At 68.3% G+C, this 55,314-nt stretch carries 53 protein-coding genes and 1 tRNA gene (2 of these 54 only partly in view); 21 read left to right on the top strand and 33 right to left on the bottom strand.

From position 1 onward, the window contains the following. The 3 genes from XINFAN_RS07810 to XINFAN_RS07800 form a co-directional block, all read right to left on the bottom strand. Window positions 1–665, bottom strand: part of the annotated coding region (locus XINFAN_RS07810; RefSeq protein ID WP_199286382.1) for a DNA translocase FtsK 4TM domain-containing protein (this coding region is incomplete at its 3' end). Its footprint begins 546 nt before the window's first position; 665 of its 1,211 annotated nt are in view. Window positions 666–677: 12 nt separating this feature from the next. Then, window positions 678–1,856, bottom strand: coding sequence for an aminotransferase class I/II-fold pyridoxal phosphate-dependent enzyme (locus XINFAN_RS07805; protein WP_124085918.1), 1,179 nt, complete (start codon window positions 1,854–1,856; stop codon window positions 678–680). A 143-nt stretch (window positions 1,857–1,999) separates the two neighbouring features. After that, on the bottom strand, window positions 2,000–3,331 hold the full coding sequence (locus XINFAN_RS07800) for an amidase (protein WP_124085917.1): 1,332 nt from the start codon (window positions 3,329–3,331) through the stop codon (window positions 2,000–2,002). Window positions 3,332–3,418: 87 nt separating this feature from the next. Here XINFAN_RS07800 and XINFAN_RS07795 point away from each other — a divergent pair, with 87 nt between their 5' ends. Further along, a complete protein-coding gene (locus tag XINFAN_RS07795; protein ID WP_124085916.1) occupies window positions 3,419–4,654 on the top strand; it encodes a UbiH/UbiF/VisC/COQ6 family ubiquinone biosynthesis hydroxylase in 1,236 nt (411 codons plus the stop codon). A gap of 28 nt (window positions 4,655–4,682) precedes the next feature. Here XINFAN_RS07795 and XINFAN_RS07790 read toward each other — a convergent pair whose 3' ends face one another. After that, window positions 4,683–5,330, bottom strand: coding sequence for a carbonic anhydrase (locus XINFAN_RS07790; RefSeq protein ID WP_124085915.1), 648 nt, complete (start codon window positions 5,328–5,330; stop codon window positions 4,683–4,685). Window positions 5,331–5,556: 226 nt separating this feature from the next. Here XINFAN_RS07790 and XINFAN_RS07785 point away from each other — a divergent pair, with 226 nt between their 5' ends. The 3 genes from XINFAN_RS07785 to XINFAN_RS07775 all read left to right on the top strand — a co-directional run bounded on the left by XINFAN_RS07785 (window position 5,557) and on the right by XINFAN_RS07775 (window position 8,460). Next, the gene (locus XINFAN_RS07785) at window positions 5,557–5,937 is read left to right on the top strand and encodes a hypothetical protein (RefSeq protein ID WP_124085914.1); all 381 of its coding nucleotides are present in this window, start codon (window positions 5,557–5,559) and stop codon (window positions 5,935–5,937) included. Window positions 5,938–6,238: 301 nt separating this feature from the next. After that, window positions 6,239–7,645 carry a leucyl aminopeptidase family protein gene (locus XINFAN_RS07780; protein ID WP_124085913.1) on the top strand — a complete coding sequence of 469 codons (1,407 nt, stop codon included), beginning with the start codon at window positions 6,239–6,241 and terminating at the stop codon, window positions 7,643–7,645. Beyond that, window positions 7,642–8,460 carry a C40 family peptidase gene (locus XINFAN_RS07775; protein WP_124085912.1) on the top strand — a complete coding sequence of 273 codons (819 nt, stop codon included), beginning with the start codon at window positions 7,642–7,644 and terminating at the stop codon, window positions 8,458–8,460. The genes XINFAN_RS07780 and XINFAN_RS07775 overlap by 4 nt, the downstream gene beginning before the upstream one ends. Before the next feature lie 89 nt (window positions 8,461–8,549). Here the strand turns inward: XINFAN_RS07775 and XINFAN_RS07770 are convergent, their stop codons facing one another. Then, complete coding sequence (locus tag XINFAN_RS07770; protein ID WP_233352163.1) at window positions 8,550–8,891, bottom strand: DUF2794 domain-containing protein; 342 nt, start codon at window positions 8,889–8,891, stop codon at window positions 8,550–8,552. 52 nt (window positions 8,892–8,943) lie between these two features. Further along, on the bottom strand, window positions 8,944–9,984 hold the full coding sequence (locus tag XINFAN_RS07765) for an asparaginase (RefSeq protein ID WP_233352162.1): 1,041 nt from the start codon (window positions 9,982–9,984) through the stop codon (window positions 8,944–8,946). Between the two features lie 171 nt (window positions 9,985–10,155). On the opposite strand from XINFAN_RS07765, the gene XINFAN_RS07760 reads away from it, so the two are divergent. The 4 genes from XINFAN_RS07760 (at window position 10,156) to XINFAN_RS07745 (ending at window position 13,754) form a co-directional block, all read left to right on the top strand. Beyond that, window positions 10,156–10,698: an invasion associated locus B family protein gene (locus XINFAN_RS07760; RefSeq protein WP_124085910.1), complete on the top strand. Its 543-nt coding sequence runs from the start codon at window positions 10,156–10,158 to the stop codon at window positions 10,696–10,698. A gap of 132 nt (window positions 10,699–10,830) precedes the next feature. Further along, window positions 10,831–12,042, top strand: coding sequence for a dual-specificity RNA methyltransferase RlmN (rlmN, locus tag XINFAN_RS07755; protein WP_124085909.1), 1,212 nt, complete (start codon window positions 10,831–10,833; stop codon window positions 12,040–12,042). A 34-nt stretch (window positions 12,043–12,076) separates the two neighbouring features. Then, window positions 12,077–12,514, top strand: coding sequence for a hypothetical protein (locus XINFAN_RS07750; protein WP_124085908.1), 438 nt, complete (start codon window positions 12,077–12,079; stop codon window positions 12,512–12,514). 31 nt (window positions 12,515–12,545) lie between these two features. Further along, on the top strand, window positions 12,546–13,754 hold the full coding sequence (locus XINFAN_RS07745; protein WP_124085907.1) for a winged helix-turn-helix domain-containing protein: 1,209 nt from the start codon (window positions 12,546–12,548) through the stop codon (window positions 13,752–13,754). Window positions 13,755–13,783: 29 nt separating this feature from the next. On the opposite strand, the gene XINFAN_RS07740 is transcribed toward XINFAN_RS07745, so the two are convergent. Continuing rightward, the gene (locus XINFAN_RS07740; RefSeq protein ID WP_160144565.1) at window positions 13,784–15,682 is read right to left on the bottom strand and encodes a methyl-accepting chemotaxis protein; all 1,899 of its coding nucleotides are present in this window, start codon (window positions 15,680–15,682) and stop codon (window positions 13,784–13,786) included. 135 nt (window positions 15,683–15,817) lie between these two features. On the opposite strand from XINFAN_RS07740, the gene zapE reads away from it, so the two are divergent. Continuing rightward, window positions 15,818–16,909, top strand: coding sequence for a cell division protein ZapE (gene zapE / locus XINFAN_RS07735; RefSeq protein ID WP_124085905.1), 1,092 nt, complete (start codon window positions 15,818–15,820; stop codon window positions 16,907–16,909). Window positions 16,910–16,976: 67 nt separating this feature from the next. On the opposite strand, the gene XINFAN_RS07730 is transcribed toward zapE, so the two are convergent. From XINFAN_RS07730 to serB, 3 genes are read right to left on the bottom strand one after another with little or no spacing between them, the layout of a single operon-like run. After that, on the bottom strand, window positions 16,977–17,741 hold the full coding sequence (locus tag XINFAN_RS07730) for a TSUP family transporter (protein ID WP_124085904.1): 765 nt from the start codon (window positions 17,739–17,741) through the stop codon (window positions 16,977–16,979). Further along, window positions 17,741–18,220, bottom strand: a complete 480-nt coding sequence (locus XINFAN_RS07725) for a GNAT family N-acetyltransferase (protein WP_124085903.1) — start codon at window positions 18,218–18,220, stop codon at window positions 17,741–17,743. Before XINFAN_RS07725 ends, XINFAN_RS07730 begins: the two co-directional genes overlap by 1 nt. Further along, window positions 18,217–19,092, bottom strand: coding sequence for a phosphoserine phosphatase SerB (gene serB, locus XINFAN_RS07720; RefSeq protein ID WP_124085936.1), 876 nt, complete (start codon window positions 19,090–19,092; stop codon window positions 18,217–18,219). Before serB ends, XINFAN_RS07725 begins: the two co-directional genes overlap by 4 nt. A 206-nt stretch (window positions 19,093–19,298) precedes the next feature. Here serB and XINFAN_RS07715 point away from each other — a divergent pair, with 206 nt between their 5' ends. The 3 genes from XINFAN_RS07715 to XINFAN_RS07705 all read left to right on the top strand — a co-directional run bounded on the left by XINFAN_RS07715 (window position 19,299) and on the right by XINFAN_RS07705 (window position 23,940). Beyond that, entirely contained in the window at window positions 19,299–21,293 is a 1,995-nt protein-coding gene (locus tag XINFAN_RS07715) for a protein meaA (protein WP_124085902.1), read from the top strand. Between the two features lie 190 nt (window positions 21,294–21,483). Further along, complete coding sequence (gene gdhA / locus XINFAN_RS07710) at window positions 21,484–22,845, top strand: NADP-specific glutamate dehydrogenase (RefSeq protein ID WP_199286381.1); 1,362 nt, start codon at window positions 21,484–21,486, stop codon at window positions 22,843–22,845. A gap of 114 nt (window positions 22,846–22,959) precedes the next feature. After that, entirely contained in the window at window positions 22,960–23,940 is a 981-nt protein-coding gene (locus tag XINFAN_RS07705; RefSeq protein WP_124085901.1) for an aldo/keto reductase, read from the top strand. On the opposite strand, the gene XINFAN_RS07700 is transcribed toward XINFAN_RS07705, so the two are convergent. The 13 genes from XINFAN_RS07700 to XINFAN_RS07640 form a co-directional block, all read right to left on the bottom strand. Then, entirely contained in the window at window positions 23,931–24,131 is a 201-nt protein-coding gene (locus XINFAN_RS07700) for a hypothetical protein (protein ID WP_233352160.1), read from the bottom strand. The genes XINFAN_RS07705 and XINFAN_RS07700 overlap by 10 nt on opposite strands. Before the next feature lie 144 nt (window positions 24,132–24,275). Beyond that, on the bottom strand, window positions 24,276–25,055 hold the full coding sequence (locus tag XINFAN_RS07695; RefSeq protein ID WP_124085900.1) for a succinate dehydrogenase iron-sulfur subunit: 780 nt from the start codon (window positions 25,053–25,055) through the stop codon (window positions 24,276–24,278). Between the two features lie 3 nt (window positions 25,056–25,058). Continuing rightward, entirely contained in the window at window positions 25,059–25,364 is a 306-nt protein-coding gene (locus tag XINFAN_RS07690; protein WP_124085933.1) for a hypothetical protein, read from the bottom strand. Beyond that, window positions 25,364–25,678 (bottom strand): hypothetical protein, encoded by a 315-nt coding sequence (locus XINFAN_RS07685; RefSeq protein ID WP_233352159.1) that lies wholly within the window; start codon window positions 25,676–25,678, stop codon window positions 25,364–25,366. Before XINFAN_RS07685 ends, XINFAN_RS07690 begins: the two co-directional genes overlap by 1 nt. Beyond that, a complete protein-coding gene (locus tag XINFAN_RS07680) occupies window positions 25,675–26,019 on the bottom strand; it encodes a succinate dehydrogenase (RefSeq protein ID WP_124085899.1) in 345 nt (114 codons plus the stop codon). Before XINFAN_RS07680 ends, XINFAN_RS07685 begins: the two co-directional genes overlap by 4 nt. Then, a complete protein-coding gene (gene sdhA, locus XINFAN_RS07675) occupies window positions 26,019–27,824 on the bottom strand; it encodes a succinate dehydrogenase flavoprotein subunit (protein ID WP_124085898.1) in 1,806 nt (601 codons plus the stop codon). Before sdhA ends, XINFAN_RS07680 begins: the two co-directional genes overlap by 1 nt. Window positions 27,825–27,889: 65 nt before the next feature. Then, complete coding sequence (sdhD, locus tag XINFAN_RS07670) at window positions 27,890–28,261, bottom strand: succinate dehydrogenase, hydrophobic membrane anchor protein (RefSeq protein ID WP_124085897.1); 372 nt, start codon at window positions 28,259–28,261, stop codon at window positions 27,890–27,892. 10 nt (window positions 28,262–28,271) lie between these two features. Then, the gene (gene sdhC / locus XINFAN_RS07665; protein ID WP_124085896.1) at window positions 28,272–28,661 is read right to left on the bottom strand and encodes a succinate dehydrogenase, cytochrome b556 subunit; all 390 of its coding nucleotides are present in this window, start codon (window positions 28,659–28,661) and stop codon (window positions 28,272–28,274) included. 390 nt (window positions 28,662–29,051) lie between these two features. Beyond that, window positions 29,052–30,080 (bottom strand): MaoC family dehydratase, encoded by a 1,029-nt coding sequence (locus tag XINFAN_RS07660; protein ID WP_124085895.1) that lies wholly within the window; start codon window positions 30,078–30,080, stop codon window positions 29,052–29,054. A 113-nt stretch (window positions 30,081–30,193) separates the two neighbouring features. Beyond that, on the bottom strand, window positions 30,194–30,397 hold the full coding sequence (locus XINFAN_RS07655; RefSeq protein ID WP_124085894.1) for a DUF1737 domain-containing protein: 204 nt from the start codon (window positions 30,395–30,397) through the stop codon (window positions 30,194–30,196). A gap of 4 nt (window positions 30,398–30,401) precedes the next feature. Continuing rightward, window positions 30,402–30,947, bottom strand: a complete 546-nt coding sequence (locus XINFAN_RS07650; RefSeq protein ID WP_124085893.1) for an NnrU family protein — start codon at window positions 30,945–30,947, stop codon at window positions 30,402–30,404. A 51-nt stretch (window positions 30,948–30,998) separates the two neighbouring features. Continuing rightward, window positions 30,999–31,859, bottom strand: coding sequence for an HpcH/HpaI aldolase/citrate lyase family protein (locus XINFAN_RS07645; RefSeq protein WP_124085892.1), 861 nt, complete (start codon window positions 31,857–31,859; stop codon window positions 30,999–31,001). 113 nt (window positions 31,860–31,972) lie between these two features. Then, window positions 31,973–32,722, bottom strand: a complete 750-nt coding sequence (locus XINFAN_RS07640) for a sulfite exporter TauE/SafE family protein (protein WP_124085891.1) — start codon at window positions 32,720–32,722, stop codon at window positions 31,973–31,975. A gap of 162 nt (window positions 32,723–32,884) precedes the next feature. Here XINFAN_RS07640 and mdh point away from each other — a divergent pair, with 162 nt between their 5' ends. From mdh to XINFAN_RS07620, 5 genes are all read left to right on the top strand, one after another. Further along, window positions 32,885–33,847: a malate dehydrogenase gene (gene mdh / locus XINFAN_RS07635; protein ID WP_124085890.1), complete on the top strand. Its 963-nt coding sequence runs from the start codon at window positions 32,885–32,887 to the stop codon at window positions 33,845–33,847. A 154-nt stretch (window positions 33,848–34,001) separates the two neighbouring features. Next, window positions 34,002–34,628 (top strand): trimeric intracellular cation channel family protein, encoded by a 627-nt coding sequence (locus tag XINFAN_RS07630; RefSeq protein WP_124085889.1) that lies wholly within the window; start codon window positions 34,002–34,004, stop codon window positions 34,626–34,628. 66 nt (window positions 34,629–34,694) lie between these two features. Beyond that, entirely contained in the window at window positions 34,695–34,856 is a 162-nt protein-coding gene (locus tag XINFAN_RS21945) for a hypothetical protein (protein WP_199286380.1), read from the top strand. 94 nt (window positions 34,857–34,950) lie between these two features. Further along, entirely contained in the window at window positions 34,951–36,201 is a 1,251-nt protein-coding gene (gene pepT, locus XINFAN_RS07625; RefSeq protein ID WP_124085888.1) for a peptidase T, read from the top strand. Then, on the top strand, window positions 36,198–36,887 hold the full coding sequence (locus XINFAN_RS07620) for a class I SAM-dependent methyltransferase (protein ID WP_124085887.1): 690 nt from the start codon (window positions 36,198–36,200) through the stop codon (window positions 36,885–36,887). Before pepT ends, XINFAN_RS07620 begins: the two co-directional genes overlap by 4 nt. Before the next feature lie 257 nt (window positions 36,888–37,144). Here the strand turns inward: XINFAN_RS07620 and XINFAN_RS07615 are convergent, their stop codons facing one another. From XINFAN_RS07615 to XINFAN_RS07595, 5 genes are all read right to left on the bottom strand, one after another. Continuing rightward, entirely contained in the window at window positions 37,145–39,160 is a 2,016-nt protein-coding gene (locus XINFAN_RS07615; protein ID WP_124085886.1) for a TonB-dependent receptor plug domain-containing protein, read from the bottom strand. A gap of 625 nt (window positions 39,161–39,785) precedes the next feature. Beyond that, entirely contained in the window at window positions 39,786–40,298 is a 513-nt protein-coding gene (locus XINFAN_RS07610; protein ID WP_124085885.1) for a hypothetical protein, read from the bottom strand. Between the two features lie 52 nt (window positions 40,299–40,350). Further along, window positions 40,351–40,427 (bottom strand) — tRNA-Met (locus XINFAN_RS07605). A gap of 121 nt (window positions 40,428–40,548) precedes the next feature. After that, entirely contained in the window at window positions 40,549–42,591 is a 2,043-nt protein-coding gene (locus XINFAN_RS07600; protein WP_124085884.1) for a hydantoinase/oxoprolinase N-terminal domain-containing protein, read from the bottom strand. A 78-nt stretch (window positions 42,592–42,669) separates the two neighbouring features. Next, window positions 42,670–43,947 carry an RNA polymerase factor sigma-54 gene (locus XINFAN_RS07595; protein ID WP_124085883.1) on the bottom strand — a complete coding sequence of 426 codons (1,278 nt, stop codon included), beginning with the start codon at window positions 43,945–43,947 and terminating at the stop codon, window positions 42,670–42,672. 99 nt (window positions 43,948–44,046) lie between these two features. Here XINFAN_RS07595 and XINFAN_RS07590 point away from each other — a divergent pair, with 99 nt between their 5' ends. Together XINFAN_RS07590 and XINFAN_RS07585 are read left to right on the top strand one after the other, a co-directional pair. Next, complete coding sequence (locus XINFAN_RS07590; RefSeq protein WP_124085882.1) at window positions 44,047–44,700, top strand: hypothetical protein; 654 nt, start codon at window positions 44,047–44,049, stop codon at window positions 44,698–44,700. A 101-nt stretch (window positions 44,701–44,801) separates the two neighbouring features. Further along, on the top strand, window positions 44,802–45,485 hold the full coding sequence (locus XINFAN_RS07585) for a hypothetical protein (protein ID WP_124085881.1): 684 nt from the start codon (window positions 44,802–44,804) through the stop codon (window positions 45,483–45,485). A 372-nt stretch (window positions 45,486–45,857) separates the two neighbouring features. On the opposite strand, the gene XINFAN_RS07580 is transcribed toward XINFAN_RS07585, so the two are convergent. From XINFAN_RS07580 to XINFAN_RS07560, 5 genes are all read right to left on the bottom strand, one after another. Then, a complete protein-coding gene (locus XINFAN_RS07580) occupies window positions 45,858–46,910 on the bottom strand; it encodes a serine protease (RefSeq protein ID WP_124085880.1) in 1,053 nt (350 codons plus the stop codon). A gap of 29 nt (window positions 46,911–46,939) precedes the next feature. Then, on the bottom strand, window positions 46,940–48,919 hold the full coding sequence (locus XINFAN_RS07575; protein ID WP_160144564.1) for a caspase family protein: 1,980 nt from the start codon (window positions 48,917–48,919) through the stop codon (window positions 46,940–46,942). A 361-nt stretch (window positions 48,920–49,280) separates the two neighbouring features. Further along, complete coding sequence (locus XINFAN_RS07570; RefSeq protein ID WP_124085878.1) at window positions 49,281–50,651, bottom strand: sensor histidine kinase; 1,371 nt, start codon at window positions 50,649–50,651, stop codon at window positions 49,281–49,283. Continuing rightward, on the bottom strand, window positions 50,641–51,348 hold the full coding sequence (locus tag XINFAN_RS07565) for a response regulator transcription factor (RefSeq protein ID WP_124085877.1): 708 nt from the start codon (window positions 51,346–51,348) through the stop codon (window positions 50,641–50,643). Before XINFAN_RS07565 ends, XINFAN_RS07570 begins: the two co-directional genes overlap by 11 nt. A 27-nt stretch (window positions 51,349–51,375) precedes the next feature. Next, a complete protein-coding gene (locus XINFAN_RS07560) occupies window positions 51,376–52,686 on the bottom strand; it encodes a S1C family serine protease (RefSeq protein ID WP_160144563.1) in 1,311 nt (436 codons plus the stop codon). A 230-nt stretch (window positions 52,687–52,916) separates the two neighbouring features. Between XINFAN_RS07560 and XINFAN_RS07555 the strand changes: the two genes are divergently transcribed. Together XINFAN_RS07555 and XINFAN_RS07550 are read left to right on the top strand one after the other, a co-directional pair. After that, entirely contained in the window at window positions 52,917–53,531 is a 615-nt protein-coding gene (locus XINFAN_RS07555) for a hypothetical protein (RefSeq protein ID WP_124085875.1), read from the top strand. A gap of 8 nt (window positions 53,532–53,539) precedes the next feature. Further along, on the top strand, window positions 53,540–55,314 hold the 5' portion of the coding sequence (locus tag XINFAN_RS07550; protein WP_124085874.1) for a caspase family protein. The gene runs 346 nt beyond the window's last position; 1,775 of the gene's 2,121 nt are visible here — the first part of the coding sequence; it begins with the start codon at window positions 53,540–53,542; its stop codon lies off the right edge, out of view.

Genomic DNA, 55,314 nt, shown 5'->3' with positions numbered 1-55,314 from the left:
TCCAGCGCGGCGGCGCCGCCCTTGCCCATGGCCTGCATCAGCATGGAATAAAGCATGACCGAGCCGTAAAGCAGCGCCTGACGGATGGATCGCAGCTCGACCCGGCTGAATCCGGTCACATACAGCAGCATGGCAATCAGGCCGAAGAAGGTGACGACCGACAGCAGCCGCAACGAGAACCCGTTCGGGCCCGGCACGATGCCGATCAGCGCCCCGGCGACCGTATCGCCGAACAGCCCGCCAAGCCCGAACGTATGCGGCCAGCCCTCGCCCACCGCCAGCGTCGAGGCATAGGCCGAGGCCAGCGCCACCGCGATCACGGCAAAGACGATGCGGCCCAGCACCCGCTCGGCGCCCCTGTGCAGGATGAAGCGCATCCCCCAGGCCAGCAGGATCACGGGCATCGACCAGGCGCCGCGCCCGATCAGGATCACCAGCGTCGAGGAGACGGCGGCGCCGAACCGGCCCAGCATGTTCCTCGCCGGTTCCTGGGTGGCGACCATCCAGCCCGGATCCTCGGGCGAATAGCTTGCCAGCATCAGCGTGAAGAACAAGGCCGCCACGACCAGCCCCACCCCGATCAGCTCACGCCCGCGGCGTTCCAGCATCGCCTGGGTGCCCTGATCCAGCAGCGGATCGCGTTGCCTCATCTGAAAGCTCGCCATGCTTGCCGTCCCTCAACCATACAGGCAGTCGCGAAGCCGGATCAGCCCGCGCTGCGTTTCTTCTTCGGGCGCGACCAGCGCGACCCGTATGTAACCCTTGCCCGGATTGTCCCCCGCCACGTCGCGCGAGAGATAGGCGCCGGGCAGCACCCTCACGCCGGTCTCGCGCCAGAGCCGCAGCGCGGCCTCTTCGCCGTCCCGAACGGGCAGCCAGAGGAACATGCCGCCCTCGGGCAGGCGGAAATGCTGATGCCCGGCGAAGACCTGCGCCGCCATGCGGTATTTGCTCTGATAAAGCGCCAGCGAGGCCGCGACATGGCCCTCGTCGCGCCAGCAGGCCTCGGCGACATGTTGCAGCGGCAGCGGCAGCGGAGCGCCCGCGAAGGCGCGCAACTGGCGGATGCGGCGGATTTCTTCCGTCCCGGCCGCGACAAAGCCCGAACGCAGCCCCGGCAGGTTCGAGCGTTTCGACAGCGAATGGAACACCGCCACCCTGCCCGAATCGGCGCCTGTCGCCTGCGCGACCTCCAGCAGCCCCGGCGGCGGCGCATCGCGCCAGATCTCGGAATAGCATTCATCGGCAAAGACGCGGAAATCGTGCTTTTCCGCCAAAGCCAGAAGATCGGCCAGATAGTCGCGCGGCGCCACCGCGCCCTGCGGATTGGCGGGCGAGCAGATATAGGCCACCACCACGCGGTCCAGCACATCGGGGGGCAGCGCGGCGTAATCGGGCAGGAAGCCGGTGGCGGCGCCCGCGGGCACATAGACCGGCTCGGCCCCGAGCGCGAGCGCGGCCACGGCATAGACCTGGTAGAACGGGTTCGGCATCAGCACCACCGGGCGCTTGCCGGATTTGACCTCGGGCGCCAGCGCCAAAGCCGCGTTGAACAGCCCCTCGCGGGTGCCGTTCAGCGCCATGATCCGGTCCTCGGGCAGCGCCACGCCGTAGCGGCGCAGGATCCAGGCCGAGATCGCGGAAAGCAGGCCGGGGGTGCCATCGTTCGGCGGGTAAGCCCCGAAGCCCGCAAGGTTTTCCGTCAAAATCGAACCGACGAACGCCGGCATCGGATGTTTCGGCTCACCGATGGTCATGGCGATGGGTTCGCCGCCGGGGGCGTGCGCGTCGAGAAGTTTCCGCAGGCGCGGAAACGCGTAATCCGGCAGGTTCGAAAACCGCTCAGGAAATGCCATGACTGCCTCTGGTCCGGGATCGTTATTCGCCCCGTTTGCAGGGCAGCATAACGCCCCATCCTGCGTTGGTCCAGAATTTCTCAACCATCCCCAGGGGGTTAACCAGGCAAATTGTGGCTTTTATGTCCGTGCGGCGGCAGGGATCAGCCCAGCGCGCGCTCGGCCCCCGCGCCAAGGCGCAGCAGCCGGTCCTCGCCCATGGCGGGGGCGAGGAGCTGGATCCCGCAGGACGGCTGCGAGGTCGGCAGCGTCAGCGCGCAAAGCCCCATCAGATTGCCGATCCTCGTATTGCGCAAAGCCAGCAGGTTCTCGGTCACGTAATAGGCGCGGTCGGTCAGCAGGCGTTCAGCGTCGGGCGGCAGGATCGGCGCGGTGGGGGTCAGCACGGCGTCGAAACCGGCGGTGCGCTCGCGCCAGATCGCGCGGATTTCCTCAAGCCGGCGCCAGGCGGTGACGTAATCGGCGGCGGTGATCTCCGCGCCCGAGCGGAACCGCTCAAGGATCGGCGCGAACATCTTCTGCGGCGCGGCCTCGATGGTGTCGCGCCAGATCCCCCAGGCCTCGCCGGTGAAGAGCACGCCCGAGAGCGCCATCGCTTCCCCGAGTTCCGGCAGTTCGATCCGCTCGACCCGCGCCCGCCCCCGGGTCAGCGCGGTGCAGGCATCCGCGAAACCCTTCGCGGGCGCATCGCGCAGATCGTCGAAGGCCACCGTTTCCAGCACCGCGAAACGCGCGCCCGCCACAGAGGCGCCGGTCAGATCGGGGGCCGCGCGCCCCTCCATCGCAGCAAGCAGCAGCGCGCAATCCTCGACCGAATGGGCGATCGGCCCCACGGTGTCGAACTTCTCGCACAAAGGCACCACGCCTTTCAGCGACAGCCGCCCCGCGGTGGTCTTCAGCCCGGTCAGATCGTTCCAGGCCGCAGGGATCCGCACCGATCCGCCGGTGTCCGACCCGACGGCGGCGGGCGCCAGCCCGAAGGCGACCGAGGCCGCCGCCCCCGAGGACGAGCCGCCGGGCACCGCGCGCTCATCGTTCAGGCAGGGCGGCGTCGCGGTCACCGGGTTCAGCCCCAGCCCCGAGAAGGCCAGCTCCGACATATGGGTCTTGCCGAGACAGCAAAGGCCGGAAAGCGTCGCCATCTCAAGCACTTCGGCGTCTCGCCCGGGCACCCGGCCGCGCAGAAGCGCCGATCCGGCCTCGGTCGCGGTGCCGGCGGTGTCGAAATTGTCCTTCCAGCTGACCGGCACCCCGTCGAGCGGCCCCTTGCGAAAGCCGGTCTTCGCGCGGTCGGCGGCGCCGATGGCCTCGGCCCGGGCGCGGGCCCCGGTCGCATGGGCCCATATGCGGGGCGCCAGCGGATGGGTGGTCAGCCGTTCGAGGAAGGCCTCGGCCAGTTCCACCGGATGGATCCGGCCCGCGCCGATCTCACGCCCCAGTTCCGCCGCCGTCCTGTTGAACCAGATGTCGCCCATACGCTCGCCCGCCTGCTTGCCCTTTGCCTGACGCTAACGGCAAGCAGCCGCATGGACAATCCCGCAGACCGGCACTAGCTGTTGGTCATGGCAGAGGGTGGCAAAAGTGACGTGCTGATCGCGGGCGGCGGGCTGAACGGGCCCGCGCTGGCGCTGGCTTTGGCCCAGGGCGGGCTGAGCGTGACTGTGATCGACGCCCGCCCCGCCCCCGACCGCGCCGAAGCCGGTTTCGACGGCCGCTCCTATGCGCTCGCCATCGCCTCGAAACGGCTGTTGTCGGCCATCGGGGTCTGGCCGCGGGTTGCCGACAAGGTGCAGCCGATCCTGAAGATCCGCGCCAGCGACGGGCGGCCCGGCGAAGGCCCGGCGCCGTTCTTCCTGACCTTCGACGCCGATGAGATTGAAGAAGGGCCGATGGGCTTCATGCTGGAGGACCGTTTCCTCTATGCGGCCTTCCTTGAGGCGATGCGCGCGACGCCCGGCATCACATTGCTGTCAGGCGAGACCGTGGTGGCGCAGGAGACCGGCCCGGCGGGCGTGAGCGTCACGCTCGCCTCGGGGCGGGTTCTGGCGGGCGCGCTGCTGGTCGGCTGCGACGGGCGGGGATCAGAGGTGGCGGCGCGGGCGGGGATCCGGCGGCTCGGCCATGCCTACGGCCAGACCGCGCTGGTGACGGCGATCCGGCACGAGTTGGATCACGAGGGCTGCGCGCAGCAATTCTTCATGCCGGGCGGGCCTTTGGCGATCCTGCCGCTGCCGGGCGGGCATCATTCCTCGATCGTCTGGAGCGAGGAGGAACGCCTCGCCGCCGAGATCCAGGCGCTGAGTGACGAGGATTATCTGACCGCTTTGCGGCCCCGGTTCGGCTCGTTCCTGGGCGAAATCCGGCTCGCCGGGGCGCGGTTCACCTATCCGCTGACGCTTTCCCTGGCAGAGCGCTTCATCGACACCCGCCTGGCCCTGGTGGGCGATGCGGCGCATGGGGTGCATCCGGTCGCGGGCCAGGGGCTGAACCTCGGGCTGCGCGACGTGGCGGCTTTGGCCGAGGTGCTGATCCTCGCGCGCAGGCGCGGCGACGATATCGGATCAGGCGTGACGCTTGAGGAATACCAGCGCTGGCGGCGGTTCGATTCCACGCTGCTCGCGCTCGGGATGGATGGGGTGACGCGGCTGTTCTCGAACGACAACCCGGTGCTGCGGCTTGGCCGCGACCTCGGGCTCGGAGTGGTGAACGCGCTGCCGGGGCTGAGGCGGCGCTTCATCCGCCAGGCCGCCGGACTGAGCGGGGAACTGCCCCGCCTGCTGACCGGGCGGCCCGTCTGATTTAAACCGCCCCCCCCCGGACCGGCCCTCAGACCGGAACGAACCCCTCGCGCTCGGGGTCGTATTGTTCCAGTGCGCCCTCGCCGGTGTCGTTCCACAGCCCGTGCAGCGTCAGCATGTCGTTCTCGACCGCCTGCTGCACGAAGGGGAAGGTCATCAGATTGTCGAGGCTGGTCAGCACCGCCTGCTTTTCCAGCGCCTGAAGAATCGCCTCCTGCGGCAGATGCGCGACCTTCTCGAAGCCCGGGCGCAGGATGTCCATCCAGCGGCCGACGAAGCTGGTCTTTTCCTCAAGCTCGGGCGCATGGCCGGTGCACATGTCATGGCAGCCCTTGACGCCGCCGCAGTTGGAGTGACCCAGCACCACGATATGGGCGACCTTCAGCGCGGTCACCGCATATTCTACCGCCGCCGAAGTGCCGTGATTCTTGCCGTCGGGCGTATAGGGCGGCACCAGGTTCGCGATATTGCGGTGGATGAAGAACTCGCCCTCGTCGGCACCGAAGATCGAGGTCACATGCACCCGAGAATCGCAGCAGGAGATCACCATGGCGCGGGGGTGCTGGCCGGTCTCCGCCAGACGGCGATACCAGGCGCGATTGTTCTGATAGGTCGTCGCATGCCAGCCGTGAAAGCGCTGGACAAGGTATTGCGGAAGAATGCGGGCATGAACCATGGGCTTGCTCCTTTGCCCCCGGAATTACGCTGCATTCGCACAAAATTCGAGAGGAAAAATGCGGTTTTCGGCGCGTGGCTTAGCAAAGTCTAAAGCATCCCGACCCCATCCTGGACATGGGAAACGGGCCATCGCCATGCGGTGTCGCGGAACCGGCGCGGGGTGCGCGGGGGCCGTGGCGGCATGGGTCTGCGGCCGGCAGGGGTTCAGGGGACAGGGGTGTCATATGGAGCAGATCGTAAAGCTGCATCCGCAGGAGCGGATCCGGCAGGATGGCGAGGTGATCGCCGCAATCTACCGCAATCTCGGCCCCGCAGCGGCCGGGCAGATGGTCAGCCGCGCGCTCGGCGAACTGGCGCTGTCGATGGCCGGGCTGGCGGCACAGGTGCGCCAGCACGATCTGAACGATCTGGGGCGGCAGATGCAGAAGCTGCGCGCCATGGCCGACAATCTGGGCATGACCAGCCTCGCGCTGGTGGCGATGGACGCGCGCGGGTGCCTGGAACGCTGCGATGGCACCGCCTTTGCCGCGGTCTGGGCGCGGCTCTTGCGGGTGGCCGAACGCTCGCTGCGGCCGGATCAGGATTTCGCCGATCTGTCGGGCTGAGCCCCGCAAGGGCCCGCGCGGCGGCCCGCGAAACAGCCGCGCGCGAATGAGGCGCCGCGCTCAGAGGAAGGGCCGGTGCCCGGCCCTTTGCCCGCCGGGCGGGGGTATTTGGGTCAGGATGAAAAGCAGGGGTTCCGGGTTTCGGACCCCGGCAAGAGGACCGGGCTTTGCGGCCCGGTTGCGCGCCGCGCGGGGGTATCAGGCTCAGGAGGAAGCCGGCGGCGCGGCCCGCGCGCAAGCCCGCTTGCGGCGGCGGCGGCAGGCGTTAGGCTCGGGCACGAAACCATTATCCGGATGCCCCATGCAAGACCCCGCCGCCCGCTCGCCCGCCTTCGCCGATCCCGGCGCGCAATCGCTGCCGCTTCATGTGGTGACACCCGGGGATCTGGCCGGATTTCTCGCAGGCAGGGGGGCAGCCTTCGCGCCCTGGCTGACCGCCACCGGCTTCGAGGCGGGCCTCGGCGACTTGCGGCTTCTGCCGGGGGCGGACGGCGGCCTTGCCGGAGCCGTGGCCGGCCTCGGCAGCGATCAGGCGCGGCGGCGCACCCGCTTCGGACTTGCCAAAGCCGCAGCCGCCCTGCCCGGCGGCGCCTGGCATATCGAGGGCGATCTGGCGGGTGATGCCGCGACCGAAGCGGCGCTCGGCTGGCTCTTGTCCTCCTATCGCTTCGACCGTTACCGGCCCGGAAAGCCGCCCGCCGAACCGGCGCGGCTGAAGGCCCCGGCAGGGATGGACGGCGCGCGGATCCTCGCCATGGCCGCGGGTGAATTCCTCACCCGCGATCTGATCAACGCCCCGGCCCGGGACATGGGACCAGATCAGCTGGAGGCCGCCTTCCTCGCCCTCGCCGAGGCATTCGGGGCGACCACCGAAGTGATCCGGGGCGAGGATCTGCTGGCGCGGAACTTCCCGATGATCCATGCGGTGGGCCGCGCCAGCCCGCATGCGCCGCGTCTGCTCGACCTTCGCTGGGGCAGCCGCGGCCCGCGGCTGACGCTGGTCGGCAAGGGCGTCTGTTTCGACACCGGCGGGCTGAACATCAAGCCCTCGTCCGGCATGCTACTGATGAAGAAGGACATGGGGGGTGCTGCCACCACGATGGGCCTTGCGCGGATGATCATGGCGCTGGACCTGCCGGTCCGGCTGCGGCTGCTGGTTCCGGCGGTCGAAAACGTGATCGCCGGCAATGCGCAGAAGCCGAAAGACATTCTCACCAGCCGCAAGGGGCTGACGGTCGAGGTCAATGACACCGATGCCGAGGGGCGGCTGATCCTCGCCGACGCGCTGGCTTACGCGGGTGAGGAGGAATGCGACGCGCTGATCTCGATGGCGACGCTGACCGGCGCGGCGCGGGTCGCGGTCGGCCCCGATCTGGCGCCCTACTGGACCGACGACGAGGGCCTTGCCTCGGCGCTGGAACGCGGCGCGAGGGCCGGGTTCGATCCGGTCTGGCGGCTGCCGTTCCACGACGCCTATGAGAGCGTGATCGAGCCCGGCATCGCCGATCTCGACAATGCGCCCGGCTTCGGTTTTGCGGGGGCGATCACCGCCGCCTTGTTCCTGCGCCGCTTCGCCGCCCATCCGCGCTATATGCATTTCGACATCTACGGCCATACGCCGTCTGATGCCCCGGCGCGGCCCAAAGGCGGCGCGGGCCAGGGCGCGCGGGCGATCCTGAACGCGCTGCCAGAGATGCTCGGGCTGTGAGCGACCGCCGCCTCACCCCGTTCTCGGGCCGGATCGGCCATATCTCGCTGAAAGACCGGGGAGTGCCGCTGACCGCGGGCGAGCCCGCCTGCGTCGCCGCGCCCCTCGCCGCGCTGCGGGCGGCACCCGGCGGCGCGATGGACCGGCAACTGCTCTTCGGCGACGCGGTGACAGTGATCGACCGGCGCGACGGGCACGCCTTCGTCATGGCCGGGAAAGACGGCTATTGCGGCTGGCTGGCGGAGCAGGACCTCGCCGCCCCCCGCCCCGCCACCCATCGCCTGTGCAGCCCGGCCAGCCATCTCTACCCCGAGCCGCGGGTCCAGGCGCCGCCGCTGCATCCGCTCTATCTGAACGCGCGTCTCACCGTCACCGGCGAGAGCGGGCCCTGGGCCGAAACGCCCCAGGGCTACGTCCCCGCCATCCACCTCGCGCCGCTCGGTCAGCCCGCGAAAGACCCGGTCGCGGTGGCCGAGAGCCTGATCGGCGCCCCCTATCTCTGGGGCGGCAATTCGGTCGCCGGAGTGGACTGCTCGGGCCTCGTGCAACTCGCCTTCCACGCCGCCGGCCTCGCCTGCCCCGGCGACAGCGACCTGCAACAGGAGGTCGGCGCGGAACTCCCCGAGACCGCGCCCCTGAAACGCGGCGATCTGCTGTTCTGGAAGGGCCATGTCGCGCTGGTCGCAGGCCCCGGCCGCCTCCTCCACGCCAACGGCTATACGATGTCGGTCGCCTATGAGGACCTCGACGCCGCCACCGCCCGGATCGAAACCCATTACGGCGGCCAGATCCTCGCCCGCCGCCGCGCCCTGTAAGGCAACCTGGTTTTCATCCTGATCCAAATACCCTCGGGGGGAGCGCGCCTCCGGCGCGCGCGGGGGGCAGACAGCCCCCCTCCGCGGCTTCAGTCCACCGGACGGATCAGCTTCTTCTCCAGCACCCGCAGCACCTGTTGCAGATCATGCCCGCGCCGCAGCACCTGGCCCCCTTCGCCCAGCACAGCGAACATCCCCTGTTTCAGCCGCAGCTTCGGGCGTTTCTCGATCCGGTAGAGCGGGGTCTCGGCGGTGCGGCGGAAGATCGAGAACACCGCTGCCTCGCGCCCGTGCGAGATGGCGTAGTCGCGCCACTCCCCCGCCGCGACCATCCGGCCGTAAAGGCTCAGGATCACGGAAAGCTCCTGCCGGTGAAAGGCGATCACATCGGGCTCGGACCGGCCCGCCGGAAAGGGAAGGGGCGCTTCCATGTTCATAAGGCCAGTCTGCCCGCCCCCGCCCGGCAAATCAAGCGCCGCGCGCTCAGCGGAACCCCGGGGCCACGCGGATCTCGCCGGTCTCCAGCCGGCGCCAGTTCCTCTGCACCGGGTTGAGCCGCTTGACCACCAGCGGATCCGCCGCCTCCACCGCGCCAAGCCTGACCAGCAGCGCCGCGATCGCCGCCTCGGCCGCGCGCGTCCCACCGTCCAGCGCCTTCACCGCCACGCCGATGCCCTGCCCCGGCAGGATCGCGACGAAAACGCCCTCGGCCCCGGTCTTGACCGCCGCCCGGCCCTGCGCCGCGCGCATCAGCCCGGTGCAGGCGCGCTTCTCGCCCGCGACCAGTTCGGGATGCAGGATCATCGCACCGACCAGCCGCGCCATCGCGGATTGCCGCACCCCCTGCCCCTCGCGCGCGGCAGCGAATGCCGCCATGGCGCGGGCGAGCCCTTCCAGGCTGATCGCGAAATTCGGCGCCGAACAGCCGTCGATGCCCATGCCCGAGATTTCCTCGCCCGCCACCTCCCCGGTGGCCTCGCGGATCGCAAGCTGCAACGGATGGCCGGGATCGACATAGTCCGGCCCCCAGCCCTGATGCTGCGTCACCGTCAGAAAACCGCAATGCTTGCCCGAGCAGTTGTTGTGCAACTGGCAGGGCCGCTCGCCCGCGCGGATCAGCCGCTCGCGCTCGTCGCGGTCGTCGGGCTCATGCGCGCCGCAGCGCAGATCGGCCTCGCTCAGCCCCAGATCCGCCAGCCAGCGCCCGGTCTTTTCCACATGCAACGCCGCGCCCTGATGGCTGGCGCAGGCCAGCGCCAGATGCTCAGCCCCCAGCCCCCGCGCATCGGCCGCGCCGGTCTCGATCAGCGGCAGCGCCTGGATCATCTTGCAAGACGAGCGCGGGAAGATCACTGCCCCCGGATTGCCCCAGGCCTCGACGATGCCCTTCGCATCGCAGATCACCGCATGGCCCAGATGGGTGCTCTCCAGGACGCCGCCGCGCCACAGTTCCGCCATCGGCGCCGCGCCACGATCCACCCGCCGATCGCCCCCCCGGTCCGGCCCCGCTTTGCCTGCCGCCATCCCATCCCCTCACAGATCTGCGATTTTCTGCCCAGAGGGCTTTCGCCCAATGGCCTTTTTCAGTATTTCTGACGTATCGGGTTCAGGATGCCCCCGCCAGATCCAGAATGGCGCAAGCCGCTCGCGGGGCCGCACCAGAGGCACAAAGACAGCTTGGAGGCTGCGTCAGACATGACTACCGTCCTTCGCCGCGCCCTTGGCGCTTGCGCAATCGCACTGGTCGCGCCGCTGGCCCCCCCTGGGGTTCCGGGGGCCGCCATGGCGCAGGAATCGACGAACCGGGTCGGCACGATGACCGACTGGAACGTCTTCGTCGACGAAAACCCCAAGGAATGCTGGGGCGTTTCCAAGCCGCGCGAGACGGTGAACAGCAAGGACGGCCAGCCGGTCTCGGTCCGGCGCGGCGATATCCTGCTGTTCGTGACCCACCGGCCGGGCGTCGCGCCGCAGGTCTCGTTCACCGGCGGCTATCCTTTCGCCCAGGGCTCGACGGTGAACGTCAATGTCGGCGGCACCAGCTTTGACCTGTTCACCGACGGCGAATGGGCCTGGTCGGGTTCGGCCGGGGACGATGCCGCGCTGATCAAGGCGCTGCGCGCCGGGGCCGATGCGGTGGTCAGCGCGCGCTCGGGCCGCGGCACCCAGACCAAGGACACGTTCAGCCTGCGCGGCTTCACCGCCGCGATGGACGACGCCGCCGCGCGCTGCAAGTAAGCCACGCGCGCCGATTGCTTTCCGGGCGCCCCGCTTCGCCGGGGCGCTTTCGTTTTTCCCGGGAATCGCGTAAAAGACCCGGGACATCAGCCAGATCGCCTGTAGCAAGGCCAACCCGCAAGGATCTGCCCCATGAATGACCTGACGCCGCCCGCCGTGCGCGCACCCTCTGCCCCGATCACCCAGGACGTGCTGACCCTGCCGCGCAAGCTGCCGGACACCGGCCGCGTGAACATCGTCGGCCTCACGCGCGGGCAACTGCGCGAGGCGCTGATCGCCGCCGGCACCCCCGAGAAACAGGCGAAGATGCGGCTCGGCCAGATCTGGCAATGGGTCTATTACTGGGGCGTGCGCGATTTCGCGGCGATGACCAATCTTGCGAAAGACTACCGCGAACTGCTGGCCCGGAAATTCGAGATCGCGCTGCCCGAGATCGTGACCCGTCAGGTCTCGGCCGACGGCACCCGCAAATACCTTCTGCGCATCGCGGGCGGCCATGAGGTCGAAGCGGTCTATATCCCCGAGGAAGGCCGCGGTACGCTCTGCGTCTCGTCCCAGGTCGGCTGCACGCTGACCTGTTCCTTCTGCCATACCGGTACGCAGAAGCTGGTGCGCAATCTGACCGCCGGCGAAATCGTCGGCCAGGTCATGCTGGCGCGCGACGATCTGGGCGAATGGCCCGAGCCCGGCCAGGGCTCCACCGGCGAGCGGCTTTTGTCGAACATCGTGCTGATGGGCATGGGCGAGCCGCTCTACAATTTCGACGCCGTTCGCGATGCGATGCTGATCGTGCGCGATGATGAGGGCATCGCTCTGGGGCGTCGCCGCATCACGCTTTCGACCTCGGGCGTGGTTCCCGAAATCGCCCGCTGCGCCGAGGAAATCGGCTGCCAGCTGGCGATCAGCTTCCACGCCACCACCGATGAGGTGCGCGACAAGCTGGTGCCGATCAACAAGAAATGGAACCTGGCGACGCTGCTCGGCGCACTGCGGGATTACCCGCGCCTGTCGAATTCCGAACGCATCACCTTTGAATATGTCATGCTGAAAGGCGTGAATGACAGTGATGCCGATGCGCGCCGGCTGGTGAAACTGATCCAGGGCATTCCGGCGAAGATCAACCTGATCCCGTTCAACGAATGGCCCGGCTCACCCTATGAGCGGTCGGACTGGGAGCGGATCGAGGCCTTCGCCGATATCATCTACAAGGCGGGCTACGCCTCGCCGATCCGCACCCCGCGGGGCGAGGACATCATGGCGGCCTGCGGCCAGCTGAAATCGGCGACCGAGCGGGCGCGCAAGTCCCGTGCCGCAGTGGCGGCCGAAGTAGGGGTGTCGGCTTAACCGCGCGTTAACCCTGCGGGCGCATGCTGGCGGGATGGAGCTGCGCGAATTCACCCTGAAACTGCCCGAGCCGACCGTGCTCGCCCTGCGTCGGATCGCCGTCGACGAGGATGCCAGCATCGGCCAGATCATCCGCGAGGCGATCGCCCGCGACCTGTCGCGCCGCGCCAGAGCGAAGACGTCCGTCAGGACGGATGAGCGGCTCGTCGCTCCCTTGCGGGCGCTCCTCGCTGACGATTTCGCTTATGCCGCCGGCTGGTCCGATCTGCTTTTGCGGCTGCGGCGCAAAGGGTTCCGGCTGGAAGAAGCCGGCGGCGGTCTGATCCTCGTCGGAGCAGAAGGCGGGGCGCGGTTCTGCAAGGCGTCCGAACTTGGCTATTCCTATGCCGCGCTCCTTCGTCGCTTCGACGCGCCTTTTCCGGCCGGCCACCGCCACGCCTCTGCGCTGGATCGGATCCGCGCCGCATCTTGACCTTTCTCGCCCGCCGGGCTGAGCTTGGCCCATGGCCCTGCCGCTGATCCCCAACCAGATCGCCCGCCGTCTGTTCCTCGCCCGCCACGCGCTGGCGGAGCCGCCCGCCGGTCCGGCGACCGGCGAGGCTTTGCGCGGGCTGATCGGTCGGATCGGCTTCGTGCAGATCGACAGCATCGCCACCGTGGGCCGTGCGCATGACATGATCCTGTTCGCGCGCCGCCAGAGTTATCGCCCCGGCGGGCTGGCGCCGCTGATCGAGCGCAACCGCCAGCTATGGGAGCACTGGACACATGACGCCTCGGTGTTGCCGGTCGAGGTGTTTCCGCACTGGCATCACCGTTTCACCGACAACCGCGCCCGGCTGGCAGAGCGCTGGACCGGCTGGCAGCGCCCCGGGTTTGAGGCGAAATTTGACGAGGTGCTGCAACAGATCGCCGATCACGGCCCCGTCTCGGCCGCCGAGGCCGCCGGAGACGAGGGGGCTGCGCGCAAAAAGGGAGGCTGGTGGGACTGGCATCCGGCCAAGGCCGCGCTGGAATATCTCTGGCATTGCGGCGCGCTGGCAGTGACGCGGCGCGAGAATTTCCGCAAGATCTACGATCTGACCGAGCGGGTGATCCCCGACGCCCTCCGCGCGGAGCGGCCCGAGCGCGAGGTGACGGTGGACTGGGCCTGCCGTTCGGCGCTGGACCGGCTGGGCTTCGCCAGCGCCCGTGAGATCGCCGCCTATTGGCAGGCCATTTCAGCCGATGAGGCGAAAACCTGGTGCCAGGCGGCGCTGGAACGGGGCGAACTGGCCAGGGCAGAGATCGAGGGCCACGCCGGCCAGATCCGCGCCGCCTTCCTCTGGCCCGACACGTTGCGCGATACCCCACCCGAGCCGCCGGGACGGATCCGGGTGCTCTCGCCCTTCGATCCGGCTTTGCGCGACCGCAGCCGGGCGGAATTCCTGTTCGGCTTCTTCTACCGGATCGAGATCTACGTGCCCGCCGCGAAACGGCAATATGGCTATTACGTTTTCCCTTTGCTGGAGGGCGACAGGCTGATCGGGCGGCTGGACGCCAAAGCCCATCGCGATGCGGGCGCTTTGCGGGTGAGCGGCTTCTGGCCGGAACCCGGCATCCGCCTGGGCGCCGGACGCCGCACGCGGCTGGAGGCCGAGATGGACCGCCTTGCCCGGTTCTCCGGCTGCGACCGGGTGGAATTTCTGCCGGGCTGGGACCGCGGCCCGGGGTAAGCCCTCTCCGCCCCCCGCGTTCAGCAGCCTCAGAAATCCTCCCATTGCGCGGCATCGGTGCCGGTCCGCGCCAGCGGCACCGGGGTGAAGCTCTCGACCGTGACCGGCACCGGGCGCCGCGGCGGCAGCGCGGGATGGCGCGCGGTCTCGGCCCCGGCGGGCACAGTGAAGCGCGCCAGCGTCTCGCTCAGCCGCATAGCGTCGTTGTGCAGCGCGTCGCTTGATGTCGTGCTCTGCACCACAACCGCGGCATTGCGCTGCGTCACCTCGTCAAGCTGCTTCACCCCGGTATTGATCTCCGACAGGCCCAGCGACTGTTCGCGCGCCGAAGCGGCGATATCCGCGATCAGCGTGGTCACGCTGTGGATATGCCCGATCATCAGGTTCAGCGCAGTGCCGGTTTCATGCACCAGGGCCGAGCCGGCCTCGACCTGCTCACTCGACTGGCTGATCAACCGCTTGATCTCGCGCGCCGATTCCGAGGCCCTTTGCGCCAGCGAACGCACCTCGGAGGCGACCACGGCGAAGCCCTTCCCCGCCTCGCCCGCCCGCGCCGCCTCGACCCCGGCATTCAGCGCCAGCAGGTTGGTCTGAAAGGCGATGTCGTCGATCACATCGGTGATCCGGGTGATCTGGCGCGAGCTTTGTTCGATCTGCTCCATCGCCTGGATCGCCCGGCGCACCACCTGTCCGCTTTCCTCGGCCTGACGGCCGTTCTCGGCCATCTGGCTGTCGGCGCTGGCGGCGTTTCCGGCCGTCGACTGTACCGAGGCGGTCAGTTCATCCAGCGCGGCGGCGGTCTCCTCCAGCGTTGCGGCCTGGGTTTCGGTGCGGTTCGACATGTCCTGGGCGATGGAGTTGAACTCGGCCGCACCGCTGTCGACCGAGGCCGCGATCTGCCGGATCATCACCATGGTTTCCGCCAGCATATCCACCACGCCGTTGAAATTGCACCGCAAATCCTCATACCGCGCCGGGAACGGATCGTCAGACGGGCTGGCGATCGAAGCGGTCAGATCCAGCGCCGACAGCCGCGTCAGCGAATCCGACAGATCGCGCACCACGCGGCCCTGCTCGGCCTCGCGCCGGGTGGCTTCGGCGCTCATCGCCTGCGCCTCTTCGACCGAGCGGCGCCAGTCCTCGAACCCGCGGGCGAAGGTGCCGATCTCGTCCTGGCGTTGCAGGGCGGGCACGGCAACGCCGGTATCGCCGCCGCGGATCCGCTCCAGCACCTGCGACAGCGTTCCCAGCGGGCGCAGCAGACTGCGGTTGGCCCACCACAGCACCAGTGCCCCGATCAGCGCCGAGACGGCCACGCCGAGCATGCCCTGCATCCAGGCCGAAGCCAGATCACCGCGCAGCACGGTTTCCGGCACGAAGTTGCAAAGTATGCCCACAACCCGGCCATCGGCGCCATGCAGCGGGATCAGATTGACGGAATAGACCTCGCCGAACAGTTCGGCCGGACCCATATAGCCCTCGCCCCGCAACAGCGGTGCGCGCGCGGGGTGATCGAGGCCGAGCGGCGAATCCACCCAGCGTCTGCCCTGATCGTCGGTCAGGCTGGTGGTCAGGCGGATGAAATCGCCCCGCGCCTCATCCCATCGCAGGATCGAGAAATGCGTGCCGGTGGTGCGGAACGCCTCATCCGCCAGCACATGGCTGCCGAAGCCCGGAATCCCCACCCAGACCGCATCGGTGACATTGCCGCTTTCGTCGATACGGTAGGACAGCGAGGGGAACATGTCCTGCGTCAGCCCCGCCGTCACCCGCGAGGCGGTCAGGATCATCGTCTGCAACCGTTCCTCGACCACCTGCGAGACCCGGTAGTTCGAGAAGAGCGCCCCCACCCCGCCGACCACAAGGAACATCAGCAGCGAAAGGCCGGTCAGTTTCGAGACCAGACCAGGCGGGCGCAGTCGTTTCATCATCATCCCCGGAATTGCATCGCACCGGGGCAGGCTGACAGGCAGCGGTGTAGATTCGGTTAGCGCTGGCGTGTCCGGTCGATTTGTTTCTATCTTGCGCCGCGCCCGGACGGGCGGCCCAGACCACGGAATCGAATGCGACAGACCCTGACCGAGATCTACGAAGCCCGCGTGAACGAGGGCAACCTGCGGCGCGATCCGGCGCAGCACGCCGTGCTGCCCGCGCTGGAAAGCCTGCGCAGCTGGCTGGAGAGCACGCCCGCGCGCAAGGGGGGGCTCTTGTCCGGCCTGTTCGGCAAGGCGCCGCCCGCACCGCCGCCGGGACTGTACCTCTGGGGCGGCGTCGGGCGCGGCAAATCCATGCTGATGGATCTGTTCACCGAGGCGACCGCGATCCGGGAAAAGCGCCGGGTGCATTTCCACGCCTTCATGCAGGAGATCCACCACGGGCTGCACGAGGCGCGCAAAACCGGGATCGAGGATGCGCTGGCCCCGGTCGCCGCAAAGATCACCCGCGAGCTGCGGCTCTTGGCCTTCGACGAGATGCAGATCACCGACATCACCGATGCCATGCTGGTGGGGCGGCTCTTCGGGAAGCTGTTCGCCGCCGGGGTGGTGGTGGTGACCACCTCGAACCGCCCGCCCGAGGATCTCTACAAGAACGGGCTGAACCGGCAGCTTTTCCTGCCCTTCATCGCCATGCTGCGCCAGCAGCTCAACGTGGTGGAACTGGAAAGCCCGAACGACTACCGCCAGCACCGGCTGAAAGGCGCCCAGGTCTGGTTCTGCCCGCCCGGCGCCAGCCGCGGCCGGATCGAGGAGATCTGGTCCGACCTGACCGGCGGCGCGGCGGGCGAGGTCCTGCGCCTGCCGGTCAACGGCCGCGAGGTGGAACTGCCGCGCTTCGCCAGCGGCGTGGGGCGGGCCGGTTTCTACGACCTCTGCGCGCGGCCCCTGGGGGCGGCGGATTACCTCGCCATCGCCGAAGCCTGCCGCGTGCTGGTGCTCGAGGACATCCCGCGGCTGTCGTCCTCGAACTACAACGAGGCCAAACGCTTCGTCACCCTGATCGACGCGCTCTACGAGGCGAAGGTCCGGCTGATCGCCTCGGCCGCCGACGAGCCCGAGCGGCTCTATATCGAAGGCGAGGGCGCCTTCGAATTCGAGCGCACCGCCAGCCGGCTGCGCGAGATGCAGGATGCGGCCTGGGGCACCGGGAGGGACTGACCTGCCGCTTTCATCCTGACCCAAATACCCCCGCCGGAGGCATCCGCCGCCGGCCGCGCGCGGGCGTTCAGCCCATGACCGCCTGCCAGATCAGCCGCAGCGCCATGGCCGAAGAGGTCACCACCAGCAGGGGCCGGATCAGCCGGGCGCCGATCCGCATCGCCAGCCGTGCGCCGACCAGCGCGCCCGCCGTTTGCGCCAGCGCCATGGCCAGCCCCAGCCCCCACCAGACCGCGCCCGAGGGGATGAACACCGCCAATGATCCGATGTTCGAGGCGAAGTTCAGGAGCTTGGTATGCGCCGTCGCCTTCAGCACGCCATAGCCCGCCAGAAGCACGAACCCCATCATGAAGAAACTGCCGGTGCCCGGGCCGAAAAAGCCGTCATAGGCGGCAATCGCCGGCACCAGGGTGAAGGTGAACACCGCCGGGCGCATCCGCTGCACCCGGTCCTGATCGCTCAGACCGCGGCGGAAGGCGAAGAAGGCCGCGACGCCGATCAGCACCACCGGCATGATGATGCGCAGCACCCCGGCGGGCATCAGATGCGCCACCAGCGCGCCGCAGGCGGCGGCCACGGCCGAAACCGCCGCCATGCCGAGTTGATCCCTCAGCCGCACATGCCCGGCCCGCGCATAGGTCAGCGCCGCCGTCCCGGCCCCGAAACTGCCCTGGAACTTGTTGGTGCCCAAAGTCTCGACCGGCGGCACCCCGGCCAGCAGAAGCGCCGGCACGGTGATCAGCCCGCCGCCCCCGGCGATGGAATCGACGAAGCCGGCGATGAACGCCGCCAGCATCAGAAGAAGCGCGATCTCGGTGGCGATGCCGATCATCAGAGATCCAGCCGCTTGCTGATCCGCCCGACCACGCGCCCGTCCGCCAGCGCCCAGGCCGGATCATGCGCGTAATCGGCAAAGCCGAGGCGCGCGTAACAGGCCAGCCCGGCAGGGTTGTCGGCCCGGATCGTCGCGTTCAGCGCGGTGATCCCCGCCGCGCGGCAGGCGGCGCGACTCGCGCCGAACAGCCGGACGCCGATCCCCCGCCTCTGATGGCCGGACGCAACGAATGTGCCGATATCGGCCATCCCGGCGGGCAGTCCGGGATGCGCCCCGACGGACTGGAACCCCAGAATCCGGCCCTCTTCTTCCGCGACATGGCAGCAGATCACATCCGCCCCGGTGATATAGCTTTCCCGCACCTCTGCGACGCTACGCGGCTGCTGATAAGCGGTGGTGCCGCCCAGAGCGATGATCCCGTTTTGCAGATCGGCCATCGCCCCGGCATCCGCCGCCCGCGCCGCGCGCAGGATCACGACGCGAACTCCTCGCGCGTGTAGCCTTGCAGGTAAAGCAGCGCGGTCAGATCGCCGTGGTTGATGCGGATATCGGCCTCGGCCTGGACCCGGGGCTTCGCGTGCAGCGCCACGCCCATGCCCGCATGTTTCAGCATCGGCACGTCATTGGCGCCGTCGCCCACCGCGATCACTTCGGCCGGCGAGACCCCGAGACGCGCGGCCAGTTCGTCCAGCGCCTCCACCTTGGCCTGTTTGCCGAGGATCGGTTCGGCGACGAGGCCGGTCAGCCGCCCGCCCTCGCACAGCAGCGTGTTGGCGCGGTTCTCGTCGAACCCAAGCGTCGCCGCGATGGCGGCGGTGAAGGCGGTGAACCCGCCCGAGACCAGCGCGGTATAGGCGCCATTCGCCCGCATCGTCGCCACCAGGTCGCGCCCGCCCGGCATCAGGGTGATACGGTCGCGCACCACCCGCGCGATCACCGCTTCCTCCAGATCCTTCAGCAGCAGAACCCGCTCGCGCAGGGCGTCCTCGAACTCCAGTTCGCCGTTCATCGCCCGCGCGGTGATCCCCGCGACATATTCGCCCACCCCCGCCTCATCGGCCAGCTCGTCGATGCACTCCTGGCGGATCATGGTGGAATCCATATCGGCGATCAGCAGGCGCTTCTTCCGCCCCGCCGAGGCGGTGACCGCAAGGTCGATCTTCAGCGCCTGGAGATCCTGCCACACCTGCCAGCGGTTTTCCGGCAGCGCGGGCAGCGCGAATTCCGCCGCCACCCCGGGGTCGAGCCAGCGCGCCTCGCCGCCGCCCCAGGCGTTTCGCAGGCTTTCCAGAGTGGCGCGGTCGATCACGGGGGTTTCGGGGCTGGTCAGCAGGGTCGCGGTATACATCATGCCTCGGCTGCGGAAAGGGATCTGGTCCCGCTTACGCGCAAATCACCGGCCAGACCAGTGGCCGCGGCGCCCCGCCGGAACCCGGGATTTTCGCGAACGCAGCGCCCGCGCCGCATTGCAGCGATTGACAATGACATTAAATGATCCATACGCTTCACCAAGAGAAACAATGTTGCGCATCCAATTCAGGCGACGAGGCAGCGATGACCCAGAACGCAGCACCCGATCAGGCGGCGGAAAAGCCGGTGAAGGACAAGCCCTGGCTGTTCCGCACCTATGCGGGCCATTCGACGGCAGCGGCCTCGAACGCGCTTTACCGCGGCAACCTCGCCAAGGGGCAGACCGGGCTGTCGGTCGCCTTCGACCTGCCGACCCAGACCGGCTATGATTCGGACCACGAACTGTCGCGCGGCGAGGTGGGCAAGGTCGGCGTGCCGGTCTGCCATCTGGGCGACATGCGGGCGCTGTTCGACCAGATCCCGCTGGAACAGATGAACACCTCGATGACGATCAACGCCACCGCCCCCTGGCTGCTCGCGCTTTACGTCGCGGTGGCCGAGGAACAGGGCGCGGATATCGCCAAACTCCAGGGCACGGTCCAGAACGACATCATCAAGGAATATCTCTCGCGCGGCACCTATATCTGCCCGCCGAAGCCCAGCCTGCGGCTGATCACCGATGTCGCGGCCTGGACCGGCAAGAGCCTGCCGAAATGGAACCCGATGAACGTCTGCTCCTACCACCTGCAAGAGGCGGGGGCGACGCCCGAGCAGGAACTGGCCTTCGCGCTGGCCACCGCCTGCGCGGTGCTCGACGATCTGAAAGGCAAGGTGCCCACGGCCGATTTTCCCAAGATGGTGGGCCGGATCTCGTTCTTCGTGAACGCGGGCATCCGCTTCGTGACGGAACTGTGCAAGATGCGCGCCTTCACCGATCTGTGGGAGGAAATCTGCCGCGACCGCTACGGAATCACCGACGAGAAATATGCGCGCTTCCGCTATGGGGTGCAGGTCAACAGCCTTGGCCTGACCGAGCCGCAGCCGGAAAACAACGTCTACCGCATCCTGATAGAGATGCTGGCGGTCACCTTGTCGAAGAAGGCCCGCGCCCGGGCGGTGCAGCTTCCGGCCTGGAACGAGGCGCTCGGCCTGCCGCGGCCCTGGGATCAGCAATGGTCGCTCAGGATGCAGCAGATCCTGGCCTATGAGACGGATCTGCTGGAATACGACGACCTGTTCGACGGCAACCCGGCCATCGAGCGCAAGGTCGAGGCGCTGAAACAGGGCGCGCGCGAGGAGCTGGCGCAGATCGACGCCATGGGGGGGGCGGTCGCCTCCATCGAATATATGAAATCGCGGCTGGTCGAGGCCAATGCCGAGCGCATCGGCCGGATCGAAAGCCAGGAAACCATCGTGGTCGGCGTCAACCGCTGGCGCGAGTCGGAGCCCTCGCCGCTGACCACCGGCGACGGCGCGATCATGGTGGTGGACGAAGCCGCCGAGGCCGACCAGCTCTCCCGCCTGCGCGCCTGGCGCGAGAGCCGCGACGAGGGACGTGTCCGCGCCGCGCTCGACGCGCTGCGCGAGGCCGCGCGAACCGGGGCGAATATCATGCCGCCCTCGATCGCGGCGGCGAAGGCAGGGGCGACCACCGGCGAATGGGGCGAATGCGTCCGCCTGGCCTTCGGCCAGTATCGCGGCCCGACCGGCGTGTCGAAAAGCCCGTCGAACCGCACCGAGGGGCTGGAGCCGATCCGCGAGGCGGTGCAGGCGGTGTCCTCGCGCCTTGGCCGCCAGCTTTCCTTCCTTGTCGGCAAGCCCGGCCTCGACGGCCACTCGAACGGCGCCGAACAGATCGCCGCCCGCGCCCGCGACTGCGGCATGGAGATCCATTACGAGGGCATCCGCCTGACCCCTTCGGAGATCGTCGCCGCGGCGGCCGATCAGGAGGTGCATGTGGTCGGCCTCTCGATCCTCTCGGGCAGCCACATCCCGCTGATCACCGAGACGATGGAGCGGATGCGCGCCGCCGGGCTGACCCATATCCCGGTGGTGGTCGGCGGCATCATCCCCGAGGACGACGCGGTGAAACTGCGCGCCATGGGCGTGGCCGCAGTCTACACCCCGAAGGATTTCGAGCTGAACCGGATCATGATGGATATCGTGACGCTGGTCGATGCCGAGGCGGCGGCGGCCTGAACCGCCCCCCTCTCTGACCGAATGAAGCGCGGCAGCGTCAAACTGCCGCGTTTTTGCGCGATAAATCAGTCATTCTGACGGCAAAACGCCTGATTTTCCGGCATTTCGCCAGAAACCCCCTTATCCCTGCCTGTAAACTGCAATATCCCGCGCCAGAAAGATCAATTTTCAGGCGAATCGGGGGGCCTTCATGGTGCAGCTGGACGAAAAACTGGAATCCATCCTCGCCGAGGTGATCAAGCGAAACCAGGGCGAGCCGGAATTCCACCAGGCCGTGCGCGAAGTGCTGGAATCCCTCGGCCGTGTGGTCGCCAAACGCCCCGATTTCGCCGATGACGCGCTGATCGAGCGCATCTGCGAGCCCGAGCGCCAGATCATCTTCCGCGTGCCGTGGATCGACGACAAGAACCAGGTCCGCATCAACCGCGCCTTCCGGGTCCAGTTCAACTCGGCGCTTGGCCCCTACAAGGGTGGCATCCGTTTCCACCCTTCGGTGAATGTCGGCATCATCAAGTTCCTGGGCTTTGAACAGACCTTCAAGAACGCGCTGACCGGCATGCCGATCGGCGGCGGCAAGGGCGGTTCGGACTTCGATCCGAAAGGCAAGTCCGACCGCGAGATCATGCGCTTCTGCCAGTCGTTCATGACCGAACTGCACCGCCATATCGGCGAATACACCGACGTGCCGGCGGGCGACATCGGCGTGGGCGGGCGCGAGATCGGCTATATGTTCGGCCAGTACAAGCGCCTGACCAACCGCTACGAGGCGGGCGTGCTGACCGGCAAGGCCCTGTTCTACGGCGGCTCGCGCGCGCGGACCGAGGCCACCGGCTACGGCAACACCTATTTCGTGCAATCGATGCTGGCGACCAAAGGCACCAGCTTCGACGGCAAGAAGGTCGTGGTCTCGGGCTCGGGCAATGTCGCGATCTACACGCTGGAAAAGGTCCGCAGCTTCGGCGGCACGGTCGTCGCGATGTCCGACAGCTCGGGCTATATCGTCGATGAGAACGGCATCGACCAGGAGCTGATCCAGGAGATCAAAGAGGTGCGCCGCGCCCGGATCTCGGAATATCTGCGGATCAAGGGCGAAGGCAAAGGCGTCTATTTCGTCAAGGCGGGCGACGGCACCATCTGGGACGTGGCCTGCGACGTGGCCATGCCCTCGGCCACCCAGAACGAACTGACCGGCAAGGATGCCCGCGCGCTGGTGAAGAACGGCGTGATCGCGGTGGGCGAAGGCGCCAACATGCCCTCGACCCCGGACGCGATCCGCATCTTCCAGGAGGCGGGCGTGATGTTCGCGCCGGGCAAGGCCGCGAATGCGGGCGGCGTGGCGACCTCGGCGCTGGAAATGCAGCAGAACGCCAGCCGCGATTCCTGGAGCTTTGCCCAGACCGAGGCGCGGCTCGCGGCGATCATGGGCTCGATCCACGACAATTGCGCCGCCACCGCCGAGGAATATGGCGCGCCGGGCGATTACGTGCTGGGCGCCAATATCGCCGGTTTCGTCCGCGTGGCCGAGGCGATGCGGGCGCTCGGGGTAATCTGAGCACCTTCGCCGGACAACAGGGGGCGTGGCCGCAGGGCCGCGCCCTTTTTCATTTCGCCCCTTGAACGATCCGATTCGCTCCTGTTGGATGGCGTCCCCTTAAAGGAGCCTTCCATGCAGAAACGAAATCTCGGGCGCCACCGGGTCGGTGCGATCGGCCTTGGCGCAATGTCCTTCGGCGGCATCTTCGGCGCGACCGATGAGGCGACGAGCCTCGCCACGCTGGATGCGGCCTGGGAGGCCGGGATCACCCATTTCGACACCGCGAACATCTACGGCAGCGGCGTCTCGGAAAGCGTGATCGGCACATGGCTGCGGACGCGCGGGCATACCGGCGGCTCGGGGCCGGTGATCGCCACCAAGGCCGGGATCGTCGACGGCCCGCCGCGCCGGTTCGACAATTCCGCCGCCTGTCTGCGCAGCGAGCTGGAGGCCTCGCTGAAACGGCTCGGGTGCGATCATGTCGGGTTGTTCTACATCCACCGCCGCGAGGCCGCCCGCCCGCTGGAGGAAGTCGTCGGCACCCTCTCGCGCCTGATCGAAGAGGGCAAGATCGGCGGTTACGGCCTCTCGGAGATCGCGCCCGCCACCCTGCGCGCCGCCCATGCGATCCATCCGGTGACGGCGGTGCAGAACGAATATTCGCTGTGGTCGCGGCAGCCGGAACTCGGGCTGATCCGCGCCTGCGCCGATCTGGGCGTGACCTTCGTTGCCTTCTCGCCGCTCGCGCGCGGGATGCTGGGCGACACGCCCCTGCCCCGGCCCACCGACGGCTTCCGCGGCGCCAACCCGCGCTTCACCGGCGCGAATTTCGCCGCCAATACCGCGCTGGTCGACGGTTTCCGCGCCTTCTGCCGCGCCCGGGGCTGGACCACCGCCGCCGCCGCGCTGGCCTGGGTGCTGCACCGGGACGAACATGTCATACCGATCCCCGGCACCCGCTCGGCCCGGCATCTGGCCGATTGGCAGGGCGCGGATGCGATCCGCTTCACACCGGGGGATCTGGCGGAGATCGAGCGCCTGCTGCCTGCGGGCTTCGCCCATGGCGACCGCTACGGCGACCATCAGTTGCATGGGGTGGAACGCTACTGCTGACGCAGGCAGTGCCGCGGCGCGCGCCCCGGGGCCAGATCGCATTCCGCCCCGCAGGCGGCGCAGCGCCAGTGCCCGGCGCCGCCCTGCCGCGCCTCGCGCCAGCGGCAGGCGCGGGTCAGCGTCGAGCCCCGGCGATAATACCAAAGCCCCAGAAACAGCAGCAAAAGCCCGGGCGGAAAGAGGAACATCATCTCCGGCACCTGCGCCTCTGGCCGGCCTGCGCCTCCGGCGGGGGTATTTGTCTCAGGATGAAAGGGCTTTCACCCTGAGACAAATACCCCGGGGGAGTCCCTGCGGCACGCAGGGACGGGGGCGGCGCCCCCTCCCCGGCCGGGTCAGGCGACGCGCTCGACCATCATTTTCTTGATCTCGGCGATCGCCTTCGCCGGGTTCAGCCCCTTGGGGCAGGTCTTGGTGCAGTTCATGATCGTATGGCAGCGATACAGCTTGAACGGATCTTCCAGTCCATCGAGCCGCTCGCCGGTGATCTCGTCGCGCGAATCGATGATCCAGCGGTAGGCATGCAGCAGCGCCGCCGGCCCGAGATATTTCTCGGAATTCCACCAGTAGCTCGGGCAGGAGGTCGAGCAGGACGCGCACATCACGCATTCATAAAGCCCGTCGAGCTTCTTGCGGTCCTCGATCGACTGGCGCCATTCCTTGGCCGGCGTGTTCGATTTCGTCTCAAGCCAGGGCATGATCGAGGCGTGCTGCGCGTAGAAATGCGTCAGATCCGGGATCAGATCCTTCACCACCGGCATATGCGGCAGCGGGTAGATCCGCACGTCGCCCTTGATCTCGTCCAGCCCCCAGATGCAGGCCAGCGTGTTGATCCCGTCGATGTTCATCGCACATGAGCCGCAGATCCCCTCGCGGCACGAGCGGCGGAAGGTCAGCGTCGGGTCGATCTCGTTCTTGATCTTGATCAGCGCGTCCAGAACCATCGGGCCGCATTTGTCCATGTCGAGATGATAGGTGTCCACCCGCGGGTTCTCGCCGGTGTCGGGATCCCAGCGATAGATGCGGAAGGCGCGGATATTGGTGGCGCCTTCGGGCTTCGGCCAGGTCTTGCCGGTGCGAACCTGAGAGTTTTTGGGCAGCGAGAACTGGACCATGGGTCAGCCTTTCCAGTCGGATCTTTGGTATAGCGGGCGGCTCGGCGCCTGCCCGGATTTCGACATGACGCAGGTGTCGTAGACGGCGGCGGGATCCTTCCCGGCCAGCCAGTCGGACGAGATGGTGATCTCGAGATCGCCCCGCGTCCGGGTGCCGCCCCTGCCGCCAGAGACAACGCCGATCCCGGCGCTGCCGGTGGGGCCGCGGGCCTCGCGCGCGGCTTGCAGGCATTGCTGTTCGGCAACATGAACCGGCAGCGGCCCGCAGGCCAGAAGCGCCATCGGCAAAAGAAGGGCGGCGGCGCGCATCATCTGACCTGCGGCAGGCCGCGCGCGGCGAAGCAGCTTTGCGCCGCCGGGCGCAGCGCGATGTTACGGATGTTCTCGCGGGTCTGGCTTCCGGCCTCGACCCCGGTGTCACGGGCCAGCGCGCGGATCTCGGGCATCGAGGCCGCGTTCAGGATGCAATCGGTCGCCTGTTCCGCCGGCCCCGCCGGCAGATCGCGGCTTACCACCGGCAGCACAACGCCATGCGCCAGGTTGCGCGTGGTCTTGTCGGCCAGCGCCTGCGGATCGCAGGCGGCCAGCAAGAGGACAGCGGGCAGCAGAAAAAGGCGGGTCACAGCGCGAGTCCTCCAACCGAGAGCATCTGCGTGGTGCTCAGCGACCGCACCAGGCATTGCGTCGCCTCGGGGCGGCTGGCGATGGTGCGCACCACCGGCCAGGCCTGGGCCGCGCCATTGGTGCCTGCCGAGGCATATTGCGCGAGCTGGATCAGCTCGCCCGTCTGCGCATTGTTGATCACGCAGTCGGTGAAGGGGGTGACATTCACCCCCGGCAGATGTTGCGCCGCCGCCGAATTTACCGCCGAACGCGCCAGCGAGCGGGTGGTTTCCTGCATCACCGCCTCGCCCGCCACGCAGGCGGGCAGTGCAAGGCAAAGGATGAGGGCCAGCCCGCGCATCAGAACTTCCTTTCCGCCGGGGCGATCTTCTTCAGGCTGATGCCGCCCTCGGCCTCGGTGGTCAGCGGATCGGTATGCACCGGTCGGTAGTCGAGCGTGACCCTGTTGCCCTCGACCCAGGCCAGGCTGTGCCTGCGCCAGGTCTCATCGTCGCGGGTCGGATAATCCTCATGCGCATGGGCGCCGCGGCTCTCGGTCCGGGCATGGGCGCCGTAGATCGTCGCCAGCGCATTCGGCATCAGATTGGTCAGTTCCAGCGTCTCCATCAGATCGCTGTTCCAGATCATCGAGCGGTCGGTGACCTTCAGATCGCCCATCTTGCCGGCGATTTCGGTCATCGCACGCTCGCCCTCGGCCAGGGTCTTTTCGGTGCGGAAGACGGCGGCGTCGCGCTGCATGGTCTTTTGCATCTCAAGCCGCAGATCGGCGGTCGGGATCGCGCCTTTCGCGTAGCGCAAAGCGTCGAGCCGGGCGAGCGCCTTGTCCACCCCGGCGGTATTGGTCGCGGGCACCGGCGATTTCGGATCGACCACCTCGCCCGCGCGGATCGCGGCCGCACGGCCGAACACCACGAGGTCGATCAGCGAGTTCGAGCCGAGCCGGTTCGCGCCATGCACGCTGGCGCAGCCCGCCTCGCCCACCGCCATCAGGCCGGGGAACACCGCATCGGGGTTCTCAGCGGTCGGGTTCAGCACCTCGCCCCAGTAGTTCGTCGGGATGCCGCCCATGTTGTAATGCACCGTGGGCAGAACCGGGATCGGTTCCTTGTTCACGTTGACGCCCGCGAAGATCTTCGCCGATTCCGAGATGCCCGGCAGGCGTTCGTGCAGGGTCTCGGGCGGCAGGTGGTTGAGGTGCAGGAAGATATGGTCGCCCTCGGCGCCGACGCCGCGGCCCTCGCGGATCTCCAGCGTCATGCAGCGGCTGACATAATCGCGCGGCGCCAGATCCTTGTAATGGGGCGCATAGCGCTCCATGAACCGCTCGCCGTTCACGTTGGTCAGATAGCCGCCCTCGCCGCGCGCGCCCTCGGTGATCAGGCAGCCCGAGCCGTAGATGCCCGTGGGGTGGAACTGCACGAATTCCATGTCCTGAAGCGGCAGGCCCGCGCGCGCCACCATACCGCCGCCGTCGCCGGTGCAGGTATGGGCCGATGTCGCCGAGAAATAGGCCCGGCCGTAGCCGCCGGTCGCCAGCACCACCATCTTGGCATTGAACACATGGATCGTGCCGTCGTCGAGCTTCCAGCACACCACGCCGGTGCAGCGCCCGTCGGTGATGATCAGATCCAGCGCGAAATATTCGATGTAGAACTCGGCGCGCTCCTTGAGCGAGCGGCCATAGAGCGTGTGCAGGATCGCGTGGCCGGTGCGGTCGGCGGCGGCGCAGGTGCGCTGCACCGGCGGGCCCTCGCCGAACTGGGTGGTATGGCCGCCGAACGGGCGCTGGTAGATCTTGCCCTCTTCGGTGCGCGAAAACGGCACGCCGTAATGTTCCAGCTCATAGACCGCGGCCTGAGCGGAGCGGGCCAGATATTCCATCGCATCGGTGTCGCCCAGCCAGTCCGAGCCCTTCACCGTGTCATACATATGCCACTGCCAGCTGTCGGGCCCCATATTACCAAGGCTCGCGGCGATGCCGCCCTGGGCCGCCACGGTATGCGAGCGGGTCGGGAAGACCTTGGTCACGCAGGCGGTGCGCAGCCCCTGTTCGGCCATGCCCAGCGTCGCGCGCAGGCCCGCGCCGCCGGCACCCACCACCACCACGTCATAATCGTGGACCTCGTAAGCGTATGCAGCAGTCATTTCCGTCTTTCCTTAACCGTGCCTGCCTGGCGCCGGCCTTTCGGCCAGCCTCACAAGGGCCGATCCTACAGAGCCAGTTTTACCAGAGCGAACAGCCCGGCTGCGATGACCGCCCAGGCAAAACCCGTCACGGCGACCAGAAGCAGTTTGCCCTTCGCGCCATGCACATAATCGACGATCGCCTCTTCGGCCTCGCTCTTGCAGTGGAGCGTGACCACAACCAGGGTCAGCCCGGTGATGATCGCCGGCCAGGGCCGCGAGAAATACTCCAGCACGCCCTCATGGCTGCGGCCAAGGCCGATGCCGAAGGTGAAGACGAACAGCGGCACCAGCACGATCAACAGAGCCGAGCTGATCATCATATGCCAGTGGTGATGGGTGCCTGCCCGTGCCGAACCCAGACCCTCGGCGCCCTTGCGGTCAGTGATGAAACGCATCTCAGTCTCCTCAAACCACAAGAACGGTGATCAGCGTCAGAACCGTGGCGCCGATGAACATGCCAAGGCCCATCACCTCATTGGCGCGGATCTCGACGAAATAGCCCAGATCCCAGATCAGATGGCGCAGACGGCCGAGCGCATGATACCAGATCGCCCAGACGGCAAGCACCAGCAGCACATCGCCCACGACGCTGGTCAGCAGCCAGTCGATGCAGTCGAAGGCGGCCGGCGAGGTGGCGGCGGCCAGCAGCCAGGCGACCAGAAGGAAGATCGTCCCGAGCGTCGCTATGCCGGTGATACGCACCATGATCGAGGAAATCGAGGTCATCTGCGGCCGGTAATAGGGGCCGATCATGAACGGAGACAGCGGCCTTTCGGCCCGCTTCGGTGCAGACATCTCTTGTCCCTTTGTCGCTGGCTGCCCCATCCATGTCGCCTGAGGGCGGTCTTCCGGGCGGAGCGCGCTTCGATACGTCCCTTGTCATAGCGTTTTTATCAGCCGAGTCACGGGGCACAATACCGGGTTGCCCCCTGTTCGCGCTAACCCGCGACTTTTTTCGCGGCCTATGTGATCACACAATCGATATGCGTGATCACACCTGTGACCACAAACAATTACCGATGATTTCATTCGGGAATTACCCGCCGGGCGCATCCCGCCCGCCCGCCGGGCGCAGGTTCTCAGCCGGCCCGCCTAGCCGCAACCTGCGCCTCCGGCGGGGGTATTTTCGTCAGGATGAAAGCCGCTTTCCTCCCGGGCCGGACACCCCGCCCGGGGGGCAGCCGGTCACAGCGGCATCAGCGCCCAGTAATCCAGATCCAGCAGCACCTCGGGCAGATATTTGCCCTCGCCATCCTTCAGCGCGAAAGGCGCGGCCCCCTGTTTCACCGCCACCAGCCGCAGCCGGAGCGCGCCCACGCCGGGCGCGGATGTCTCGGCCTTGTCCAGCACCTCGGACCAGGCCCGCACGGTATCGCCCGCGAAACAGGGGTTGGCATGCGCCCCCGCGTTCAGCGCCACGATCATCTGCGCATTCGCCAGCCCGTTGAACGACAGCGCGCGCGCCAGGCTGATCACATGGCCGCCGTAGATCAGCCGCCGCCCGTCCTCGCGCGCGGTCACGTCGAAATGCACCCTGGCCGTGTTCTGCCACAGCCTCGTGGCCAGCATATGCTCGGCCTCTTCGACGGTCACACCGTCGACATGGTCGATCTTCTCGCCGATCTCATAGCCGCGCTGGCGATGCGGCTCGCCGGCCAGGGTGAAATCGTAAGCGGTGAAATCGAGCCCCTCCGGCACCACCAGATCCGCCGCCGCCACCGCTTTTTGCAGGTGCGGAACCACCGGATCGGGCGCTGGCACGTCGCGGCGCTTGCGCACCATCACCCAGCGGACATATTCCAGCACCGCCTCGCCATGCTGGTTCAGGCCGCGGGTGCGCACGTAAACCACGCCGGATTTGCCGTTGGAATTCTCCTTCACCCCGATCACCTCGGATTCCGAGCGGATCGTATCGCCAGGCCAGACCGGCCGCAGCCAGCGCCCCTCGGCATAGCCGAGATTGGCGATGGCGTTCAGGCTGATGTCGGGCACCGTCTTGCCGAAGACGGTGTGGAAGGCGATCAGATCATCCATCGGGCTTGCCGCCAGCCCCGAGGCACGGGCGAATGCGTCGGAGGAGTAAAGCGCGCCGCGCGCCGGATAGAGCGCGTGATAAAGTGCGCGCTCGCCGCCCGAAACGGTGCGCGGCACCGCATGACGGATCACCTCGCCCACACGGTAATCCTCGAAGAAACGCCCCGGGTTGGTCTTCATCCTCGCCCCTTTCCGGCAGGGACGCCCGGCCCCTGCCCCTTTCATCCTGACCCAAATACTCCGGGGGAGTCTGCGCAAGCAGACGGGGGCAGGGCCCCCTTCTGCCCGCCCGCCTATTGCTCGCCCAGTTTCAGATCGGGCGCATATTCGCCCCCGACCTCTTTCACCACCGCCTGGCCGCAGCGCATCACCCCGTTCGAGGCATCGAAGGCATAGGTCGGCGAACCGTAAAGCTCCCATCCTTTCGCCAGCGCGGCCGAGACCTTGTGGCAAAAGGTGGAAGTGTCGTCCCCGGACAGAAAACGGTAGAGTTTCATCGCATCACCCGAACACAGGATAGCCGAGCAGGTAATGCGCCCCGGCCAGAGCGCCATAGACCACCAGCGTGCCCGCCACCGCGATCCATTCCATCTTCGCAGGCTTTGGCGGCGGCGGCACGAAAGGCCCGGCATGGCGGTTGATCGCCGCCATCTGGACCAGCGCCCAGAGACCGAGGCCGCCGAACAGCACGAAAGACGGCGAGTCGCCGTTCACCAGCAGATGCGCCGCCGACCAGATCACCACGCCCCACAGCATCGGATGGCGCAGCCTGCGCGCCAGCGCGGTCTTCATCCCGGCGGCGGCGAAGAAATACACCGAGACCAGCATCATGAGATTGTTGATCCCGGTCGTCATCGGGCTGCGGCCCCAGTAGAACGTGCCGGGATCGATGCGGTAGCCGAAGATCATCAGCCCGATCGAGGCGAGGACCAGCAACGCGACCGTGCCGCGGCCGCCCGCGCCCATCCCCTCTCGGGAAGCCGGGGCGAGGCGTTTGAACAGATGGGCGGCGCTCCACAACAGGACACCGAGGGCGAGCGAGAACATGGCGGGCTCCGGGGTTCGGGGTTTACGGGGTCATTCCTGCCCCGTTCCGCCTCAATTTGCCAGAGCCCCGATCGCCGCCGCCTTTTCCAGCAGCGCGCGGGCGGTGACGATATGCAGATTCTCGACGATCCGCCCGTCCACCACGGCAACCCCGCCGCCCTCGGCCGTCACCGCATCATATGCGGCGATCTGGCGGCGGGCGAGATCGAGATCGGAATCCGAAGGCGCAAACACTTCGTTGGCGATCTGAAGCTGGGCGGGATGGACCAGCGTCTTGCCGTCGAATCCCATGTCGCGGCCCTGTTCGCATTCGGCGCGCAGCCCCGCCTCGTCCTTGAAAGCGTTGTAGACGCCATCGACGATGGTCAGCGCATGGGCGCGCGCGGCCAGCAGGCACAGCCCCAGCCCCGCCTGCACCCCCAGACGGTCAGGGCGGAAACGGCTGCCGAGTTCCTTCGCCAGATCGTTCGTCCCCATCACCATCCCGGTCAGCCGCGGATGCGCGGCGATGGCCGCCGCGTTCAGCATGCCCGCGCAGGTCTCCATCATCGCCCAGAGATCCGCCCCGGGCACCAGCGCCGCCACCGCATCCAGATCGGCGGGGGCATTCACCTTGGGCACCAGAATCGCATCGATCTTCGCGCCGCCCGCGATGGCGGCGGCCATCGCCACCGCGTCGTCCTGGCCCCAGGGCGTGTCCAGCCCGTTGATCCGCACGATGCGCAGGCGCGGCCCGTAATCGGCGTCCCGCAGCACCCGGGCCAGCAACCCGCGGGCGGCGGGTTTCTCGTCGGGGGCGACCGCATCCTCAAGATCGAAGATGACCGCATCGCAGGCCAGATCGCGCGCTTTCTCCAGCGCACGCTCGCGAGAGCCGGGGATATAGAGGACCGAACGGCAGGGGCGCGCCATGAGCGAGTCTCCTTGGCAATAATCTTGCGTGTCAAAGCACGAAATTGGCACATTCGGCAAGAGGATATTCGCCGCAATGCAGAAATTTCGCGCAATGCCGCAGCGGCAGCGGGCTACAGCAGCCCCGTCAGCCCGTCATGCACCAGCCGAACCGAAATCGCCAGCAAGGACCAGATCACCAGCCGGTAGAACAGCTTTTCCGGCAGCCAGCGCACCAGCCTGATCCCCGCGAAGACCGCGATCACCGCGGGAAGGAACAGGATCGCCGCCACGCGCAGGTTCTGCGGGTTCAGCTGGCCGAGGAACCAGTAGGGAATCAGCTTCATCGCATTGATCAGGGCGAAAGCTATGGTCGCGGTGCCGGCGAAGACCGTTTTTTCCAGCCGCAACGGCAGCACATAGACCTGAAACGGCGGCGCCCCGGCATGGCTGACGAAACTGGTGAAACCCGCGATGGTGCCCCAGAACAGCCCCGGCCCGACCCGCGCGGGCCGGGGCGGCCCCTCGGGGCGGCGGCGCAACAGGGTGTTGGCGGCGAAGACCAGCCCGATCACCCCCACCAGCAGCGTCACCGCCGCCTCGGGCACCAGGCTCGCCGTGGCCCAGCCGATGCCGATCCCCGCCGCCGCGCCGCTGACCACGATCCGCAACACCCGCGCGTCGAACGCCTTGCGCCAGGCCCACAGCCCGAACAGATCCGAGACCACGAAGACCGGCAGCAAGAGCCCCGCCGCCGTGACCGGCGAGATCACCAGCGACAGCACCGGCACCGCCAGCATCCCGATCATCGGCAACCCGCCTTTCGACAGGCCGACCAGCGCCGAGGCGATCAGCGCCGCGATCCAGAATGCCGTGCCGTCCATCCGTATTCTCCGCCTCTGCCGCCGTTACCGCTAAACCGCGGCAGCGGCGCGGGAAAGGGTGGATCTTTCGGCATACAATGGCATACAACATCGTCAGAAAGCTGGACAGACGGTGTTTAAGGGGCTAGGCCTCCGCCCGATTCCAGCAACGGAGATTCCCCCATGGCACGACCCCGGATCGCCCTTATCGGCGCAGGCCAGATCGGCGGCACCCTCGCCCATCTCGTCGCCACCAAGGAGCTCGGCGACGTCATCCTGTTCGACATCGCCGAGGGCACCCCGCAGGGCAAGGCGCTCGACCTTGCGCAATGCGGCCCGATCGAGGGCTTCGACGCCACGCTGAAGGGAACCAATTCCTACGAGGATATCGCAGGCGCCGATGTCTGCATCGTCACCGCGGGCGTGCCGCGCAAACCGGGTATGTCGCGCGACGACCTCCTGGGCATCAACCTCAAGGTGATGAAATCGGTGGGCGAAGGCATCGCGAAATACGCGCCGAACGCCTTCGTGATCTGCATCACCAACCCGCTCGACGCCATGGTCTGGGCGCTGCGCGAGTTCTCGGGCCTGCCGCATGAGAAAGTGGTCGGCATGGCCGGCGTGCTGGATGCGGGCCGCTTCCGCCACTTCCTCTCGGTCGAGTTCAACGTCTCGATGAAGGATGTCACCGCCTTCGTGCTGGGCGGCCATGGCGATACGATGGTGCCGCTGACCCGCTATTCCACCGTCGCCGGGATCCCGCTGCCGGATCTGGTCGAGATGGGCTGGACCACGCAGGAGAAGCTCGACGCCATCGTCCAGCGCACCCGCGACGGCGGCGCCGAGATCGTGGGCCTGCTGAAGACCGGCTCGGCCTTCTACGCCCCCGCCACTTCGGCCATCGAAATGGCCGAGGCTTATCTCAAGGACCAGAAGCGCCTGCTGCCCTGCGCGGCTTACGTCAAGGGCGCCTACGGGCTTGACGGCATGTATGTCGGCGTGCCGACCATCATCGGCGCCGGCGGCATCGAGCGCGTGGTCGACATCAAGCTGAACGCCGACGAACAGGCGATGCTCGACAAATCCATCGACGCGGTGAAGGGCCTCGTCGAGGCCTGCAAGGGCATCGACCCCTCGCTCGCCTGAGTTTTCTTCACAAGCACCGCCATCGCGCGCGTCCTTCGGGGCGCGCGCGTTTTCTTTGCGCCCGCCTGCATCCCGGGGGGCAAACGCGGTCTTTCCCTTCGAGGCGGTTTGCGGCTTTACTCCGCCCCGTCACGGGACACGCAAGGGGGCGGCCATGAACATTCTGGCGCAGGATTTCAGCCTGATCGTCTGGTGGCTCGACATGATCGGCACCTTCGTCTTCGGCCTGTCGGGCGGGATGCTGGCGGTGCGCCGCCAACTCGATCTGTTCGGGGTGATCGTGCTGGCCACCGCTGCGGCCACCGCGGGCGGCGCCATCCGCGACATGGCGATCGGCGACCAGCCGGCGGCGGTGCTGCGCGATCCGTCCTATCTGATCGCCGCCTGCGCCGCCGGGCTGACCGCCTTCCTCTGCCACCGGCTGATCGAGCGCGCCGACAAGCCGGTGATGCTGCTCGACGCGCTCGGCCTCGGGGTCTTCGCGGTCGCGGGCACATCCAAAGCACTGGCCTTCGGCCTGCATCCGGCGGCGGCCAGCCTGATCGGCGTCATGACGGCGGTGGGCGGCGGCGTGGTGCGCGACATCCTCGTCACCGAAATCCCCCGTGTGCTGCGCGAAGAGATCTACGCCGTGGCCGCGGTCGCGGGCACGCTGATCGTCACCCTCGGCGCGCATCTCGGCTGGCCGCCGGTCGTGACCGCCTCGGCCGGGGTGACGGCCACCTTCGCGCTGCGGGTGCTGTCGGTGCGCCTCGGCCTGCGCATTCCCCGCGCCCGCTGAGCACGCCTCTTGCCCCGCGCCCCCCTTTCGGGCATCCCGGGGACAACACATTCCGAGGACACCGCCATGGACTATTCCAAATCCGGCCATCCGAAATCGGCCAAAGACAGCCACCACGCGCTTGACCTGCCCAAACGCGGGGCGCCCAAAGCGAAAACCGAGGCCGAGAAGAAGGCCGAACTGCTGGCCCGGATGAAAGCCGCCGCCGAGGCGCGCAAGAAAGACTGATCCCGCTTTCATCCTGACCCAAATACTCCGGGGGAGTCCCCGTAAGGGGACGGGGGCAGGGCCCCCTTCCCCGGCCAGCCGCGAGGCCCCCCCCATGTCCGACCAGTTCTCCGACCAGTTCTCCGACCATCTCGCCGAACTCGAATCCCGCCTGACCCGCTACTGCGCCATCGACAGCCAGAGCGATCCGGCCAGCACCGGCAAACCCTCGACTGCGGTTCAGCTTGACATGGCCCGCCTGCTGGTCGCCGAGCTGGAAGACATCGGCGCCAGCGACATCCGCCTCACCGATTACGGCGCGGTCCTCGCCACCATTCCCGGCAGCGCCCCCGGCCCGGTGATCGGCTTTCTGGCCCACATGGACACCGCCCCGCAGTTCTGCGCCACCGGCGTCAGGCCCCGGATGATCCGTGATTACGACGGCGGCGAGATCCGCTTCCCCGACGATCCGGCACTGGTCCTGTCGCCCGCCGTCTCGCCCAATCTCGCGCAAAAGACCGGCCATGACCTCGTGACCGCCTCGGGGAAAACGCTGCTCGGGGCCGACGACAAGGCCGGAATCGCCATCATCATGACCGCGGCCCGCCGCCTGCTGGCGGAAAAGCCCGCCCATGGCACGATCCGCCTCGCCTTCACCCCCGACGAAGAGATCGGCCGCGGCGTCGATCCACGGCTGCCCGCCGACCTGGGCGCCGCTTTCGCCTATACATTCGACGGCGGCAATCCGGGCGAGATTGAATACGAGAGCTTCTCGGCCGATGGCGCCGAGGTGCGGATCACGGGCGTCTCGATCCACCCGGGCTGGGCGAAGGGCAGGATGGTCAACGCCATCCACCTCGCCGCGAAGATCGTCGCCGCTTTGCCGCAATCGACCATGCAGCCCGAAGTGACCGAGGGGCGCGAGGGCTTCATCCATGCCGTCGAGATGAGCGGCGGCTCGTCGGAAATGGTGATCCGCCTGATCCTGCGCGATTTCGAGCTCGACGGCCTCGCGGCCAAAGGCGAGATGCTGCGCAAGGTCTGCGAGGCCGTCGCCGCCACCGAACCGCGCGCCACGATCACCTGCGAGATCACCCCGCAATACCGCAACATGCGCTACTGGCTTGAGCAGGACATGACCCCGGTCGATCTGGCCCGCGCGGCCGCGCGCGACATCGGCCTCGATCCGGTCTCGGTCCCGATCCGCGGCGGCACCGACGGCTCGCGGCTGACCGAGATGGGCGTGCCCTGCCCCAATCTGTTCACCGGGATGCAGGAAATCCACGGGCCGCTGGAATGGATCAGCCTTCAGGACATGGCCCGGGCGGTGGAGCTGATGCTGGGTATCGCCCGGCGCAGTGCATGACCACGCTGTCGCCCTATCAGAAGCCCGGATTCTACGACGAGGCGCTGGCGCGCGGCAAACACCGCGACATCGTGGGCGGACGGTGGGAGGAAACCGCGCTGCATCAGATGCAGGTGATTCTCGACGAAGGGCTGGAGCGGGACGACCATTTCCTCGACATCGGCTGCGGCTGTCTGCGGCTCGGCCATATGCTGGTGCCCTGGCTCGGTGCGGGCCATTACTGGGGCACCGATGCCTCGGCCGAACTGATGCGGCGAGGGTGGGAGACGGAACTCACCCCCGAAGCGCAAAGCCGCCTGCCGCTTGCGCAACTGGTGGCGGATGCGGATTTCGCCTTTCCGGGCGTCCCCGCGCGGATCGGTTTCGCGCTGGCCTGGGGGGTCTTCACCCATCTGCCGCCCGGCCGCCTGCGCCCGGCGCTGGCCGCGCTGCGCGCCCGCTGCCCCGCGCTGCGCAAGCTGTTGCTCACGGTGTTTCTCGCACCCGAGGGCCATGACGGCCCCTTCCGCCAGCGCGACGGCGTGGTCACCCATCCCGCGCGCCCGCCCTGGCACCGCAGCGTGGCCCAGGTCGGGGCCGATGCCGCCGCCGCCGGCTTCGCCCTGCGCTGGCGCGACGACCTGCTGCCCCGCGGCCAGGCGCTGGCGGTCCTGACCCCGGCCGAAGAAAAATCGCCGCCCCGGTGAGTGCTGCTTTCGGCCCGCGCCCGCAGGGCCAGGAAGAGCCGACCTCTGTTCCGACTTTTATAAGGCTGGCGCAGGGTTCCTCCCCGCCCCTCCAAAACCCGATGAGGCTGAAGGGCTGACCGTCCGATCCGCACTTCCCCGAAGAAAAGGCCGGACATGAGCGAAGCTGACAACCCGCCCGCTCCGGTTGTGGCGCGTCAAATGAAAAAGCCCCGGATGCCAGCGCATCCGGGGCTTTTTCAGTGTAAGCGGTTGCCTCAGAAGGTTTTCGAGAGGTTCAGGCGGAAGTTCCGCCCTGTCTCGTTGACCCAGGGCTCGCCGGGGCGCGGGCTTGTCGCCCCCTGCAGCGGCGTCATGGCGTAATGGTAGGACCGATCGAAGACGTTCTCGACGCCGAAGTCGATCACCAGGCCCTCAAGATTGCCTTGCTGCACGGTGTAGCTGGCCTTCAGGTCATGCACGCCGAAGCCCGCATGGTCTGCGGTCCCGACGATAATGCCTTTCTGGGCCTCCATACGCCAGGACACATCGAGCCCGTTGCCGAACTTATGGCCAACCGTCAGCGTGAGGGTGTCACTCGGGCTGTAGCTGTCCAGATCCCAGACGCCACCGGCCATGAGGCGCTTGTTATCGGTCAGATTGACGGTGCCGTTCAGATAGGTGCCGCCAGCCATACGATAATTTGCTGCAATCTCGACGCCTTCACGTGTCAGCTCGCGGCCGGGCACCGAAAGCGCGAACATCGTGTTCCAGAGTTCGCTGCGATAAAGCGTAATCGAGCCGCTGAACGTATCGCCCGCCGAGAGGAGATCGCCCCCCTCATAGCGGACGCCACCTTCCCAGTTGCGCGACTGTTGCAGTTTGCCGTCATAGGTGGCGGTCAACACGTCATAGGTCGGCAGCGCTTCGGTATAGGTGAAGGATCCGAAGACCGCCAACCCGTTGCCAAAGCCTTTTTCCAGCCCGAGGCCCAGGGTCCGTGCCAGACCGTCATAGGGGCCGGCGGGCGCGGTGGTGGCGCTGATCTTCTGATCCTCAAGCCGCAGGCCGAGGGTCGCGCGCAGCTCATTGCCGAAATCCATCGTGTCGATGGCAAAGAGGCTGAGACGGCGATCCTTGCCGCTGGCGGGCGAGGTCTTCAGACGGGTGCGTTCTTCGCTCGACCATCCCAGACCCGCGCGCAGGCTGTGGCTGATGAATCCGGTGTCAAAGCGCGCGGTATTGGTCAGCGTCACCCGGTCGGTGACGTTGTTGAACAGGCCCGACTGGGTCTGGGCGAAACCGGGGGTAAGGCCAAGGATATTGTGGTCCTGATCCGAGCGCGAGTAGGTCAGCTCAAGATCTGTGAGGTCATTGCCCGCCGGATTGTAGTTCCAGGTCAGCGACGCGACATTGCCCTTGCGGTCAATGTTGGCGAGGCCGAGGCCCGCGAAATCATTCAGCAGGTTCGAGAGATTGACGTTGCTCTCAGAGCTTTCATAGCTGGCATAGCTGAGGGTAATGCTGTTGGCATCATCCAGCCGGAAACGCGATTTCAGCAGCATCGACGGCACGTTGAAGCCGCGCGCGGTCTCATTGCCATCCGGGTCTTCCTGGGCGCCCTGGCCGCGCCGCGTGTAGTTCAGCAGGAAATCGAGCGAGCCGTTCACCTGCCAGGCCAGCGTCGATGAGGTGACCCAGCCATCGCCATTGCTGTTCGCGCCAAGCATCTGGCGGAACCGGAACCCGTCCTCGCCGCCGGTCAGGTCTGAGCCGTTGATGGTGCGCGCGGTGACCGCACCGCCGGTGATGCCCGAACCATACTCCAGCGAGGCGAGCGGGCCGGTTTTGACATCGATCGAGCGCAACAGGGCCGGGTCGGCGATCGCCCCCGATGAGCTCTGATAATGGCGGCCCGGATTGTCCGCCACGCCATCAACCACGATCTTGGTCGCCGGATCGCCGGGGTAGTGGTGGTTTCCACCGAATCCCCTGATCGAGATGCCGCCGGTCAGCAGATTTCCGCGACGGGTGGTCGTAACCGAGGGTGCATCGCGCAACGCATCCTGCAAGGTGGTCGCCTGCGAGCGCGCGATGCCCTCTGCATCGAGGCTGAAGTCTGGCCCGGTTCCGGCAGTTACTGCGGAGGCGCCGGCATCAAGCACAATCTCGCCAAGGTGCTCGTCGCCTGCCTTTCGTGTCTCAGTGCCGGTTGCCGTGGTCTGGGCGAAGAGCGCAAGCGGTGAAGCGCTGAGCGCAAGCGTTGCGACGAATAGAAGTCTGGGCCTGGCCATACTGTCCTGCCTGAAGCTGTCAGATTGAAAGCGCGGCTTGCATATGGCTGGCGTGCGATACTGCCCTAGTCAGGAAATTGACTGTTGTTGTCAACTTCTCTGTATGACGCAACGGCCGATGTGCCGTGGTGATCCGGGTAATCTTCCGCAGGCAATCTGACTGACAAACGGCTTGCAAACGAGGCTTCGCGCCACCGCTCTGCTGCACCTCCATCAGGCCGCTCTTCCGCCCCGGACGCGCGTGAGGGTCCGGACGTCGCTGCGTCGCGCAAGAGGGGCACGTCTCGCCAATTTCCGCAAAGGCGATGTGCATCTCCGCCGGAGAAGTCCATTGACAGCCCGGGGGGTTCCCTTGCTGGCGCGACAAGGTTGCAGCGGTGGGGTTACAGAGCGATCAGAAGAAGAGGGGCCGCCAGCGGCGGATTTCATAGAGTGGCTGCTCAGACGCCGATATTGTCGCTCGCACCGTTGATGAGGCGCGGCGCCTTTACTGGCCCGCCTTCGAGGCGAGGATCGCGCGATGAAAGGCCACGGCTCGACAGATCGCAGCACCCGCCGTCTCGCCTCCACCTCCTGCCCGAGGAGAGCCGCAGCGCGATTGACAGCGCGCTGCACGAGATCATCATCATGCCGGCGCGCCGGCAGGCGTGAGAGGGTCACCTCGCGTCGATGACGCCCAGACCGGAACCGAAATGACCAGACGCTGTTGCTGCAACTCTACATCGACACCTACAACCAGGCCCGCCGGGAATATGCCCGAGGCGAATCCGCCCGAAGGGCCGAACTGGAAAAGACCGTCGCGCGGCTGGATGCCGAGGTCGGGCGGTTGATCTCCTTCATGGCCCGCGGCGTTGGCCATGCCGATCGCCTCGCCTCGGAATACGATGCGCGCTGCCGCGAACTCGATACCGCCCGAGCCGCCCTCGCCAGCGCGCCACCCCCGATCGACAATGTCGCGCTCCACCCCGCAGCTTTGGCCGGCTACCGCCACGCTTTGCGCGAGCTGGCGCCGATCATGGGCGCAAACGCCCGCAACGGACGGGCGGATCTGGCCGCTCAACTCCGCAGGCTGGTCGAGAGCGTCACGGTTTTTCAGGGGGATTTGCCGGGTTCGATCAGGATCGGGATCTCCGGGCACCTCCGCACCCTGATCAACGCGCCGAAGCTGCGGGACCGGGTGTGGGGAGCTGTGGTGGCGAGGGAGGGACTCGAACCCTCGACCTTGCGATTATGAGTCGCACGCTCTAACCAGCTGAGCTACCTAGCCACTGGGCCGGGGGATTACGCGGGCCACCGCAGGGCGTCAAGTGGGAAAACGGCGCCTGCCCTGCGCCGCTCCCTGCATCAGGCCGTCCGGCCGCGGCGCCGTTGCTCTCCCATCCTTCGGTTCAGCGGCCATGGCCACGGGCCGCCACCGCCGCTTCTGAGGCCGTATGTGCCACCCGCGGGCGGCCCGAGGCGGTCACCGTCACCGTGGCCTCGATGAACAGCACCTGACCTTCGATCCCGGCCTCGCGGATATCGCGGCTCGCGACGACGCGCAGATCCACCGCCCCGGCGGCGCGGGCGCGGGCCTCGGCCTCCTCGCGCAGGGCGGTTTCCATCGCGTTAAGCGCCTCGTCGCGCGCGCCGAAGGCTTTCGGCCCCGCGCTCAGGTGGGCGACGAAACGACCCTGCGCGGGCGAGGTCACGAGGCCGGTGACGCGCTGGCTGACCTGACCGGCCACCGCGCCGATGGCATTCGCCACCCCGGCATGTTCGGGCAGGATCATCTCACAGCCCAGCCTGTCCCCCACCGCACCGTAGTAGTAGGGCGCCGAGGCCCCCAGCCCGATCACCGGCAGCGCCAGGCGGGCGCTGAGTGCGAGGATACCACGATGCCCGTCCAGACCCGCGCTCAGGAGCGGATGTTTCGCCAGCGCCGCCGCATCCGTATCAGCGAAGCGCGGATCCTCGGCGAAGGCGGCTTCCAGCAGGCAGTCGGCGGTCTGCGCGGTGACCTGATCGACGATCCGCCGCGCCAGCGCCTCAGGCCCGGCGGCGATCCGCTCTCCCGCGCCGTTACGGCGCAAAGCCATCAGCCGCAGTGCCTTTTCGGCGGCCGCCTGATCCCAGTCGGAAAGCCCGCCGAGAACATGGCTCGCGTCCGAGGGCGTAACGCCCGCGATCATCACCAGCCCGCGCGCCACCAGCCGGTCCAGCGCGGCGACCTCGACCCGCGAGGTCAGCGCCGCAGCCAGCGGCATCGGCCGGGTGATCCGCGCCAGCAGCGCCTGGTCGCGCGCTCCCAGCCCCCCCTGATCCGCCGCCATCGGCACCACGAAGCGCCCGTCATGCTCGCCCGGCGCGGAACCCGTCAGCCAGCGGTCCAGAGCCTCATGCACCATGGCGCCGTGCTCGACCGCCAGCAGCGAGACCGGCAGCAGCCGGCGCGGGCCGAGGCGCAAAGCGCCCGTCAGGCCCTGGCTGACCAGATGCACCTCGGAATCGCCGCCAAGCCCGGTGGTGCGCATCGCCACCGCCTCGACCATGGTGCGGAACCCGCCGACGCGGGCGCCCTGCGGGTCGATTTCGGGCAGGCCGTCCTTCAGGATCGCCACATCCGTGGTGGTGCCGCCGATGTCCGAGACCAGCGCATCCCGCGCGCCGGTCAGCCAGCGCGCGCCGACGATGCTGGCGGCGGGGCCGGAGAGGATGGTCTCGATCGGGCGCTCGCGCACCATGGCGGCGCCGATCAGCGCGCCGTCGCCGCGCACCACCATCAGCGGCGCCTGGATCCCCACCACCGCCAGGTGCCGCTCGCAGGCGGCGACGAGGCGGTCGATCATGCCGATCAGCCGGGCGTTCAACACCGCGGTCAGCGCGCGTTTCGGGCCGTTGAGCTGCGCCGACAACTCATGCGAGCAGGTCACCGCCCGCCCGGTCGCCCGGCGGATCGCCTCGCGCGCGGCCACCTCATGCGCGGGGTTGCGGGTGGCGAACCGCGCGGCCACCGCAAAGCCCATCACGCCGGGGCCGAGCGCCGCCACTTCGGCCTCCAGCCGCGCCAGATCCAGGGCCGCGGCCTCGATCCCGGCATGGCTGTGGCCGCCCTCCAGCCGGATCACCGGATCGCCTTTCAGCGCCTCGGCCAGCCCTGCGCGGGCGAGGTCTTCCTCGTCGAAGCCGATGGCCACCAGCGCCACGCGGCCGCCCTGCCCCTCGACCAGCGCATTGGTCGCAAGCGTGGTGGAAAGCGAGACCAGCGCCACCTCATGCGGGGCCACGCCCGAGGCCGCCAGCGCCCGGTCCACCGCCTGGCCGATCCCCACCGCCAGATCGTGGCGCGAGGTCAGCGCCTTGGCCTTGCCAAGGATCGCATTCGCCGCCTCGTCCAGAATCACCGCATCGGTATAGGTGCCGCCGGTATCGACCCCGAGAAAATAGGCCATCTGCCGTCCTTCGTCTTCCTGTTCGCCCTGCTGTGCTACTGCGGTGCGGGCGGCGGGTCATCCCCCGAAGCGACCTTTTCAGGGCCCGTTCGCGCCACCTGCGGCCCGGCGGCGGCGGAAGGCGGGCGGAATGCCCAGCATGTCGCGGTATTTGGCCACCGTGCGGCGGGCGAGCGGCGCCCCGGCGCCCGAAAGCGCGCGCGCCAGTTCGTCGTCGCTGAGCGGGCGCCCCGCATCCTCGGCCGCGACCATCTGCGCCAGCGCGTCGCGCAAGGCGGCGCCCGCCGGGCCGCCCCGGCGCACCGCGGGCGAGAACATCGCGCGCAGCCAGAAGGTGCCGCGTTCGGTATCGACCGAGGTGCCCGCGACCATCCGGCTGACCGTGCTCTGATGCAGCCCGACCGCGGCGGCCACATCGCTCATCGTCATCGGCGCCAGCCCGCCAAGGCCATGGGCCGGGACCGTGGGCTGACGGCGCAGGATCTCGGCCGCGATCCTCAGCAGCGTGGCATTGCGCCCCTCGACCAGCCGGATCACCTCCCGGGCGGCGCTGCGCCCCTCGCCGGGCATGTCGGCCAGTTTCAGCGCGGGCAGCGACGAGCGGTTGAGCGATATCTCATAGCCTTCGGTTCCGCGGCGCACGATCAGATCGGGCTCGCTCACCGGGGCCGCGCCTTGCGCGAAAGCGGCGCCGGGTTTCGGATCGTAGCGGCGCAGGCGGCGGATGCGTTCGCTCACGCCCGCCTCGTTCACCCCGGCCAGCGCGGCCAGCGAGCGCAGATCGCCCGAGGCGACCAGCGGCAGGTGCGAGAGGATCGCCGCCATGGCAGCGTCCAGTTCCCCGGCCTCGCGCGCCTGAAGCCGCAGGCAATCCGCCAGATCGCGGGCGAAGAGGCCGGGCGGCTCGATCTGCTGCAACCGCTCCAGCACCGCCGCAACCTCGACCACGCCCGCCCCCGCCGAGGTCGCGATCGCCGCCAGCGGGCGCTCCAGCCAGCCGCTCGGCGCCAGCGCCTCGATGATGCGCGCGGCGATCTCCTGCTCGCGCGGCGGCAGCCGCAGGCGGGCGGTCTCGGTCAGGACATGCGCGCTCAGGCTGGGGCCGGGGCCCTCGGCCGTCTCGACCCCGCCCGCGATGCTTCCCATCCGCGCCAGCGCATCGTTCCAGCGCGGCCGCCAGCCCTGGGGCGCGGGGGGCTTCCCGATCACCAGCTGCGGATTGGCCGCCGCCTGTTCCTCCAGCCAGGCGCTCAGCCCCGCCGCATCGGCGCGCAGGACCGAGATCGCCGCCGTCAGCGAGGTGTTCAGCGACAGGCGCTGCGTCTGCGCGATGGTGATCCGGGCACGGGCTTTCATATGCGCCAGACTGGCCGCGGCCCGCGCGCCCCGCAACCCCTTCTCTCGGGCGCCGCTTTGCGCCAGGATCGCGGCCCGATCCCCTGCCCGGTTTTCCTGATGCTTCGCCTGCTGATCACCCTTTGTCTTGCCGCCGCGCCGGTCCGCGCCGATGAACCCGCGCCGCCCGGCCCGGTGACGACGCTGGCCCATGCGCTGGCGCTGTATGAGCGCGCCTCGGCCCAGGGCGAGGCGCTGGAAATGGCGGTCGCGGTGCGGCTGGCACATGGGATCGGCCTGCGCGAGGCCACCCGCTGGACCCGCGAGACCGACAAGATCCCGGCGGCAGAGACGCCCGGGCGCAGCCATGCGGTGACGCTCGACCTTCTGCTGTCGGACGCCGCCTGGGCGGGGGCGCTGCTGATGGCCGAGGAGGACGAGTTGATGGCCGAGGTGCTGGCCACTCTGCCGCCGCCCGGCCGCCAGGGCAGCGCCAGCCGGATGCGGGCGGACCTGCCCGCCGCGCGGCAGGATCTGTGGCAGATCCCGCTTGCGGGGCAAAGCCCGGCCGAAATCGCCGTCTTCCCCGCGCGCGCGGGCGGGCAGCCCCGGATCCTGTGGCGGGTCGAGGACAGCGGGGGCGAAACCGTCTGCCCGCCGCGCGAGGCCGGTTTCACCGCCTGCCGCTTCACGCCCGCCGCGAACGGCTTCTACCGGGTGGTGATCGCCAACCCCTCGGGGGAAAGCGGGGAATATCTGCTGCTGTCGAACTGATCTGACGGCATTTGTCACCCTGCCGCGGCTTTTCAAACCCGCCGCCGCCTGCCAGATTTGACCAGACCCGCCCGCGCCTCAGGCGGAGAACAGGAGAACCGATGCGACCGGGACCGCTCTGCCTGATGCTGGCGCTGGCGCTGCACGCCCCCGCGATCTGTGCCGCCGAGACCACCCGCCCCAATGTCGATCCCACCGCCCAGGCCAGTCCCGGCCCGGTGGCGACGCTGGCGCTGGCGCATGAGCTTTACGCGCTTGGCAAGGCCCAGGGCGATGCTCTGACCGTGCTGGCGGCGGCGAAACTGGCGGCCTCGGTCGGGACCGAAGCCGGGGGCGGGCTGAAAAAGACCACCACCGGCGAGGCTGTGGGAGAGGCGGGCACCGCCCCGCCGCCCCCGGGTGCCGAAGAGATGTTCGCCCTGGCGCTGGACCTCGCGCAGCATGACGACTTGCTGAGCGGGCTGGTGCTGGATGCCCGGGCTGCGACCGGACGCGGCCGGATCGGCGGCGCGGTCAGCCACGATTCCGGCCTTGCCGGCGGGCGCACCGATACCTGGGAGATCCCGTTCAAGGGCCGCGAATACGCCGAAATCTCGGTGATCGGCGGCGGCGGATCGAATCTCGACATCGTGGTGACAGACGAGAACGGCAATGTGATCTGTTTCGAGGGCGGCCCCGAGGACGTGATCTATTGCGATTTCGTGCCGGTCTGGGACGGGTTCTTCTATGTCGCGGTGGAAAACAGCGGCGGCGCGCAGAACAGCTACAGCCTGATCACCAACTGATCGCGCCGCGACTATGACAGCCGCCGCTGTGCAGGCTGTCGTCACATGGGCGGCCATGGGGCTGACACGACGCAATCGCCCGGCAAAATCTGCCGCGCCGCGCCCGGAGGGTGTTATCCGCGATGCTGCCCGGGCGCAAAACCGTCCCGGGCACGGCTTCCCCCCGGCAAACGCCCCGAAAGCCCGCGCTTTCCGGGGCTTTTCCGTGCCTCGCAGCCCCCGGGCCGGATTCCGTCCGCTTTTCCCGCCGGGCCAGAGCTTCCGGCCTTGCCGCGAATGGCGCGGCGCATCCCCGCCCTTCGCTGACCGCATACCCATGGAAACCCCCGCAAAGCGCCTGGCTTTGCGGGGGCGGGTCTTGCCGTCTGCCGCTCAGGGATTGGCCGCGATCACCTCGTTCAGCCAGGGCACGAAGCGCGAGACATCCATATAGGCCGAGAATTGCGCGGTTTCCTCGCAGCCCTTGCCCGAGGCCGCGCTCAGCCCCCAGCTGACCACGCCGGCCTGGATGTAGGTGCCGTTCTCCAGCGGCACCACCAGCGGCCCGCCGGAATCGCCGTTGCACGAGGTCTTGCCGCCCTCGAACGTGCCCGAGCAGATCATGTTCTCGCTCATCGGCATCGGTGCCGCGGCGACAAGCTGGTCCCAGATCGCATAGGCCTGTTCCTCGCGCAGCGAGAGGACCTGGGCGGCGTAGACGAAGCCCTCGACCGCCTCTTCGGCCCGCGCCTCAAGCATCAGGTTGTTGCACATCTCGCGGTCGAGCATCTGGATCTGCGCCTGTTGCAGTTCCGACGCCGGACGGCCACCGTTCTGAAGGCCCCAGCCGGTGACATAGGTTGTGATCCCCGGCTCGCGCAGGATATCGCCGAATTCTGCGTCGGGCACTTCGACGGTCTGATAGGGCACGTTCGGCTTGCGGGCCAGTTTGACCAGCGCAAGATCATAGTCGAGATCGGTCACCGAATAGGACGGATGGACATAGATCGCCTCGACCGGCACCCGGTCTCCGCTGCCGTCCAGCCGGTTGGTGCCGACGACGATCGAGAAATCCGTGGGCGCGAGGTCGAAGCCCTGGCCGTCCCTGTCCATCTGATGCACGCAATGCGCCGCGGTCAGCACCCATTGGTCAAGCACCAGCGAGCCGCCGCAGAACTGGCTGTCGGTGCCGACCGGCTTTGCCGCGACGGTCAGCGCCACCTGCCAGGGCCAGGCGCCATCCGCCGCCTTCGTCCCGCCGATCACCTTCGATCCGGCCGGATCTTCGGCCGCCGCCGCCTCGTCGCGCGAGGCCTTGTCGCCCGAGGCGGCGAACTCGAACGGCGAGGTGAAGGTCTTGCTTTCGGGCGCAAGGGCCGGGGCTTCCGCCAGGGCCGGTGCGGCGGCCAGCACCAACAGCGCAAGGATCGGTTTCGTCAGAGACATGGGGAAAATTCCTTTCCGGCAATCTGGGGTCAGGCGGCCCCGGGGTTGAGCCGCACGATCCGTCGGATCATGGTCAGATCGGCAGGTTTCAGGGAAAAGCCGCGCAGGTCGGCGGTGTCTGCGTCGGGGGGCGTGATCTGCGCATCCAGCCAGAGCGTGACCGGATTTTCCGCCCCGCCCGGCAGGTTGCGGTTCACCCCGGGCGAGGCCAGCGTGGTCAGATCGGCCCGGGGGGCGCGCGCATCGGCCATCGGCACTGCCAGCACCCAGATTTCCTCGGTGCCCGCCGCGTGCACCGGGTCGATCCGCATTCCGACGCGAGCGGATTCGCCCGGGGCCAGCCGGTTCACCATATTGTCGCCCGGCCAGATCGGCTGCACGGCGAACCCCGTGTCCAGATAAAGCACGCTCACATCCTGGGCTTTGCCCGAAGCATTGGTCAGCGTGAGCCAGAGCTGGTCGCAGCCCGAAACGCCAAGCGCCGGATCATAGGCCTCGCCGGGCCCGGTCTTCCCCGTGCAGCCATCGCCCGACTGCGCGCCCGGGCGGCGTTCGATTTCCACACGGATCACTTCGGTCTTCGTCAGCCCGCGCCCGGCGGCGGCGCTCAGCACCCCGGCCAGCCGCAGACCATGGGCGGCCGTATCCAGCACCCGCGCCAGCGCCGCGGCTTCGGTCTCGTCCGGCCCGGGCAGCACCCGCAGCGAGGATCCCGGCCCCTGCGGATCGAGCACCCCGTCCGGCCCGGCCAGCACGAGGCCGCCATCGGTCAGCACCGGCACGAAATCGGGCCGCGCCGCACCGGCGCCGTCCAGCGCGGCCAGCCAGGCGGTGTAATCCTCGCCGTCCGCAAGATCGGCGCGCACCGGCGCCGCCAGCGCCAGCGGCTCGGGCGGCGGCAAAGCGATGAGTTCGGCCCAGGCCGCGCCCTCGGGCAGCGCGCCTTCAATCGCCGCCTCGCGGGCCGAGACCTTGCCGAGCCGCGCGGTGCCGAGCGGCTCGCCCCCCGCACCCTCGGCATAGAGCGCGATCTCGGCCCCTTCCGCCAGGCCCTGCAACAGGCCCGCGCGCAGGGCGCCGTCCCCGACGCGCAGCCGGGCCGTACCCGTCCCCTCGCCGAAGACGCCCGCGGTCAGCAGCGGCCCCTCGCCCTCAGGGATCTGCCGGGCAGGCCCCTGGACCATCGCATCCGAGGCCGCGGCCAGAACCTGAGCCCAGCTTGCCTCGGGGGCCGCGGCCAGCACCTGCGCCAGCCGCAGGGTGAATTCGCCATGCCAGATCCCGGTGTCGCCCAGCGGATATTCAAAAGACCGCTCGTCCGATTGCGAGGAATAGAGAAAGACGAAGTCTCCGGTCAGTTCATTCGCCCCGGTGAAGGGCGCCGGCGCGGCATCTTCGGGGATGCCGAGCAGATCCGGCGCCAGGCTGCGCGCCACGCCATGGCCCTGATCCAGCGCGCGGAAGCCGGTGGCGGAATGGCAGGCGTCGATCACCCCGACAAGCTGCACGCCGTTCGTCAGCAAAGTTTGCGCCCAGGCCTGCAATTCGTCGTCGATGATGGCGTTTTCGACCATGCCGATCTCGCCCTTCCAGCCGCTGGCGTCCATCGGCAGGAAGATCTCGTCATAACCGCCGCCCTCGTCGCCGCTGAGATCGGGGGCCTGGGCGCCGTGGCCCGAGAAGTAGAACACCACCGTATCCCCGGGCGTGGCAGTGGATGCGAGGCTGTCGAGCGCGGCGAGGATGCCTTCGCGGGTGGGCAGGCCGGTCGCGGCGCCCTCAGGCAGATCGGTCGGATCGGTGCTCAGCACGGTGATCGCCCCGGGCGCCACGCCGCGCGCGGTCAGGGTTTCCGCCATCAGCCGGGCATCATGGGGCGGGCCTTGCAGATCGGCGTCGAGCACAGCGTAATCGCCCACCCCGATCAAAAGCGCATGCACCTCGGCCCGCGCGGGGGCAGCGGCCATGAAGGCCGTGGTCATCAGGGCATATGCAAGCGCCGGTTTCATGGCGGAAACCATGCAGGCTGGCGGGCCTTCGGGCAAGAGCCGCGCGGCGCGTGACGGGATTTGTCACCGCGGGCGGGCAGAGGAAGCAAGGCGGGGGTTTCACACCCCCGGCCCGCCGCTTCTGCGAAGCGCCGGGCTCCCCCGTGGGGTATTTTCATCAGGATGAAAGAAGGTTTGTTAACCTTACCATCCCAGGATCGATTCCGCGGTACAGGCTGGGGAGTCGATGACCGCTCAGGGTGAAACCCCGCTCCGAAGCCCCGGATAGCCAAAACGGACAGTCGGAGCGGGGCGGATCTGTCTTTTGCCGTCTGGTATTTCATCCTGACCCAAATACCCCCGCCGGAGGCGGCGACGGCGGTCACCCGGGCAGCGGCGGCCATTCGATGGCGATGGCCAGCCCCTTTTCCACCGACGGCAGCGAGAGCCGCGCCCCGTGGCGCAAGGCGATGGCGCGCACCAGCGCGAGGCCGAGACCGTGGCCCTTGATCCCGCGCGCGCGGTCGCGCCCGGCCCGGGTGAAGCGCTCGAACACCTCTTCCCCCATGCCCGGCGGCAGGCCGGGGCCGGTGTCGGAGATGGTCAGCAGGTGCTTTGCCCCCGGCGTGAGGCTGAGCGTCAGGCTGTCGCCCGGCGCGCAATATTTGATCGCATTGTCGAGGATATTGGCCAGCATCTGCGCGATCAGCGTCCGGTCGCCCAGCACCATCACCCCCGGGGCGATCCCGGCGGAGGGCAGCAGGCCGCCATCCTCGGCCATCGGCTCGTAAAGCTCCCATATACCGCAGGCGAGGTCGGAAAGGTCCAGGGGCACGAGGCCGCCGCCGCTGCCCTGGTCGGCCTCGGCCCGCGAGATGTCCAGCAGCGCATCGAACACCCGGATCGCCTGGCGCATCTCATCACGCAAAGCGGCGGTGGTTTCCTCCTGCCCCTCGATCCGGCCCAGCTTCGCCATCATCCGGTTCAGGGGCGTGCGCATCTCATGCGCGATCGTGTCCGAAAGCCGGTGGGTCGCGCGGTTGAGGTTCCCGATCCGGTCGAGCATCTGGTGCATATGCGCTTCCAGCAGGCCGAATTCGTCGGGGCTGCGCGGGCCGGGCAGCCGCGCCTCCAGATCGCCCGCCGCCACCCGGTCGGCCAGCGCGTTGAGGCGGCCGATCCGGCCCATGACCTGGCGCGCGGCGAGCCAGCCGACACCCGCACCGGCGATCATGAGCGCCGCCAGCAGCCCCAGCATCCCGCGGCGCAAGGCAGCGAGCGTCGCGTCGGCAGACGCGAGCGAGCGGCCCGCCAGCAGGCCGAAGCCCCCGGGCAGTTCGCGCGCGGCGACCAGCCAGCGGGTGCCGTCCCGGACGATCTCCTGCGCGGGCAGGGCTCCGAAGCCCGCCCCCCGGGGTTCGACGCCTTCGGGCCAGGCCATGGCTCCGGCGAGGATGCCGCCCTCGCGGTCGGTCAGCAGGAAGATCTCGTCGGGGGAATGGCCGGCGGTGCGGTCCTCAATCGCCTGGCGCAAAGCGATGATCCGGCGCTGCTCGTAAAGCGCGCCGAGGCCGCGCAGGTCGGATTCCAGCAATATGCGCTGCGCCTCGGCGAGGCGGGTCGCCACCAGGCGGTATTGCAGCCCCATCGCCAGCAAGGACAAGAGCGCCACCGATACCGCCATCAGCGCCGCCAGCCGCAGGGTGGCGCGGGCCTTCAGCGGGCGTTCGTCGGCGGGCCGTTCAGCCCTCATGCGCGGGGTCGTCGGCATTGAGCGGCGCGAAGATGTAACCCTCGCCGCGCGCGGTGCGGATCACCGCGGCGCCCGCCTCTTCCAGCTTGCGCCGCAGCCGCCCGACATGGACATCGACCACATTGGTGCCGGGGTCGAAATGCAGATTCCAGACGTTTTCCAGAAGCTGCATCCGGGTGACGACCTGGCCCGCATTGCGCGCGAACCAGGTGATCAGCTCGAATTCGCGCGGCGAGACCGGGACATGGCGGCGCCTGACATGGACGGTGCGCGCCTTAAGCCGGATCTCGACATCGCCGAAGGCCATCAGATCGTTGTCCAGCACCTGGATCGTGCCGCGCCGCAAAAGCGCGCGCAGGCGGGCGCGCAACTCTTCGGGCTCGAAGGGTTTGGGCAGGTAGTCGTCGGCGCCCTGTTCCAGCCCCTCGACCCGCTCAGAAGCGCGGCCCAGGGCCGAGAGGATCAGGATCATCGCCCGCGAGCCCCCGGCGCGGATCCTCGCCATCGCCCCCGCCCCGTCGCCGTCGGGCAGCATCCGGTCCAGAACGATCACCCGGTAATCGCCCGCCGTGGCCTCACCGACCCCGCGCTCCAGCGTGTCCGCCCAGGCGGTCTCGCAGCCGAGCGCTTCGGCTTCAGCCCGGACGGCGGCGGCGATCTCGGGATCGTCTTCGATGATCAGGATGCGGTCGGTCATGTCTTTCGTCCAGGGGCTGCGACAGGTTCAGAACACCACGACCGCCGGGTCAAGCACATTCGCGCCGCCCACCGGGCGCGGGCCGCTCTGGCTGCCCCAGGGATCGAGCCAGAGATGCCGGGTCGCGCCCCCCGGCGCCTGGACCAGCAAAATCACCGGCCCGGTGATTTCCAGCGCGGCGAGGCCAGCGTCATCCGCCCCCGCGCCGTTCACCGCAAGAATGCGGTCGCCGCGGCTCAGCCCGGCCAGCGCCGCGGGCGAGCCGGTGGTCAGCGCATCGACGCGGCCCTCTTCGGCCAGCACCACGCCGAGCGCGCCCAGCCGGTAGCTGCGGATGCGTTCCGGCTCGGCCCCGGCAGAGGAGATATCGCGCAGCTTCAGCCCCGGCACCGCCACCTCTTCGGGCGGCGCGAAGCTCATCGCCAGATCCAGCCGGTCCCCCGCCCGCGCGACCGTCAGCCCGGCACCGCCCGCATGCAGCGCCGCTTCCAGCGCGAAGACGAAGGCGCCGGGCTCGCTCAGACCCACGCCATCGACCGCCAGGATGATGTCGCCGGCGCGCAGGCCCGCCCCCTCGGCAAGGCCGCCTTTGGTCACCGCATCGACCAGCAGCCCCTCGGCCGGCACGCCCAGCACTTCGGCCAGTTTGCGATCCACCGGCCGCGCGTTCAGCCCGAGTTTCGGAAAAGCGGGCAGCGTCTCGTCGATCAGCCCCCCGACGATGCGGCTCAGATCCGTGGCGGCGATGGCATAGGCGATGCCGACGAACATCCGGCTGCCGTCGGCGATCTGGCTGTTCATGCCCATCAGCCGCCCCTCTGCATCGACCAGCGGCCCGCCCGACGACCCAGGATTGACCGCCGCGTCATGCTGCAAGAGCCGCAGGGGCACCGAAACATCGACCTGGCGCGCCATGGCGGAAACCCGCCCCTCGGTCAGGGTGAACTCGGCCCCGAGCGGCGCCCCGAGCGCGAAAACCTCAAGCCCGAGGGTCGCGGCCTGGTCCGAGGGCACAAGGCCACGGCGCGGTTTGCCGTCGGGTCCGGGGCCGACCGCGATCACCGCCACATCGCGCACCGGATCGGTGGCGATCACCGTGCCGGTCTCCTCGTTCCCGTAACGGTCGGTCAGGCGGACCTCTTCATGATCGCCCACCACATGGGCGTTGGTGACGGCGACCAGCGCCTCCTCGCCCCAGAGAAAGGCCGAGCCGAGGAAAAGATCGCCGGAATCGAGGCTGCGCACCACCAGCACCGCATCCATCGTCTGGTCCAGCGCAGTGCGCTCGGGTGCGGGCGTTTCCGCCCGCACCGTCGCCGTCATCAATGTCCAGGTCATCAGAAATGCCACGGTGAAAAATCGGAGACGGAATCGCGCCGAACCAGTGGCGCGGGGCCTGTAAAATGCAGACATTCTCGGTGCTTCCTTCGGGTTACTGCCCTGGCGCCGAACCTGGACCTTCGGCGCCGGCAGGTCACATGACAAATCCGGTCATCGGGAAATTGCACGTTTACAGCCCGCAGCCCTCGCCCCATCCTGTCGCCAGTCAGATAAACCGGAGCCCCCGCATGCGCAGATGCCTGCTTATCGCCGCCCTGGTCGGTGGCGCCGCCGCGCCCGGGTTTGCCGACGGGCCGACGCCTCTGCGCCAGGCGGCGATCTCGGCCGGGCTTTACGCCCGGGGCCTGGAGGCAGGCGATCCGCTGCTGATCCTCGCCGCCGCGCAATTGCGCAAGGCGCTCGACATGCAGCCTCTGGGCGGCGAAGCCCTGCCCGGGGCCCCCGGCCCGGCGGGCTGGGAGGCGATGATCGAAGACGCGCTGGCGCTGACCGCCGCGGACGACCCCCTGCGCGATCTGGCCGAGGATATCGCGGCCCAGGCCTGGAAAGGGGTGATCTCCGGCCCGGTCTACCGGATCGAGGCCCTTGGCGCCGGGGATGAGGCACGGCTGGCCGACCTCTCGTTCCGCGGCGGCGACTATGCCGAAGTCTATGCCGAAGCCGCGCCCGGCACCGATCTGAACCTTTCGATCCTCGACGATCAGGGGCGGCTGGTCTGCGCCGACAGCCATCCCTCGCATGTCGCCTATTGCGGCTGGACCCCGGCCGAGGACGGCCATTTCACCCTTGTCGTGGAAAACCGCGGCACTTCCGAAACCCATTACGCTTTGATGACGAACTGAGGCTTTCCATGGCACAGAAGACGCTCCGCTCCCTGCTTCTCGGCACCGCGCTCGGGCTTTTGGCGCTGCCGGCCTTCGCGCGCGAGAATTACGCTTTGCTGATCGGGGCCAGCGATTATCAGAACATCGACAAGCGCTGGTCCCTCAAGGGGCCGAAGAACGATATGGAACTGGTCTCGACCTGGCTGCTGGAACAGTCGCCGGTTCCCTTCGCGCCGGAAAACGTCACCGTGCTGACCGACGGGCGCGAGGATGCCGACACCGCCACCCTGGCGAATATCCGCGCCGCGGTGGCCGATCTGACCGCGAAGGTCGGCCCCGGCGATTTCGTCTATCTGCATCTGGCGGGCCATGGCACCCGCGCCCCCGCGCTCGACCCCGAGACCGAGCCGGACGGGCTGGACGAGCTGTTCCTGCCGGTCGACATCGGCACCTGGAACAACCAGATCGGCACGGTCGAGAACGCGCTGGTCGATGACGAGATCGGCGCCATGCTGGACGGGCTGCGGATGAAGGGCGCCGATATCTGGATCGTGTTCGACAGCTGCCATTCCGGCACCGCCACCCGCGCGCTGGAAACCGACGACGAGGTGGTGATGCGCCAGCTCGACCCCTCGGCGCTCGGCATCACCGAGGAAATGCTCGACGCCGCCAGCGACGGCGCCGCCAGCCGCGGCGTGGGGGGCGAGGATCCGCGCGTCTCAGAATCCGTCTCGTTCCTGCCCGAAACCCCGGCCACGCCGGCGGGCGATGTGACGCCCGGCAGCCTCGTCGCCTTCTACGCCGCGCAGAGCACCGAGATGACGCCCGAGATGCGCCTGCCGCGCGGCAAGCCCGACCGCAAGAACCAGGGCGTCTTCACCTTCACCCTGTTCGAGACGCTGGCCGAATATCCCGGCGCCACCTATGGCCAGGTCGCGCAGGAGGTGTTGCGCAAATATTCCACCCGCAATCTGGCGAAAACCACGCCGTTGTTCGAGGGCGATCTCGACCGCGTGGTCTTCGGCGGCGAGCCGGGCGAGCGGGTCTCGCAATGGCCTGCCGCCGTGACGGAGAGCGGCTTCACCCTGAACGCGGGCACGCTGCATGGCCTCGCTGAGGGCACCGAGCTTGCGGTGATGGCGACACCGGCGGACGAGACCGCGCAGGCGCTCGGCTATGTCCGCGTGACCTCGGCCGAGACCTTCACCGCCAGCGCCGCGCCGGTCGGGAAGGACGGCAAGACCCTGCCTGCCGATCTGCCCGAAGGGCTGTATCTGCGCCGGACCGATGCGGTGCTGGATTTCTCGCTGACCGTCGCCCTGCCGCCCGCGGGCAGCGCCCCCGCCGACGTGCTCCTGGCGGCGCTGGACGAGCTGAAAGAGGTTTCCGGTCCGCGTCTGAACTTCGTCGATGCCGGGGTGGCGGCGGATCTGGCGCTGGCGGTGCTGCCCGAAAGCGACGATCCGGATGCGATCTGGATCCTGCCCGGCACCGGCCTCGCCGGCGATCTCTCGGGCACGCCGAAGGTGGCGACCGGCGGCCTTGCGCCGGGCGATCTGGCGGAAAACCTGCATGAGAAGCTGGCGGCGATTTCCAGGGCGGTCAATCTGATGAAACTGGGCGAGGCGCTCGGCCCGGTCGCGCTGGATGTGGATGTGCAGCTTCAGACCCGCTCGCCCGACCAGCCGGTGCTGCGCGGCCTCGATCTGACGCCGGTTCCGACCCTCGTCACCAATGACGAGGTGCATGTGCTGGCGAAGAACAACATGGACATCCCGGTCGATGTGAACGTGCTTTATGT

It is taken from the genome of Pseudogemmobacter humi (assembly GCF_900609055.1).
In the GTDB taxonomy this organism is placed as follows: domain Bacteria; phylum Pseudomonadota; class Alphaproteobacteria; order Rhodobacterales; family Rhodobacteraceae; genus Pseudogemmobacter; species Pseudogemmobacter humi.
Note: the sequence above shows the minus strand (reverse complement) of the source record. Positions and strands in the feature narration are given on the sequence as shown.

Bases quoted from the DNA above. Each gene is read 5' to 3' on its own strand.
- XINFAN_RS07705 (WP_124085901.1), top strand. From the start codon at position 22,960: ATGCAGAAACGAAATCTCGGGCGCCACCGGGTCGGTGCGATCGGCCTT.
- sdhA (WP_124085898.1), bottom strand. From the start codon at position 27,824: ATGACTGCTGCATACGCTTACGAGGTCCACGATTATGACGTGGTGGTG.
- XINFAN_RS07800 (WP_124085917.1), bottom strand. From the start codon at position 3,331: ATGGGCGACATCTGGTTCAACAGGACGGCGGCGGAACTGGGGCGTGAG.
- XINFAN_RS07740 (WP_160144565.1), bottom strand. From the start codon at position 15,682: ATGAAACGACTGCGCCCGCCTGGTCTGGTCTCGAAACTGACCGGCCTT.
- XINFAN_RS07695 (WP_124085900.1), bottom strand. From the start codon at position 25,055: ATGGTCCAGTTCTCGCTGCCCAAAAACTCTCAGGTTCGCACCGGCAAG.
- XINFAN_RS07760 (WP_124085910.1), top strand. From the start codon at position 10,156: ATGACTACCGTCCTTCGCCGCGCCCTTGGCGCTTGCGCAATCGCACTG.
- XINFAN_RS07745 (WP_124085907.1), top strand. From the start codon at position 12,546: ATGGCCCTGCCGCTGATCCCCAACCAGATCGCCCGCCGTCTGTTCCTC.
- XINFAN_RS07620 (WP_124085887.1), top strand. From the start codon at position 36,198: ATGACCACGCTGTCGCCCTATCAGAAGCCCGGATTCTACGACGAGGCG.
- XINFAN_RS07785 (WP_124085914.1), top strand. From the start codon at position 5,557: ATGGAGCAGATCGTAAAGCTGCATCCGCAGGAGCGGATCCGGCAGGAT.
- XINFAN_RS07600 (WP_124085884.1), bottom strand. From the start codon at position 42,591: ATGGCCTATTTTCTCGGGGTCGATACCGGCGGCACCTATACCGATGCG.
- XINFAN_RS07770 (WP_233352163.1), bottom strand. From the start codon at position 8,891: ATGGAAGCGCCCCTTCCCTTTCCGGCGGGCCGGTCCGAGCCCGATGTG.
- XINFAN_RS07585 (WP_124085881.1), top strand. From the start codon at position 44,802: ATGCGACCGGGACCGCTCTGCCTGATGCTGGCGCTGGCGCTGCACGCC.
- XINFAN_RS07645 (WP_124085892.1), bottom strand. From the start codon at position 31,859: ATGGCGCGCCCCTGCCGTTCGGTCCTCTATATCCCCGGCTCTCGCGAG.
- XINFAN_RS07660 (WP_124085895.1), bottom strand. From the start codon at position 30,080: ATGAAGACCAACCCGGGGCGTTTCTTCGAGGATTACCGTGTGGGCGAG.
- XINFAN_RS07630 (WP_124085889.1), top strand. From the start codon at position 34,002: ATGAACATTCTGGCGCAGGATTTCAGCCTGATCGTCTGGTGGCTCGAC.
- sdhC (WP_124085896.1), bottom strand. From the start codon at position 28,661: ATGTCTGCACCGAAGCGGGCCGAAAGGCCGCTGTCTCCGTTCATGATC.
- XINFAN_RS07560 (WP_160144563.1), bottom strand. From the start codon at position 52,686: ATGACCTGGACATTGATGACGGCGACGGTGCGGGCGGAAACGCCCGCA.
- XINFAN_RS07780 (WP_124085913.1), top strand. From the start codon at position 6,239: ATGCAAGACCCCGCCGCCCGCTCGCCCGCCTTCGCCGATCCCGGCGCG.
- mdh (WP_124085890.1), top strand. From the start codon at position 32,885: ATGGCACGACCCCGGATCGCCCTTATCGGCGCAGGCCAGATCGGCGGC.
- XINFAN_RS07575 (WP_160144564.1), bottom strand. From the start codon at position 48,919: ATGAAACCGGCGCTTGCATATGCCCTGATGACCACGGCCTTCATGGCC.
- XINFAN_RS07565 (WP_124085877.1), bottom strand. From the start codon at position 51,348: ATGACCGACCGCATCCTGATCATCGAAGACGATCCCGAGATCGCCGCC.
- zapE (WP_124085905.1), top strand. From the start codon at position 15,818: ATGCGACAGACCCTGACCGAGATCTACGAAGCCCGCGTGAACGAGGGC.
- pepT (WP_124085888.1), top strand. From the start codon at position 34,951: ATGTCCGACCAGTTCTCCGACCAGTTCTCCGACCATCTCGCCGAACTC.
- XINFAN_RS07805 (WP_124085918.1), bottom strand. From the start codon at position 1,856: ATGGCATTTCCTGAGCGGTTTTCGAACCTGCCGGATTACGCGTTTCCG.
- rlmN (WP_124085909.1), top strand. From the start codon at position 10,831: ATGAATGACCTGACGCCGCCCGCCGTGCGCGCACCCTCTGCCCCGATC.
- XINFAN_RS07655 (WP_124085894.1), bottom strand. From the start codon at position 30,397: ATGAAACTCTACCGTTTTCTGTCCGGGGACGACACTTCCACCTTTTGC.
- serB (WP_124085936.1), bottom strand. From the start codon at position 19,092: ATGTATACCGCGACCCTGCTGACCAGCCCCGAAACCCCCGTGATCGAC.
- sdhD (WP_124085897.1), bottom strand. From the start codon at position 28,261: ATGCGTTTCATCACTGACCGCAAGGGCGCCGAGGGTCTGGGTTCGGCA.
- XINFAN_RS07570 (WP_124085878.1), bottom strand. From the start codon at position 50,651: ATGAGGGCTGAACGGCCCGCCGACGAACGCCCGCTGAAGGCCCGCGCC.
- XINFAN_RS07750 (WP_124085908.1), top strand. From the start codon at position 12,077: ATGGAGCTGCGCGAATTCACCCTGAAACTGCCCGAGCCGACCGTGCTC.
- XINFAN_RS07590 (WP_124085882.1), top strand. From the start codon at position 44,047: ATGCTTCGCCTGCTGATCACCCTTTGTCTTGCCGCCGCGCCGGTCCGC.
- XINFAN_RS21945 (WP_199286380.1), top strand. From the start codon at position 34,695: ATGGACTATTCCAAATCCGGCCATCCGAAATCGGCCAAAGACAGCCAC.
- XINFAN_RS07615 (WP_124085886.1), bottom strand. From the start codon at position 39,160: ATGGCCAGGCCCAGACTTCTATTCGTCGCAACGCTTGCGCTCAGCGCT.
- XINFAN_RS07640 (WP_124085891.1), bottom strand. From the start codon at position 32,722: ATGGACGGCACGGCATTCTGGATCGCGGCGCTGATCGCCTCGGCGCTG.
- XINFAN_RS07700 (WP_233352160.1), bottom strand. From the start codon at position 24,131: ATGATGTTCCTCTTTCCGCCCGGGCTTTTGCTGCTGTTTCTGGGGCTT.
- XINFAN_RS07680 (WP_124085899.1), bottom strand. From the start codon at position 26,019: ATGCGCGGGCTGGCCCTCATCCTTTGCCTTGCACTGCCCGCCTGCGTG.
- XINFAN_RS07555 (WP_124085875.1), top strand. From the start codon at position 52,917: ATGCGCAGATGCCTGCTTATCGCCGCCCTGGTCGGTGGCGCCGCCGCG.
- XINFAN_RS07650 (WP_124085893.1), bottom strand. From the start codon at position 30,947: ATGTTCTCGCTCGCCCTCGGTGTCCTGTTGTGGAGCGCCGCCCATCTG.
- XINFAN_RS07765 (WP_233352162.1), bottom strand. From the start codon at position 9,984: ATGGCGGCAGGCAAAGCGGGGCCGGACCGGGGGGGCGATCGGCGGGTG.
- XINFAN_RS07715 (WP_124085902.1), top strand. From the start codon at position 19,299: ATGACCCAGAACGCAGCACCCGATCAGGCGGCGGAAAAGCCGGTGAAG.
- gdhA (WP_199286381.1), top strand. From the start codon at position 21,484: ATGGTGCAGCTGGACGAAAAACTGGAATCCATCCTCGCCGAGGTGATC.
- XINFAN_RS07790 (WP_124085915.1), bottom strand. From the start codon at position 5,330: ATGGTTCATGCCCGCATTCTTCCGCAATACCTTGTCCAGCGCTTTCAC.
- XINFAN_RS07595 (WP_124085883.1), bottom strand. From the start codon at position 43,947: ATGAAAGCCCGTGCCCGGATCACCATCGCGCAGACGCAGCGCCTGTCG.
- XINFAN_RS07795 (WP_124085916.1), top strand. From the start codon at position 3,419: ATGGCAGAGGGTGGCAAAAGTGACGTGCTGATCGCGGGCGGCGGGCTG.
- XINFAN_RS07730 (WP_124085904.1), bottom strand. From the start codon at position 17,741: ATGATCGGCATCGCCACCGAGATCGCGCTTCTTCTGATGCTGGCGGCG.
- XINFAN_RS07690 (WP_124085933.1), bottom strand. From the start codon at position 25,364: ATGCGCGCCGCCGCCCTTCTTTTGCCGATGGCGCTTCTGGCCTGCGGG.
- XINFAN_RS07580 (WP_124085880.1), bottom strand. From the start codon at position 46,910: ATGTCTCTGACGAAACCGATCCTTGCGCTGTTGGTGCTGGCCGCCGCA.